The 56,865-nt window shown below is 73.1% G+C and carries 58 protein-coding genes and 1 riboswitch (2 of these 59 cut by a window edge); of the genes, 53 read left to right on the top strand and 5 right to left on the bottom strand.

Annotated features, from left to right (window positions below; all coding sequences use genetic code 11):
• The 10 genes from C569_RS34980 to C569_RS0106910 all read left to right on the top strand — a co-directional run.
• Positions 1-201, top strand: partial view of a hypothetical protein gene (locus C569_RS34980; protein ID WP_026267796.1) — the final stretch only. Its footprint begins 450 nt before the window's first position; only the last 201 of its 651 coding nucleotides appear in the window; its start codon lies off the left edge, out of view; it ends in the stop codon at positions 199-201.
• Positions 202-347: 146 nt separating this feature from the next.
• Complete coding sequence (locus tag C569_RS0106870) at positions 348-809, top strand: DUF948 domain-containing protein (protein ID WP_018785056.1); 462 nt, start codon at positions 348-350, stop codon at positions 807-809.
• 32 nt (positions 810-841) lie between these two features.
• On the top strand, positions 842-1,147 hold the full coding sequence (locus C569_RS0106875; RefSeq protein WP_026267797.1) for a DUF6167 family protein: 306 nt from the start codon (positions 842-844) through the stop codon (positions 1,145-1,147).
• The gene (alaS, locus tag C569_RS0106880; RefSeq protein ID WP_018785058.1) at positions 1,144-3,825 is read left to right on the top strand and encodes an alanine--tRNA ligase; all 2,682 of its coding nucleotides are present in this window, start codon (positions 1,144-1,146) and stop codon (positions 3,823-3,825) included. The genes C569_RS0106875 and alaS overlap by 4 nt, the downstream gene beginning before the upstream one ends.
• Positions 3,826-4,123: 298 nt before the next feature.
• Positions 4,124-4,585, top strand: coding sequence for a Holliday junction resolvase RuvX (gene ruvX, locus C569_RS0106885; RefSeq protein ID WP_018785059.1), 462 nt, complete (start codon positions 4,124-4,126; stop codon positions 4,583-4,585).
• A complete protein-coding gene (mltG, locus tag C569_RS0106890) occupies positions 4,582-5,787 on the top strand; it encodes an endolytic transglycosylase MltG (protein WP_018785060.1) in 1,206 nt (401 codons plus the stop codon). Before ruvX ends, mltG begins: the two co-directional genes overlap by 4 nt.
• Before the next feature lie 33 nt (positions 5,788-5,820).
• On the top strand, positions 5,821-6,240 hold the full coding sequence (locus tag C569_RS0106895; RefSeq protein ID WP_231394731.1) for a hypothetical protein: 420 nt from the start codon (positions 5,821-5,823) through the stop codon (positions 6,238-6,240).
• A gap of 28 nt (positions 6,241-6,268) precedes the next feature.
• The gene (locus tag C569_RS0106900; RefSeq protein ID WP_018785062.1) at positions 6,269-7,087 is read left to right on the top strand and encodes a shikimate dehydrogenase; all 819 of its coding nucleotides are present in this window, start codon (positions 6,269-6,271) and stop codon (positions 7,085-7,087) included.
• 156 nt (positions 7,088-7,243) lie between these two features.
• Entirely contained in the window at positions 7,244-8,422 is a 1,179-nt protein-coding gene (gene aroC, locus C569_RS0106905) for a chorismate synthase (protein ID WP_026267799.1), read from the top strand.
• Positions 8,419-8,928 (top strand): shikimate kinase, encoded by a 510-nt coding sequence (locus tag C569_RS0106910; protein WP_018785064.1) that lies wholly within the window; start codon positions 8,419-8,421, stop codon positions 8,926-8,928. Before aroC ends, C569_RS0106910 begins: the two co-directional genes overlap by 4 nt.
• Here the strand turns inward: C569_RS0106910 and C569_RS0106915 are convergent.
• A complete protein-coding gene (locus C569_RS0106915) occupies positions 8,918-9,739 on the bottom strand; it encodes a cytochrome c oxidase assembly protein (protein ID WP_018785065.1) in 822 nt (273 codons plus the stop codon). The genes C569_RS0106910 and C569_RS0106915 overlap by 11 nt on opposite strands.
• A complete protein-coding gene (locus tag C569_RS0106920) occupies positions 9,736-10,278 on the bottom strand; it encodes a DUF2243 domain-containing protein (RefSeq protein ID WP_018785066.1) in 543 nt (180 codons plus the stop codon). Before C569_RS0106920 ends, C569_RS0106915 begins: the two co-directional genes overlap by 4 nt.
• A 92-nt stretch (positions 10,279-10,370) precedes the next feature.
• Here C569_RS0106920 and aroB point away from each other — a divergent pair, with 92 nt between their 5' ends.
• From aroB to nusB, 4 genes are read left to right on the top strand one after another with little or no spacing between them, the layout of a single operon-like run.
• The gene (gene aroB, locus C569_RS0106925) at positions 10,371-11,447 is read left to right on the top strand and encodes a 3-dehydroquinate synthase (protein WP_018785067.1); all 1,077 of its coding nucleotides are present in this window, start codon (positions 10,371-10,373) and stop codon (positions 11,445-11,447) included.
• Complete coding sequence (aroQ, locus tag C569_RS0106930) at positions 11,444-11,893, top strand: type II 3-dehydroquinate dehydratase (RefSeq protein WP_018785068.1); 450 nt, start codon at positions 11,444-11,446, stop codon at positions 11,891-11,893. Before aroB ends, aroQ begins: the two co-directional genes overlap by 4 nt.
• 41 nt (positions 11,894-11,934) lie before the next feature.
• Complete coding sequence (gene efp, locus C569_RS0106935; RefSeq protein WP_018785069.1) at positions 11,935-12,492, top strand: elongation factor P; 558 nt, start codon at positions 11,935-11,937, stop codon at positions 12,490-12,492.
• Between the two features lie 23 nt (positions 12,493-12,515).
• The gene (gene nusB, locus C569_RS0106940; protein ID WP_174361785.1) at positions 12,516-12,926 is read left to right on the top strand and encodes a transcription antitermination factor NusB; all 411 of its coding nucleotides are present in this window, start codon (positions 12,516-12,518) and stop codon (positions 12,924-12,926) included.
• Positions 12,927-12,986: 60 nt separating this feature from the next.
• Here nusB and C569_RS0106945 read toward each other — a convergent pair whose 3' ends face one another.
• On the bottom strand, positions 12,987-13,475 hold the full coding sequence (locus tag C569_RS0106945) for a transcriptional regulator (protein WP_013285505.1): 489 nt from the start codon (positions 13,473-13,475) through the stop codon (positions 12,987-12,989).
• A gap of 286 nt (positions 13,476-13,761) precedes the next feature.
• Between C569_RS0106945 and pyrR the strand changes: the two genes are divergently transcribed.
• The 20 genes from pyrR to C569_RS0107050 all read left to right on the top strand — a co-directional run bounded on the left by pyrR (position 13,762) and on the right by C569_RS0107050 (position 38,138).
• Positions 13,762-14,346 (top strand): bifunctional pyr operon transcriptional regulator/uracil phosphoribosyltransferase PyrR, encoded by a 585-nt coding sequence (pyrR, locus tag C569_RS0106950; RefSeq protein WP_026267800.1) that lies wholly within the window; start codon positions 13,762-13,764, stop codon positions 14,344-14,346.
• Entirely contained in the window at positions 14,343-15,269 is a 927-nt protein-coding gene (locus C569_RS0106955) for an aspartate carbamoyltransferase catalytic subunit (RefSeq protein WP_018785071.1), read from the top strand. The genes pyrR and C569_RS0106955 overlap by 4 nt, the downstream gene beginning before the upstream one ends.
• Positions 15,266-16,543, top strand: a complete 1,278-nt coding sequence (locus C569_RS0106960; protein ID WP_018785072.1) for a dihydroorotase — start codon at positions 15,266-15,268, stop codon at positions 16,541-16,543. The genes C569_RS0106955 and C569_RS0106960 overlap by 4 nt, the downstream gene beginning before the upstream one ends.
• A 178-nt stretch (positions 16,544-16,721) precedes the next feature.
• Positions 16,722-17,894, top strand: a complete 1,173-nt coding sequence (gene carA / locus C569_RS0106965) for a glutamine-hydrolyzing carbamoyl-phosphate synthase small subunit (protein ID WP_018785073.1) — start codon at positions 16,722-16,724, stop codon at positions 17,892-17,894.
• Complete coding sequence (gene carB, locus C569_RS0106970) at positions 17,887-21,258, top strand: carbamoyl-phosphate synthase large subunit (protein WP_018785074.1); 3,372 nt, start codon at positions 17,887-17,889, stop codon at positions 21,256-21,258. Before carA ends, carB begins: the two co-directional genes overlap by 8 nt.
• A 106-nt stretch (positions 21,259-21,364) precedes the next feature.
• Positions 21,365-22,372: a quinone-dependent dihydroorotate dehydrogenase gene (locus tag C569_RS0106980; RefSeq protein ID WP_018785076.1), complete on the top strand. Its 1,008-nt coding sequence runs from the start codon at positions 21,365-21,367 to the stop codon at positions 22,370-22,372.
• Positions 22,373-22,474: 102 nt separating this feature from the next.
• Positions 22,475-23,749: an adenosylmethionine--8-amino-7-oxononanoate transaminase gene (locus C569_RS0106985; RefSeq protein ID WP_018785077.1), complete on the top strand. Its 1,275-nt coding sequence runs from the start codon at positions 22,475-22,477 to the stop codon at positions 23,747-23,749.
• An 86-nt stretch (positions 23,750-23,835) separates the two neighbouring features.
• Positions 23,836-24,675 (top strand): orotidine-5'-phosphate decarboxylase, encoded by an 840-nt coding sequence (pyrF, locus tag C569_RS0106990; RefSeq protein ID WP_018785078.1) that lies wholly within the window; start codon positions 23,836-23,838, stop codon positions 24,673-24,675.
• Positions 24,676-24,850: 175 nt separating this feature from the next.
• The gene (gene mihF / locus C569_RS0106995) at positions 24,851-25,168 is read left to right on the top strand and encodes an integration host factor, actinobacterial type (RefSeq protein WP_018785079.1); all 318 of its coding nucleotides are present in this window, start codon (positions 24,851-24,853) and stop codon (positions 25,166-25,168) included.
• A 25-nt stretch (positions 25,169-25,193) separates the two neighbouring features.
• Positions 25,194-25,745 (top strand): guanylate kinase, encoded by a 552-nt coding sequence (locus C569_RS0107000; protein ID WP_026267801.1) that lies wholly within the window; start codon positions 25,194-25,196, stop codon positions 25,743-25,745.
• A 3-nt stretch (positions 25,746-25,748) separates the two neighbouring features.
• The gene (rpoZ, locus tag C569_RS0107005; RefSeq protein WP_013285517.1) at positions 25,749-26,015 is read left to right on the top strand and encodes a DNA-directed RNA polymerase subunit omega; all 267 of its coding nucleotides are present in this window, start codon (positions 25,749-25,751) and stop codon (positions 26,013-26,015) included.
• A gap of 13 nt (positions 26,016-26,028) precedes the next feature.
• Positions 26,029-27,237: a bifunctional phosphopantothenoylcysteine decarboxylase/phosphopantothenate--cysteine ligase CoaBC gene (gene coaBC, locus C569_RS0107010; protein ID WP_018785081.1), complete on the top strand. Its 1,209-nt coding sequence runs from the start codon at positions 26,029-26,031 to the stop codon at positions 27,235-27,237.
• An 82-nt stretch (positions 27,238-27,319) separates the two neighbouring features.
• Positions 27,320-28,525, top strand: coding sequence for a methionine adenosyltransferase (metK, locus tag C569_RS0107015; RefSeq protein ID WP_036345276.1), 1,206 nt, complete (start codon positions 27,320-27,322; stop codon positions 28,523-28,525).
• Between the two features lie 59 nt (positions 28,526-28,584).
• The gene (locus tag C569_RS0107020; RefSeq protein WP_018785083.1) at positions 28,585-30,534 is read left to right on the top strand and encodes a primosomal protein N'; all 1,950 of its coding nucleotides are present in this window, start codon (positions 28,585-28,587) and stop codon (positions 30,532-30,534) included.
• A gap of 225 nt (positions 30,535-30,759) precedes the next feature.
• On the top strand, positions 30,760-31,740 hold the full coding sequence (locus C569_RS0107025) for an AAA family ATPase (protein ID WP_018785084.1): 981 nt from the start codon (positions 30,760-30,762) through the stop codon (positions 31,738-31,740).
• Between the two features lie 95 nt (positions 31,741-31,835).
• Positions 31,836-33,098 carry a cytochrome P450 gene (locus tag C569_RS0107030; protein WP_018785085.1) on the top strand — a complete coding sequence of 421 codons (1,263 nt, stop codon included), beginning with the start codon at positions 31,836-31,838 and terminating at the stop codon, positions 33,096-33,098.
• Positions 33,099-33,140: 42 nt separating this feature from the next.
• Positions 33,141-33,701 carry a peptide deformylase gene (def, locus tag C569_RS0107035; RefSeq protein WP_018785086.1) on the top strand — a complete coding sequence of 187 codons (561 nt, stop codon included), beginning with the start codon at positions 33,141-33,143 and terminating at the stop codon, positions 33,699-33,701.
• Between the two features lie 5 nt (positions 33,702-33,706).
• Positions 33,707-34,633: a methionyl-tRNA formyltransferase gene (gene fmt / locus C569_RS0107040; protein ID WP_026267802.1), complete on the top strand. Its 927-nt coding sequence runs from the start codon at positions 33,707-33,709 to the stop codon at positions 34,631-34,633.
• Positions 34,630-36,147: an RsmB/NOP family class I SAM-dependent RNA methyltransferase gene (locus C569_RS0107045; RefSeq protein ID WP_018785088.1), complete on the top strand. Its 1,518-nt coding sequence runs from the start codon at positions 34,630-34,632 to the stop codon at positions 36,145-36,147. Before fmt ends, C569_RS0107045 begins: the two co-directional genes overlap by 4 nt.
• A 236-nt stretch (positions 36,148-36,383) precedes the next feature.
• Positions 36,384-38,138, top strand: coding sequence for a M28 family peptidase (locus tag C569_RS0107050; RefSeq protein ID WP_018785089.1), 1,755 nt, complete (start codon positions 36,384-36,386; stop codon positions 38,136-38,138).
• A gap of 45 nt (positions 38,139-38,183) precedes the next feature.
• Here C569_RS0107050 and C569_RS0107055 read toward each other — a convergent pair whose 3' ends face one another.
• Positions 38,184-39,074, bottom strand: a complete 891-nt coding sequence (locus C569_RS0107055) for a septum formation family protein (RefSeq protein WP_018785090.1) — start codon at positions 39,072-39,074, stop codon at positions 38,184-38,186.
• 76 nt (positions 39,075-39,150) lie between these two features.
• Positions 39,151-40,038 (bottom strand): septum formation family protein, encoded by an 888-nt coding sequence (locus tag C569_RS0107060; RefSeq protein WP_018785091.1) that lies wholly within the window; start codon positions 40,036-40,038, stop codon positions 39,151-39,153.
• 261 nt (positions 40,039-40,299) lie between these two features.
• On the opposite strand from C569_RS0107060, the gene rpe reads away from it, so the two are divergent.
• The 19 genes from rpe to argJ form a co-directional block, all read left to right on the top strand.
• Positions 40,300-40,980 carry a ribulose-phosphate 3-epimerase gene (rpe, locus tag C569_RS0107065; protein ID WP_018785092.1) on the top strand — a complete coding sequence of 227 codons (681 nt, stop codon included), beginning with the start codon at positions 40,300-40,302 and terminating at the stop codon, positions 40,978-40,980.
• A 1-nt stretch (position 40,981) separates the two neighbouring features.
• Positions 40,982-41,938, top strand: a complete 957-nt coding sequence (locus C569_RS0107070; RefSeq protein WP_018785093.1) for a response regulator — start codon at positions 40,982-40,984, stop codon at positions 41,936-41,938.
• A 74-nt stretch (positions 41,939-42,012) separates the two neighbouring features.
• Positions 42,013-42,185: riboswitch (FMN riboswitch) on the top strand.
• Between the two features lie 168 nt (positions 42,186-42,353).
• Positions 42,354-43,415, top strand: a complete 1,062-nt coding sequence (ribD, locus tag C569_RS0107075; RefSeq protein ID WP_018785094.1) for a bifunctional diaminohydroxyphosphoribosylaminopyrimidine deaminase/5-amino-6-(5-phosphoribosylamino)uracil reductase RibD — start codon at positions 42,354-42,356, stop codon at positions 43,413-43,415.
• A gap of 1 nt (position 43,416) precedes the next feature.
• Positions 43,417-44,028, top strand: a complete 612-nt coding sequence (locus C569_RS29895; RefSeq protein WP_018785095.1) for a riboflavin synthase — start codon at positions 43,417-43,419, stop codon at positions 44,026-44,028.
• Positions 44,028-44,723 carry a nicotinamide riboside transporter PnuC gene (gene pnuC / locus C569_RS0107085; protein ID WP_018785096.1) on the top strand — a complete coding sequence of 232 codons (696 nt, stop codon included), beginning with the start codon at positions 44,028-44,030 and terminating at the stop codon, positions 44,721-44,723. Before C569_RS29895 ends, pnuC begins: the two co-directional genes overlap by 1 nt.
• On the top strand, positions 44,720-45,985 hold the full coding sequence (locus tag C569_RS0107090) for a bifunctional 3,4-dihydroxy-2-butanone-4-phosphate synthase/GTP cyclohydrolase II (protein WP_026267803.1): 1,266 nt from the start codon (positions 44,720-44,722) through the stop codon (positions 45,983-45,985). Before pnuC ends, C569_RS0107090 begins: the two co-directional genes overlap by 4 nt.
• Before the next feature lie 4 nt (positions 45,986-45,989).
• Positions 45,990-46,487: a 6,7-dimethyl-8-ribityllumazine synthase gene (gene ribH / locus C569_RS0107095; protein ID WP_018785098.1), complete on the top strand. Its 498-nt coding sequence runs from the start codon at positions 45,990-45,992 to the stop codon at positions 46,485-46,487.
• A gap of 26 nt (positions 46,488-46,513) precedes the next feature.
• Complete coding sequence (locus C569_RS0107100) at positions 46,514-46,795, top strand: phosphoribosyl-ATP diphosphatase (protein WP_196806691.1); 282 nt, start codon at positions 46,514-46,516, stop codon at positions 46,793-46,795.
• Positions 46,796-46,838: 43 nt separating this feature from the next.
• Positions 46,839-47,684 (top strand): ATP phosphoribosyltransferase, encoded by an 846-nt coding sequence (gene hisG, locus C569_RS0107105; RefSeq protein ID WP_018785100.1) that lies wholly within the window; start codon positions 46,839-46,841, stop codon positions 47,682-47,684.
• On the top strand, positions 47,681-48,643 hold the full coding sequence (locus tag C569_RS0107110; RefSeq protein WP_018785101.1) for a DMT family transporter: 963 nt from the start codon (positions 47,681-47,683) through the stop codon (positions 48,641-48,643). The genes hisG and C569_RS0107110 overlap by 4 nt, the downstream gene beginning before the upstream one ends.
• Entirely contained in the window at positions 48,640-49,113 is a 474-nt protein-coding gene (locus tag C569_RS0107115; protein WP_018785102.1) for a PH domain-containing protein, read from the top strand. The genes C569_RS0107110 and C569_RS0107115 overlap by 4 nt, the downstream gene beginning before the upstream one ends.
• A gap of 325 nt (positions 49,114-49,438) precedes the next feature.
• Positions 49,439-50,086: a translation initiation factor IF-3 gene (gene infC / locus C569_RS0107120; protein ID WP_018785103.1), complete on the top strand. Its 648-nt coding sequence runs from the start codon at positions 49,439-49,441 to the stop codon at positions 50,084-50,086.
• A gap of 19 nt (positions 50,087-50,105) precedes the next feature.
• Positions 50,106-50,300 carry a 50S ribosomal protein L35 gene (gene rpmI, locus C569_RS0107125; protein ID WP_026267805.1) on the top strand — a complete coding sequence of 65 codons (195 nt, stop codon included), beginning with the start codon at positions 50,106-50,108 and terminating at the stop codon, positions 50,298-50,300.
• 32 nt (positions 50,301-50,332) lie between these two features.
• Complete coding sequence (rplT, locus tag C569_RS0107130; protein ID WP_013285541.1) at positions 50,333-50,725, top strand: 50S ribosomal protein L20; 393 nt, start codon at positions 50,333-50,335, stop codon at positions 50,723-50,725.
• A 33-nt stretch (positions 50,726-50,758) separates the two neighbouring features.
• On the top strand, positions 50,759-51,643 hold the full coding sequence (locus C569_RS0107135; protein ID WP_026267806.1) for an RNA methyltransferase: 885 nt from the start codon (positions 50,759-50,761) through the stop codon (positions 51,641-51,643).
• Between the two features lie 168 nt (positions 51,644-51,811).
• Positions 51,812-52,873, top strand: coding sequence for a phenylalanine--tRNA ligase subunit alpha (pheS, locus tag C569_RS0107140; RefSeq protein ID WP_018785106.1), 1,062 nt, complete (start codon positions 51,812-51,814; stop codon positions 52,871-52,873).
• A 26-nt stretch (positions 52,874-52,899) separates the two neighbouring features.
• Positions 52,900-55,452: a phenylalanine--tRNA ligase subunit beta gene (pheT, locus tag C569_RS0107145; protein ID WP_018785107.1), complete on the top strand. Its 2,553-nt coding sequence runs from the start codon at positions 52,900-52,902 to the stop codon at positions 55,450-55,452.
• Between the two features lie 174 nt (positions 55,453-55,626).
• A complete protein-coding gene (gene argC / locus C569_RS0107150) occupies positions 55,627-56,628 on the top strand; it encodes an N-acetyl-gamma-glutamyl-phosphate reductase (RefSeq protein ID WP_018785108.1) in 1,002 nt (333 codons plus the stop codon).
• Positions 56,625-56,865: the 5' portion of a bifunctional glutamate N-acetyltransferase/amino-acid acetyltransferase ArgJ gene (argJ, locus tag C569_RS0107155; RefSeq protein WP_018785109.1), read on the top strand. It continues 932 nt past the right edge of the window; only the first 241 of its 1,173 coding nucleotides appear in the window; its start codon is at positions 56,625-56,627; its stop codon lies beyond the right edge, outside the window. Before argC ends, argJ begins: the two co-directional genes overlap by 4 nt.

Genomic DNA, 56,865 nt, shown 5'->3' on the forward strand with positions numbered 1-56,865 from the left:
GGGGCACCGGCGCCGACCGCACCTGCGACGCCCGCAGCGGCGGAGTGCACCGGCTCGTTGGTGTCGGTGAAGGTGCGCAACGCGATCGACGACGAGCGCACCGGACCGACACCGACCACCGACCCGTCACTCACCGGCGAGGATCCGTACCCGACCCTGACCGACGACCCGCTGGGCGAGGCGACCCCCTCACCGTCGTGAGCCGACTTTCATCACGGACGGTAGGGTCTGGTGCTGGCACGCCCGTCCGCGCCCGGTGACCGGGTCGGCGTGGCGCGAATGGGGTAGGTACGGTCGCGCGTTCCGGGGCGTCGGGTCCCGGGACACTGCTTGAGGAGGACTTTCGCGTGAGTGGTGGAGAGATCGCTGCGCTGATCGCGGCCGGCGCGTTCCTGATGCTGGTGCTCGTGCTGGCGGTGCCGATCCTGCGGCTGCGGCACACCGTGGACGCGACGACCCGCATGATCACCGAGGTGAACGAGCGCACCGCGCCGCTGCTCGGTGACGTGAACACCACCGTGAAGAGCGTCAACGTGGCGCTGGAGCAGGTGCAGACCTCGCTGGACGGGGTGAACCTCCAGCTCGCCAAGGTGGACACCATGACCAGCCACGCGCAGAACGTCACCGCGAACGTGGCGAACCTGGCCACCGTGGTCTCCGCCGCCGCCGCGAACCCGCTGGTCAAGGTGGCCGCGTTCGGGTACGGCGTGCGCCGGGCCGCCTCCGCCCGCCGGCACGCCGAAACCGAGCGCGAGGTGCGCGACACGATCAAGCAGCAGCGTCGCGCCGCCAAGCGCGGCAACCGCTGACCCCGACCGGCCTACGCGGGAAGGATGAGAACATGAGGCGGTTGTTCTGGCTGGGCATCGGGGTGGCCGTGGGCGTCCTGGTGGTGCGCAAGGCCACCCGGACCGCGCAGGCGTACACCCCGGCCGGCATCGCCAGCGGGCTGTCCGAGTCCGCCGGCGGTCTGGTCGAGTCGCTCCGGGCGTTCGTGGACGACGTCCGGGTCGGTATGGCCGAGCGTGAGCAGGAGATCCACGAGGCCTTCGCCCGCGGCGAGGTGTACGACGACCAGTTCGCCGAGCTGCGGGAGGACCCGCGGATCGGCGACCGAGAGATTTTCCCGGAGGACCACCAGCGATGAAGACGGCGGAGATCAAGCGGCGGTTCCTCGCCCACTTCGAGGCGAACGGGCACACCGTGGTGCCGTCCGCTCCGCTGCCCGCCATCAGCGACCCGAACCTGCTGTTCATCAACGCGGGCATGGTGCAGTTCGTGCCCTACTTCCTGGGCCAGCAGACCCCGCCGTACGCGCGGGCGACGAGCGTGCAGAAGTGCATCCGGACGCCTGACATCGACGAGGTCGGCAAGACCAGCCGGCACGGCACGTTCTTCCAGATGAACGGCAACTTCTCCTTCGGTGACTACTTCAAGTCCGGGGCGATCCCGCTGGCCTGGGACCTGGCCACCAAGCCGGTCGAGGCGGGCGGCTTCGGGCTGGACCCGGAGCGGATCTGGGCCACCGTCTACCTGGACGACGACGAGGCGTACGACATCTGGCACGCCACCGGCGTGCCGGCCGAGCGGATCGTGCGCCGGGGCAAGGCCGACAACTTCTGGTCGATGGGCATCCCCGGCCCGTGCGGCCCGTGCTCCGAGCTGTACTACGACCGCGGCCCGGCCTACGGCCGCGAGGGCGGCCCGGAGGTCGACGAGGACCGGTACCTGGAGTTCTGGAACCTCGTCTTCATGCAGTTCGAGCGCGGTCCGGGCGTCGGCAAGGAGGACTTCCCGATCCTCGGCGACCTGCCGGCGAAGAACATCGACACCGGCATGGGCCTGGAGCGGATGGCCTCGCTGCTGCAGGGCGTGGACAACCTCTACGAGATCGACGAGGTCAAGCCGATCCTCGACAAGGCCGCCGAGCTGACCGGCAAGCGCTACGGCGTGCACTCCGGTCACGCGGCAAACGAGTCGCACCCGGACGACGTACGCCTGCGGGTGATCGCCGACCACGTGCGCACCTCGCTGATGCTCATCGGCGACGGGGTGACCCCGTCGAACGAGGGCCGGGGTTACGTGCTGCGCCGGATCATGCGCCGGGCGATCCGGGCGGTGCGGCTGCTGGGCTACGCCGACCGGGCGCTGCCGGAGCTGCTGCCGGTGGCCCGCGACTGCATGGCGCCGTCGTATCCGGAGCTGGCCGAGGAGTTCGGCCGGATCTCCCAGTACGCGTACGCCGAGGAGGACGCGTTCCTGGCCACGCTGCGCGCCGGCACCACGATCCTGGACACCGCCATCGCCGAGACCAGGTCGGCCGGCAAGCCGGCGCTGTCCGGTGACAAGGCGTTCCAGCTGCACGACACGTACGGCTTCCCGATCGACCTGACCCTGGAGATCGCCGCCGAGCAGGGGCTGCAGGTCGACGCGGAGGGCTTCCGCCGGCTGATGGCGGACCAGCGCAGCCGGGCCAAGGCCGACGCGCAGGCGCGCAAGACCGGGCACACCGACGTGTCGGCGTACCGGTCGGTGCTCGACGGCGGCGGGCCGGTGGAGTTCACCGGCTACACCGAGCTGAGCCGGGAGTCCCGGGTGCGCGCGCTGCTGGCCGGCGGCGCCGCGGTCTCGGCGGCGGTCGAGGGCGACACGGTCGAGCTGGTGCTCGACACCACCCCGTTCTACGCCGAGGGCGGCGGGCAGCAGCCCGACCAGGGGCTCATCACAGTGGGCGGCGGCCAGGTCGAGGTCTTCGACGTGCAGCAGCCGGTGCCCGGCCTGATCGTGCACCGGGCCACTGTGGTGCGCGGCGAGGTGCGCTCCGGGGAGACCGGGTACGCCGAGATCGACACCTCCCGCCGCCGGGCGATCTCCCGCTCGCACACCGCTACGCACCTGGTGCACCAGACGATGCGCAACTTCCTCGGCGAGTCGGCGACGCAGGCCGGTTCGCTGAACGCGCCGGGCCGGCTGCGGTTCGACTTCAACACCCCGACGGGTGTGGCGCCAAGCGTGCTTCACGACGTGGAGCAGCAGGTCAACGAGGTGCTGCTGGCCGACCTGGAGGTGCACGCGTTCGTCACCAGCCAGGAGGAGGCCCGCCGGATCGGGGCGATGGCCCTGTTCGGCGAGAAGTACGGCGAGCGGGTCCGGGTCGTCGAGGTCGGCGACTACGCCCGGGAGCTGTGCGGCGGCACGCACGTGGCCCGCTCCGCCCAGCTCGGCCTGGTGAAGATCCTCTCCGAGGCGTCGGTGGGTTCCGGCGTACGCCGGATCGAGGCGCTCGTCGGCATGGACGCGTTCGGCTTCCTGGCCCGTGAGCACCTGCTGGTGTCCCGGCTCGCCGAGCTGTTCCGGGTGCCGGGGGAGCAGGTCGCCGACCGGGTGGAGCAGACGGTCACCCAGCTGCGCGACGCGGAGAAGGAGCTGGAGAAGCTTCGTGCCCAGCTCGTGCTCGGCGGGGCCGGTGCCCTGGCGGCGCAGGCGAAGGACGTGCGCGGCGTCGCATACGTCGGCACCGAGGCGCCGGAGGGCGCTGCGGCGAACGACGTGCGGACGCTCGCCCAGGAGATCCGGGGCCGGATCGACGCGGCCCGCCCGGCGGTGGTCGCGGTGGCCGCCCGCGCCAACGGCAAGGCGTCCCTGGTGGTGGCTGTGAACCAGGCCGCCCGTGGGCGGAACCTGAGCGCGAAGGACCTGGTCAAGGCGGCGTTCTCCGGCCGGGGCGGCGGCAGCGACGACCTGGCCCAGGGCGGCGGGCTGCCCGCGGCGGAGGCGCCGAACCTGCTGGTGACCGTCGAGCGGGCGGTCGCCGGCACGGCATGAGTGAATGCACCGAGCGGAGCGAGGGCCGTGAGCGCATGCCCGGTCGGCCCGGCATGAGTGAATGCACCGAGCGGAGCGAGGGCCGTGAGCGCATGCCCGGTCGGCCCGGCATGAGTGAATGCACCGAGCGGAGCGAGGGCCGTGAGCGCATGCCCGGTCGGCCCGGCATGAGTGAATGCACCGAGCGGAGCGAGGGCCGTGAGGGCATGCCTAGTCGGCCCGGCATGATTGCATGGATGTACGCCAGGGCGGACCACCCGGTCCGCCCTGGCCCGCACCGGCGGGGAGGTGTCCGTCCGTGACCGAGCTGTCCCGTGGCGTCCGGCTGGGTGTCGATGTCGGCCAGGTCCGGGTGGGGGTGGCCCGCTGTGATCCGCACGGCATCCTCGCCACCCCGCTGGTCACGCTGGCCCGCGACCTGTCGGCGGAACCGGACGCGGTGCCCGCCGACATGGCCGAGCTGGTCCGGCTCGCCGCCGAGCACGAGGCGGTGGGGATCGTGGTCGGGCTGCCGGTCAACCTCGCCGGAAAGCACGGCCCCGCGGCGGCGAACGTATCAGCATATGTCAGCCGATTGGCTGATGTGATGGGGCCGATTCCGGTGACGATGACGGACGAGAGGATGTCTACCGTCGTCGCGAGTCGTAGGCTGGCCGAACGGGGCGTCCGGGGAAAGCGCCAACGAGCGGTGGTCGACCAGGCCGCCGCGGTGGAGATTCTGCAGAGCTGGCTGGACGCACAGCGGAGGCGGACGCAATGATCGACGACCTTGATCTGGGCTTCGACGAACAGGACAGGGGGGACAAGGGCCGACACCGGCGCGGCGCGGTACGCCGACGGCAGGGCAGGTCCGGCGGCGGCCGGGGCAAGACTCTGCTCGCCCTCGCGCTCGCCCTGGTTCTGCTGGGCGGCATCGGCGGCGCCGCCTTCTACGGCTTCGACCGGGTCCAGAGCTACTTCGTCACGCCCGACTACGACGGCTCCGGTACCGGCGAGGTGACCGTCGAGATCAAGCAGGGCGCGCTGATCGCCGACATGGGCGACGCGCTCGTCGCGTCCGACGTGGTGAAGAGCACCAAGGCGTTCATCGAGGCCGCCGAGGAGAACTCGCGCAGCAAGAACATCCAGCCCGGCACGTACAAGCTGCGCAAGCAGATGAGCGGTGACGCGGCGGTCGCGGCGCTGCTGGACCTCAAGAACAAGATCGTCAACGGGATCACGATCCCCGAGGGCCTCACCGCGAAGACGGTCTACAAGCGGCTGTCCGAGAAGACCGACATCCCGGTCGAGGACTTCGAGGCGGCGGCGAAGGATCCGATCGCGCTCGGCGTACCGGACTGGTGGTTCAAGCGTTCCGACGGCAAGAAGGTCACCCCGTCGATCGAAGGCTTCCTCTTCCCGGACACCTACGAGATCCCGCCGAAGGCCACCGCCGAGACGGTGCTCAAGCTGATGGTGGACAACTTCCTCACCGTCACCGAAAACCTGAGGTTCGCCGAGAACGTGCAGGCGAACCGCGGCGGCATCAGCCCGTACGAGGTGCTCATCGTAGCGTCGCTTTCGCAGGCGGAGGCGGGCAACAAGGACGACCTCGGCAAGATCGCCCGCGTCGCCTACAACCGGGTCTACGGCGGCAACTTCCCCTGCAACTGTCTGCAGTTCGACGTGTCGGTCAACTACTACTGGGAGCTGACCGGTAAGCCGACAAAGGCGTCGAAGGACATGAGCAGAGCGGAGCTGTACGACGAGAAGAACCCCTACAGCACCCATGCCCACCCGGGCCTGCCCCCGACTCCCATCAACAACCCGGGGAAGCAGGCTCTGGAGGGCGCGCTGAAGCCGCCGAACGAAAAGTGGCTCTTCTTCGTCGCCATCGACAAACAGGGACACTCGGCTTTTGCGACGACGAACGCCGAGCATGAGCGCAACATCGAGAAGGCCAAGGAGAACGGCGTTCTCTAGGCACGGCCGCGCGACCTCGCTCAGCCGCGATGCTTGCTGAACGCGGTCACTATGCTCAGTGTCTGCATTCAGTATCGAGACGCGGGGGGCATCATGATGCGTGGTTCGTGGTCGCGGCGAGTCGGCGTGGTGGGAACGGGCGCCGCGATGCTGTTGGGATTCGCCGCTGTGCCTGCACAGGCGGCGACGATCACTCGGAGCACAACCGGAGCGGCTGGAACAGCGGTCTACCTGGGCGATGCCAACTGGGAGCTGTTCGCTCGCGACACGCTGTCGGACGGGCACTGCGCGCGTTGGCAGGTGCGCGCGCCCGGGGGATCCTCGTGGTCCTGGCAGGGCGCTTCGGTCTGCACCTCGACGGAGAAGTCCGCGACGTTCGGTGTGTCGGACTACTCCTACCGGATCTGCCGGACCGGGATCGGCAACTGCTCGTCTGCGGCTACGCTGCCCTGATCCGTCCATCACCCGGGGGAGAGAGGCAGTGCAGTTCTCGACCCGCCGTCGTGCCGCAGTGATCGGCAAGCCGATCGCCCACTCGCTCTCCCCGGTGATCCACACCGCCGGGTACGCGGCGGCCGGGCTGACCGGCTGGTCGTACACCCGGATCGAAGCCGGCGCCGACGAGCTGCCCGGCCTGGTCGCGGGCCTCGGCCCGGAGTGGGCCGGGCTGTCGGTGACCATGCCGGGCAAGGAGGCGGCGCTCGCGCTGGCCGACGAGGTCTCGCCGGTCGCCGCCGCCGTCGGCGCCGCAAACACGCTGGTACGCCGGCCCGACGGCAGCTGGTACGCGGACAACACCGACGTCACGGGCATGGTCGAGGTGCTCACCGGTGCCGGCTGCGTGGCCGGGGCGGTGGTCACTGTGCTCGGCGCGGGTGGCACCGCACGGGCCGCGATCGCGGCGGCGGGCCGGATCGGTGCGGCCGAGGTGACTGTGGTGGCCCGCCGCCCGGAGGCGGTCGACGAACTGCGCCCGATCGCGGCGGCGGCCGGCGTGCCGCTCGCGGGTGCCGAGTGGGACGGAGCACCCACTCACGCCCGCGCCGATCTGGTCATCTCCACGGTGCCGAAGGGCGTGGCCGACCCGCTAACCGACAACTTCGACTGGCGGCCGGAGTCGGTCTTCTTCGATGTCGTCTACGACCCGTGGCCCACGCCGCTCGCGGCGGCGGCGCTCGCCGCCGGATGCCGGGTGGTCTCCGGGCTGGACCTGCTGCTGGTTCAGGCAGTCGGCCAGTTCGAGCAGTTCACCGGCGTCACCGCCCCCCGCGCCGCGATGCGCGCCGCGCTGCCGGTGTAAGGAAGGGCCCCTTCTTAACGCCTCCGGTAGAGGAAGGGCCCCCTGCTAACTCCTCACCCACCGGGCGGCAGATCGTCGCGGAGGTGGCCTGTCCGGTGGGCGGGACGCGGTGGGCGGCGTACGCCGGTAACCACCAGGCGTGACACACTGACCGTCGTGTTGCGCTGGCTGACTGCAGGTGAATCGCACGGACCCGCCCTCGTCGCGATGCTGGAGGGCGTACCCGCCGGCATCGAGGTGACCACCGGGGAGATCTCCGGCGAGCTGGCCCGGCGCCGGCTCGGCTACGGCCGGGGCGCCCGGATGTCGTTCGAGCAGGACGAGGTCGAGATCATCGGCGGGCTCCGGCACGGGGTGACGCTCGGCAGTCCGGTGGCGATCCGGGTCGGCAACTCCGAGTGGCCCAAGTGGCGCACCGTGATGGCCGCCGACCCGGTCGACCCGGAGGAACTGGCGAGCCAGGCCCGCAACGCGCCGCTGACCCGCCCCCGCCCGGGTCACGCCGATCTGGCAGGCATGCAGAAGTACGGGCACACCGACGCGCGGCCGATCCTGGAGCGCGCCAGCGCCCGGGAGACCGCCGCCCGGGTCGCCGTCGGCACCGTCGCCAAGGCGCTCGTCCGTCAGGCGCTCGGCGTCGAGATCGTCTCCCACGTGGTCGAGCTGGGTCCGGTGGCGGTCAAGCCGGGTCTGCGGCCCACCCCGGAGGACGCCGCGCGTATCGACGCCGACCCGCTGCGCTGCCTCGATGCCGAGGCCAGCGCCCGGATGGTCGCCGAGGTCGACGCCGCGAAGAAGGCCGCCGACACGCTCGGCGGCGTGGTCGAGGTGCTCGCGTACGGGGTGCCGCCGGGCCTGGGCAGCCACGTGCAGTGGGACCGCAAGCTCGACGCCCGTCTCGCCACCGCGCTCATGTCGATCCAGGCGATCAAGGGCGTGGAGATCGGCGACGGCTGGCAGCAGGCCCGCTCGCGCGGCTCCGAGGCGCACGACGAGATCGTGCCCACCGCCACCGGGGTGCGGCGGATCACCGACCGGGCCGGTGGCCTGGAGGGCGGCATCACCACCGGTGAGCCGCTGCGGGTGAAGGCGGCCATGAAGCCGATCTCGTCGCTGAACCGGGCGCTCGCCACCATCGACGTGACGACGGGCGAGCCGGCCACCGCGATCAACCAGCGTTCCGACGTGTGCGCGGTGCCGGCCGCGGCAGTGGTGGCCGAGGCGATGGTCGCGCTGGTGCTGGCCGAGGCGGCGGTGGAGAAGTTCGGCGGCGACTCGGTCGCCGAGATGCGCCGTAACCTGGACGGTTACCTCGACGGGCTGGTCGTCAAATGAGCACCCGGCCGGTCTGCGTGCTGGTCGGGGCGCCCGGCTCCGGCAAGAACACTGTCGGCACGGCGCTGGCCGACGCGCTCGGCGTCGGTTTCCGGGACACCGACGCCGACATCGAGAACCTCGCCGGCAAGCCGATTCCGGAGATCTTCGTGGACGAGGGGGAGGAGCACTTCCGTACCCTCGAACGGGCCGCCGTGGCGGCGGCGCTCGCGTCGCACGCGGGCGTGCTCGCGCTCGGCGGCGGCGCGGTTCTGGCCGAGGAGAACCGGGCCGCGCTGATCGGCCACACGGTGGTGCACCTGTCGGTGGAGTTGCCCGACGCGCTCAAGCGGGTCGGTCTCGGTGCCGGGCGGCCGCTGCTCGCGCTGAACCCGCGCGCCACGCTCAAGCACCTGATGGATCAGCGCCGACCGCTCTACGCCGAGGTGGCGACCGCGACAGTGGTCACCGACGGGCGTACCCCGCAGGAGTTGGCCGCGGAGATCGCCGCGCTGCTCAAGCCCTGACGCCGCCGCTCACCGTGGGTGGAACGTCATGGGTGTCTGCGGAACGTTGTGGCATGCGACGGGCCGGGCGCTCCGGTCGCCAGGTGGCGAGCAGCGCCAGCGCCAGCGCGATCTCGGCCAGGTCGCCGAGGTAGTACATGAGCGTGGCCCCGGCCCGCAGCTCGGCGGCGGTGGCCGGCACGTCCACGAACAGCCCGGCGTAGAGCAACTGGGCGATGGCGGCGTGCGCAACGACCCCGCACCCGATCACCACCAGCCGTACCGGTACGCGGGGGCGGTGCGGTCCCGGATCCGGCCCGGCGATCGACCAGGCGAACAGGCAGCCGCTGAGCAGGAAGTGCAGGTTCACCAGCGTGTGCAGGACCGGGCTGCCGACTGTGGCCCGGTACAGCGGGGTGAGATAGAGCAGCCAGAGCCCGCCCGCGGTGAGCAGCAGCCCGGTCGCCGGGTGGCCGAGAACCCGCGCGACCGGATGGCGCAGCAGGTGGACCAGGGCCCGGCCGGTACGCCGGTCGAGCGTGCGCAGCAGCAGCGTGACCGGGGCGCCGAGCACCAGCGCCAGCGGCGCCAGCATGCCGATCAGCAGGTGCTGCCACATGTGCCCGACGAAGTCGCCGGCCGGCCACAGCAGTCCCGCCGCCAGCAGCAGTGCGCCCAGCCCGAAGCTCGCCGTGCGGGCGTGCGGCCAGCCCGGCCCGCCCGGGTCGCGCAGCCGCAGCGCGGCGGCCAGGTACGCCCAGAACAGCGCCACCGGGATCAGCGCGGTCACCGGAAAGCCGCCGCCGGCGTGCCCGGCGTGCGCCAGTGTCACCGGCGCTCCGGCGCGCAGAGGTCCACGTCCCGGGCCCGGCGCTGGATCGCCCAGCCCACAGCGATCAGCACCACGCCCAGGGCCAGGAACCCGAGGTCCCACCAGAGCTGGTCCGGGCCGCTGCGGACGTGGTGGATGCCGAGCAGGTGGTGGTCGATGACGCCCTCGACCAGGTTGAACAGACCCCAGCCGACCAGGACCCAGCCCCACAGCATCGGCGAGCGCCACAGCCGGCCCCGGGAGCCTGTGACCCGGGAGTAGAGCAGGGCCAGACCGGTCAGCACCGCCACCCAGGTGACCACGTGGAACAGGCCGTCCCAGAGCGTGTTCATCTGCAGCCCGGACACCGTGTCCACCGGGTACTCGCGTACCCCGATGTGGTCGCTGCCGGTGCTGCTGAGCATGTGGTGCCACTGGAAGACCTGGTGCAGGACGATGCCGTCGACGAAGCCGCCCAGCCCGACGCCGAGGATCGTGGCGGGCAGCCGGATACTCGTCGCCGACTCCGGCCGGGTCGGGTGTGCCGTCGTCTCGCTCATTCCGCCCGCCCTACCCGGTGCACGGCCGGACAAACACCCAGCCTGTGGACAGTCGCCGCGCGAGGGCGGCGCGCTGGACTAGGCTGCCGGCGATGGACGAGGTGACCCGGATCCCGGTCGGCGGCGAGCGGCCGTACGACGTGCTGGTGGGACGTGACCTGCTGGACCCGTCGCCGGCGCTGCTGCCCGGCGCCGAGCGGGTGGCCTTCCTGCACGCGCCGCCGCTCAAGGCGCTCGCCGACAAGCTCGCCGACGGCGTCCGCGAGAGTGGCGTGACGCCGCTGCTGATCGAGGTGCCCGACGCCGAGGCGGGCAAGCACGTCGACGTGGCGGCGGCCTGCTGGGACCGGCTCGGCGACGCCGGGTTCACCCGTACCGACGCGGTGGTCGGGGTGGGCGGCGGCGCGGTCACCGACCTGGCCGGTTTCGTCGCGGCCACCTGGCTGCGCGGCGTGCGCTGGGTGCCGGTCGCCACGTCGCTGCTCGGCATGGTCGACGCCGCCGTCGGCGGCAAGACCGGCATCAACACCGCGGCCGGCAAGAACCTGGTCGGCGCGTTCCACCCGCCGGCCGGCGTGCTGGCCGACCTGGCGACGCTGGACAGCCTGCCCCCGGCCGACCTGGCCGCCGGGATGGCCGAGGTGGTCAAGTGCGGGTTCATCGCCGACCCGGTCATCCTCGACCTGGTCGAGCGGGATCCGGCCGCCGCGCTGGGCCCGGCCGGGCCGGTGCTGCGGGAACTGGTCGAACGCGCGGTCCGCGTGAAGGCCGACGTGGTCGCCGGGGACCTGCGCGAATCCGGGGTACGCGAGGTGCTCAACTACGGGCACACCCTCGCCCACGCGATCGAGAAGGTGGAGGGCTACCGCTGGCGGCACGGTCACGCGGTGTCGGTCGGCCTGGTCTACGCGGCCACGCTGGCGCGGCTCGCCGGTCGGCTCGACGCGGAGGGCGCCGACCGGCACCGCCGGGTGCTGGCCGCGCTCGACCTGCCCACCGGCTACCGGGCCGACGCCTGGCCGGAGCTGCTCGCCGCGATGCGGGTGGACAAGAAGGCCCGGGGCAGCCGGCTGCGGTTCGTGGTGCTCGACGGGCTCGCCCGCCCGGCGATCCTGGAGGCGCCGCCGGACGACCTGCTCGCCGCCGCGTACGAGGAGATCAGCTCGTGAGGGTGTACGTGCTCAACGGGCCGAACCTGGGCCGGCTCGGCACCCGCCAGGTCGACGTGTACGGGGTGACCGGGTACGCCCAGCTCGTGGCCGACTGCGAGCGGCACGGCCGGGAGCTGGGGCTGGACGTGGTGGTGCGGCAGACCGACGCCGAGCACGAGATGCTCGCCTGGCTGCACGAGGCGGCCGACGAGGCGGCGGCGGTGGTGCTCAACCCGGCCGCCTGGTCGCACTACTCGATCGCGGTGCGGGACGCCTGCGCCATGCTGCGCGGCCCGCTGGTCGAGGTGCACATCTCCAACATCCACGCCCGGGAGGAGTTCCGGCACCACTCGGTGGTTTCCGCGGTCGCCACCGGCGTGATCTGCGGCCTGGGCGTGGACGGCTACCGGCTGGCCCTGCACCACCTGGCTCAGCGTGCGAGTCCGATTCGACAGAGCGAGTAGACTTGCACGGTCTGTCCGCCAATTGATGATCAAGGCAGGAAATGGCCTCCACCAACGACCTGAAGAACGGCCTGGTACTCAACCTGGACGGCGAGCTGTGGGCCGTCGTCGAGTTCCAGCACGTCAAGCCCGGTAAGGGTGGTGCCTTCGTGCGCACCACGCTGAAGAACGTGCTGTCCGGCAAGGTGGTCGACAAGACCTTCAACGCGGGCACCAAGGTCGAGACCGCGACCGTCGACAAGCGCACCATGCAATACCTCTACGCCGACGGCGAGGACTACGTCTTCATGGATCTGGAGACGTTCGACCAGATCACCGTCCCCGGCGGCACCGTCGGTGAGGCCGCCAACTACCTCCTCCCCGAGGCCGAGGCGACGGTCGCCACCCACGAGAGCGTGCCGCTGTACATCGAGCTGCCGACCTCGGTCGTGCTCGAGGTCACCTACACCGAGCCGGGCCTGCAGGGTGACCGCTCGACCGGCGGCAACAAGCCGGCCACCGTCGAGACCGGCGCGACCGTGCAGGTGCCGCTGTTCATCACCACCGGTGAGAAGATCAAGGTCGACACCCGCGACGGCCGTTACCTCGGCCGAGCCTGATGGCCGAGGGCCCCAAGCAGCAGATGCCGGCGCGCCGCAAGGCGCGCAAGCGGGCGCTGGACGTGCTCTTCGAGGCCGATCTGCGGGACCGCCCGCCGGTCGAGGTGCTCGCCGGTTATCTGGAGCGGATCGAGCAGCCGCGCCCCGACCACCTCGGCTACGCGGTCGGGCTGGTCGAGGGCGTGGCGGCGCACCTCGACCGGATCGACGAGACGATCGCCAGCTACGCCGAGGGGTGGACGCTGGAGCGGATGCCGGTGGTCGACCGCAACCTGGCCCGGATCGCCGTGTACGAGCTGCTCTACGTCGACGAGATCGACGACGCGGTGGCGATCAGCGAGGCCGTGGAGCTGGCCCGGCAGATGTCGACCGACGACTCGCCGCGCTTCCTCAACGGCATCCTCGGCCGCATCGCCGAGTACGCCACGCGCTGACGCGCCGCAACGAGAAAGGGCCCGTGCCGACCGGCACGGGCCCTTCGTCGTACGGGGATGTCAGGACGCGAAGAACGCCCGCGGGTCGGCGACCAGCACGCCGTGCTCGGTCAGCCGCTCGATCAGGCCCGACGGTGAGGCGTCGTAGACGATCGCGAGGGCGCGCAGGTCGTCCGCGCGGATCGAGAGCACCCGGCCGTTGTAGTCGCCGCGCTGCTGCTGGATGGCGCGCGCGTAGCGGGCCACGTACGCGAGGTCCTCGGACGCCTCGTCGTAGAGCCGCTCCAGGTCCAGGACGATCTTGCTGGTGGGCTCGTGACGCACCCCGCTGCCGTCGGGCAGCAGCTCCGAGACGGGAACGCGGTAGAAGTCGGCCAGCTCCGCCAGGCGGGACACGGTGACGGCGCGGTCGCCGCGCTCGTACGAGCCGACCACCACGGCCTTCCACCGCCCGTTCGACTTCTCCTCCACCCCCTGCAGGGACAGGCCCTGCTGCTGGCGGATGGAGCGCAGGCGGGCGCCCAGCGACTTGGCGTATTCAGAGGGCATGCGGACACTCCCAGTGCTGTTCGGGTTCCCCGAGCTATCGCTACGGAGCGTGACGGTACGGGGATTGCGACACGTGGTCAAGTGTTGCCGTCCACCGGGCCCGCCACCCTCGTGTGGCTTGTCCCCATTTCTCCGGGGCTGACCAGCAGGTCAGGACCGGCGGCGGGCGGCCCGGTGACCGCTGGTAACGTGGCGTGAAGCCCCGGTCCGGGCCCTCGCGGGCCGGCCGGAGCCGACCAGACGTCCTTTAACGACCCGTCCCGTGAGGCGGGGAAGGAGGTCCACCGTGGCCTACCCACCGGCTGCCCACCCGTCGCCGCCACGACAACCCTCGGTGAAGGTGATCCTCGCCGCAGCGGACGTGTCGCGGGTGGTCGACCGCATCGCCCACCAGATCCTGGAGAAGACCCAGGGCGCCGCCGGCACCGTGCTGCTGGGCATCCCCACCCGGGGCGTGCCGCTGGCCCACCGCCTCGCCGCCCGGATCAGCACCTTCGAGGACGTGACAGTCCCGGTCGGCGTGCTCGACATCACGCTCTACCGCGACGACCTGCGCCGGCACGCCACCCGCGCGGTCGGCCCGACCGACCTGCCGCCCGGCGGGATCGATGGCAAGCGGGTCGTCCTCGTCGACGACGTGCTGTTCTCCGGCCGTACCGTGCGGGCCGCGCTGGACGCGCTCAGCGACGTCGGCCGCCCGGCGTCCGTGCAACTCGCGGTCCTGGTCGACCGCGGCCACCGCCAGCTGCCGATCCGCGCCGACTACGTCGGCAAGAACATCCCCACCGCGCTGGCCGAGAACGTCAAGGTCACCCTCGCCGAGACCGACGGCACGGACGAGGTCAAGTTGTACGGGGGTACACCCGCATGATCCGGCACCTGCTCTCCGGTGCCGACCTGGACGCCGGCACCGCCACCCTGGTCCTCGACACCGCCGCGGAGATGGCGACGGTGGCCGGACGCGAGGTCAAGAAGCTGCCCGCACTGCGCGGGCGCACCGTGGTCAACCTCTTCTACGAGGACTCCACCCGTACCCGGATCTCGTTCGAGGCGGCCGCCAAGCGGCTCAGCGCCGACGTGATCAACTTCTCCGCCAAGGGCTCCAGCGTGGCCAAGGGGGAGAGCCTCAAGGACACCGCGCTCACGCTCCAGGCCATGGGCGCGGACGCGGTGGTCGTCCGGCACCCCGCCTCCGGCGCCCCGCACCGGCTCGCCGAGTGGGTGGACGGATCGGTGCTCAACGCCGGTGACGGCACCCACGAGCACCCCACCCAGGCGCTGCTCGACGCGTACACGATGCGGTCCCGGCTGGGCCGCCTCGACGGCCTGCACGTGGCGATCGTCGGCGACGTGCTGCACTCCCGGGTGGCCCGCTCCAACGTGCTGCTGCTGTCCACGCTGGGCGCGAAGGTGACACTGGTCGGCCCGCCCACGCTCATCCCGGTCGACATCGCCGCCGCCCTGGCCCCCGGCACCGACGTCTGTTACGACCTCGACGCCGTTCTCCCAGACGTGGACGTGGTGATGATGCTGCGGGTGCAGCGCGAGCGGATGGGTGACTCCTACTTCCCGTCGGCCCGCGAGTACGCCCGCCGCTACGGGCTCGACGGGCCTCGCATGCGCCGGCTGCCCGGGCACGCGATCGTCATGCACCCCGGCCCGATGAACCGGGGCATGGAGATCACGCCCGAGGTGGCCGACTCGCCCCGCTCCACCATCGTCGAACAGGTCGCCAACGGGGTCTCCGTGCGGATGGCCGTGCTCTACCTGCTGCTCGGAGGGAACAACCGGTGACCACGTACCTCATCACAGGCGTCAGCGTCGTCGGCGGCGAGCCGACCGACCTGCTCATCCGCGACGGCGTGGTGGCCGAGGCGGGCCGCGGGCTCGCCGCGGACGGCGCCACAGTCGTCGACGCGACCGGCCTGGTCGCGCTGCCCGGCCTGGTCGACCTGCACACCCACCTGCGCGAGCCCGGCCGGGAGGACGCCGAGACGGTCGAGTCCGGTTCCCGGGCGGCGGCGCTCGGTGGCTACACGGCGGTGTGCGCGATGGCGAACACCTCCCCGGTGGCGGACACCGCGGGCGTGGTGGAGCAGGTCTGGCGGCTCGGCCGGGAGGCCGGCCTGGTCGACGTGCAGCCGATCGGCGCGGTCACCGTCGGGCTGGCCGGCGAACGCCTGGCCGAGCTGGGTGCGATGGCCGACTCGGCCGCCGGCGTGCGGATCTTCTCCGACGACGGGCACTGCGTGTCGGACCCGCGGCTGATGCGCCGGGCGCTGGAGTACGTCAAGGCGTTCGACGGCGTGATCGCCCAGCACGCCGAGGAGCCCCGGCTGACCGAGGGCGCGCAGATGCACGAGGGTGAGGTGTCCACCCGCCTCGGCCTGACCGGCTGGCCGGCCGTCGCCGAGGAAGCGATCATCGCCCGGGACGTGCTGCTGGCCGAGCACGTCGGCAGCCGCCTGCACGTCTGCCACGTCTCCACCGCCGGCAGCGTCGAGGTGCTGCGTCAGGCCAAGGCGCGCGGGGTACGGGTCACCGCCGAGGTGACGCCGCACCACCTGCTGCTCACCGACGCCAAGGCGGAGAGCTACGACCCGGTCTTCAAGGTCAACCCGCCGCTGCGCACCGCCGCCGACATCGCCGCGCTGCGGGAGGCGCTGGCCGAAGGCGTGATCGACGTCATCGCCACCGACCACGCGCCGCACGCGGTGGAGGACAAGGAGTGCGAGTGGGCGTACGCCCGGCCGGGCATGCTCGGTCTGGAGACGGCGCTGTCGATCGCGCTCGACGTGTTCGGCCCCCGTTGGGACCTGATCGCCGAGCGGATGTCCCGCACGCCGGCCCGGATCGCCGGGCTGGCGGGGCACGGTCTCGACCCGGCGCCCGGCGTACCGGCCAACCTGACACTGGTCGACCCGGCCGCCCGCCGCGTGATCGAACCGGCGGAGCTGGCCAGCCGTAGTCGCAACACCCCGTACGCCCGCATGACGCTGCCGGGTCGCATCGTGGCGACCTTCCTGCGCGGCGAGCCGACGGTCCTGGACGGAAAGGCTGTCAAGTGATCCGAGCGAGGAACGTAGCGGAGCGGAGTCCCGCAGTCCGGGTCGAAGGAGACCCAGTGATCCGAGCGAGGAACGTAGCGGAGCGGAGTCCCGCAGTCCGGGTCGAAGGAGACACAGTGATCCGAGCGAGGAACGTAGCGGAGCGGAGTCCCGCAGTCGCGAACGAAAGGCGGGCACAGTGAAGCGACGTCCCGCGATTCTCGTCCTGGAGGACGGGCGCACGTTCCACGGCGAGGCGTACGGCAGCGTCGGGGAGACCTTCGGCGAGGCCGTGTTCAACACCGGTATGACCGGCTACCAGGAGACGCTCACCGACCCGTCCTACCACCGGCAGGTGGTGGTGCAGACCGCCCCGCACATCGGCAACACCGGCGTCAACGGCTCCGACGACGAGTCCGGCCGGATCTGGGTGGCCGGGTACGTGGTGCGCGACCCGGCCCGGATCAGCTCGAACTGGCGGGCCACCGGCGGCCTGGAGGACCGGCTCGCCGCCGAGGGCGTCGTCGGCATCAGCGGGGTGGACACCCGGGCGCTGACCCGGCACCTGCGTGAGCGCGGCGCGATGCGGGTCGGCATCTCCAGCGTCGACGACGACCCGGCCGCCCTGCTGGAGCGGGTGCGCCGCTCGCCGCAGATGGTCGGCGCGAACCTGTCCGACGAGGTGACCACCGCCGAGCCGTACGTCGTGCAGGCGCAGGGCGAGCACCGGTTCACGGTGGCCGCGGTGGACCTGGGCATCAAGCGCAACGTGCCGCGGCGGCTCGCCGCCCGCGGCGTCACCACCCACGTGCTGCCCGCCGGGTCGACGATCGAGGATCTGCTCGCCACCGGCGCGGACGCTGTCTTCTTCTCGCCCGGCCCGGGCGACCCGGCAACCGCCGACGGCCCGGTGGCGCTGGCCCGGGAGGTGCTGACGCGGCGGATTCCGCTGTTCGGTATCTGCTTCGGCAGCCAGATCCTCGGCCGGGCGCTCGGCTTCGGCACCTACAAGCTGGGGTACGGCCACCGCGGCATCAACCAGCCGGTGCTCGACCGGGCCACCGGCAAGGTCGAGGTGACCAGCCACAACCACGGCTTCGCGGTGCAGGTGCCGGGTGCCGGGGACGGCGCGGTGGTGCCGGATCAGGTGATCCAGACCGAGTTCGGCGGTGTCCGGGTGTCACACGTCTGCCTCAATGACAACGTGGTCGAGGGGCTGCGGGCCGTGGACGTGCCCGCCTTCACCGTCCAGTACCACCCGGAGGCGGCGGCCGGCCCGCACGACGCGGACTACCTCTTCGACCGCTTCGCCGAGCTGATCGAGGGCGGCGGCCTCGACCGGAAGCAGACTGAGGGGCGCGACAATGCCTAAGCGGACCGACCTCAAGCACATCCTGGTGATCGGCTCCGGGCCGATCGTGATCGGACAGGCCTGCGAGTTCGACTACTCCGGCACCCAGGCCTGCCGGGTGCTGCGCAGCGAGGGGATCCGGGTCAGCCTGGTCAACTCCAACCCGGCGACGATCATGACGGACCCGGAGTTCGCCGACGCCACGTACGTCGAGCCGATCACGCCTGAGTTCGTCGAGCTGGTCATCGCCAAGGAGCGCCCCGACGCGCTGCTGCCGACGCTCGGCGGGCAGACGGCGCTGAACACCGCTGTCGCCCTGCACGAGGCGGGCGTGCTGGAGAAGTACGGCGTCGAGCTGATCGGCGCGAACATCGAGGCGATCAACCGGGGCGAGGACCGGCAGCTGTTCAAGGAGATCGTCGCCAAGGCCGGCGTACGGCTGGGGCTGGCGGATCCGGCGGCGCTGGTGCCGCGGTCGCGGGTCTGCCACTCGATGGACGAGGTCCGTGAGACGGTCGCCGAGCTGGGCCTGCCGGTGGTCATCCGGCCGTCGTTCACCATGGGCGGCCTCGGTTCCGGCATGGCGCACACCGACGAGGACCTGGAGCGGATCGCCGGTTCGGGCCTGGCGGCCAGCCCGGTGCACGAGGTGCTCATCGAGGAGAGCGTGCTCGGCTGGAAGGAGTACGAGCTCGAACTGATGCGCGACCGCCACGACAACGTGGTGGTGGTCTGCTCGATCGAGAACGTCGACCCGATGGGTGTGCACACCGGCGACAGTGTCACCGTCGCCCCGTCGATGACGCTCACCGACCGGGAGTACCAGCGGCTGCGCGACCTCGGCATCGCGGTGCTGCGCGAGGTCGGTGTGGACACCGGCGGCTGCAACATCCAGTTCGCGGTGAACCCGGCCGACGGCCGGATCGTCGTGATCGAGATGAACCCGCGCGTGTCGCGCTCCTCGGCGCTGGCGTCGAAGGCCACCGGCTTCCCGATCGCGAAGATCGCCGCGAAGCTCGCCATCGGCTACACGCTCGACGAGATCCCGAACGACATCACGCTGAAGACGCCCGCCGCGTTCGAGCCGACGCTCGACTACGTGGTGGTGAAGATCCCCCGGTTCGCGTTCGAGAAGTTCCCCGGCGCGGACCCGGAGCTGACCACCACGATGAAGTCGGTGGGCGAGGCGATGAGCCTGGGCCGCAACTTCACCGAGGCGCTGAACAAGGCGATGCGCTCGATGGAAACCACATCGTCCGGTTTCTGGACGGTCCCCGACCCGGAGGGCGCCACCAGGGAGAACACCCTCGCCGCGCTGCGCACGCCGCACGACGGCCGGCTCTACACCGTCGAGCGGGCGCTGCGCCTCGGCGCGTCGATCGCCGAGGTGTCCGAGGCGTCCGGCGGCATGGACCCGTGGTTCCTGGACCAGATCGCCTCGCTGGTCGAGCTGCGCGCCGAGATCGTGGACGCGCCGGTGCTCGACGCCGGCCTGCTGCGCCGGGCCAAGCGGGCCGGCCTGTCCGACCGGCAGCTCGCCGCGCTGCGTCCCGAGCTGGCCGCCGAGGACGGCGTCCGCACGCTGCGGCACCGGCTCGGCGTCCGCCCGGTCTACAAGACGGTGGACACCTGCGCGGCCGAATTCGAGGCGACCACGCCGTACCACTACTCGACGTACGACTCGGAGACCGAGGTGGCGCCCTCGGCCCGGCCGAAGGTGCTCATCCTGGGCTCCGGGCCGAACCGGATCGGGCAGGGCATCGAGTTCGACTATTCGTGCGTGCACGCGGTACAAGCGCTGCGAAGCGCGCCGATCGGCACAGCCGCTGCGGCCGGTTACGAGACCGTGATGGTCAACTGCAACCCGGAGACCGTCTCCACCGACTACGACACCGCGGACCGGCTCTACTTCGAGCCGCTGACGTTCGAGGACGTGCTGGAGGTCTGGCACGCCGAGGACTCCTCCGGCAGGGAGGCCGGCGGTCCGGGCGTCATCGGGGTGATCGTGCAGCTCGGCGGGCAGACGCCGCTGGGCCTGGCGCAGCGGCTCAAGAACGCCGGGGTGCCGATCGTCGGCACCTCCCCGGAGTCGATCCACCTGGCCGAGGAGCGCGGCGCGTTCGGCGCGGTGCTGGCCCGGGCCGGGCTGCGCGCGCCCGCGCACGGCATGGCCACCTCGTACGACGAGGCGAAGACGATCGCCGACGAGATCGGGTACCCGGTGCTGGTCCGCCCCTCGTACGTGCTCGGCGGGCGCGGCATGGAGATCGTGTACGACGACGCCACGCTGCGCGACTACATCGGCCGGGCCACCGCCATCTCGCCGGACCGCCCGGTGCTGGTGGACCGGTTCCTGGACGACGCCATCGAGATCGACGTGGACGCGCTGGTGGACGCCGACGGCGACGTCTACCTGGGCGGCGTGATGGAGCACATCGAGGAGGCCGGCATCCACTCCGGCGACTCGTCCTGCGCGCTGCCGCCGATCACCCTGGCCGGCTCGCACCTGGCCCAGGTGCGGCACTACACCGAGCAGATCGCCCGCGGCATCGGGGTGCGCGGCCTGCTGAACGTGCAGTACGCGTTGCAGGGCGACATGCTCTACGTGCTGGAGGCCAACCCGCGCGCCTCCCGGACCGTACCGTTCGTCTCGAAGGCCACTGCGGTGCCGCTGGCGAAGGCGGCGGCCCGGATCGCGCTCGGCGCCACCGTCGCGCAGCTGCGCGCCGAGGGCATGCTGCCGCCCACCGGCGACGGCGGCACCATGCCGGCCGACGCGCCGATCGCGGTCAAGGAGGCGGTGCTGCCGTTCAAGCGGTTCCGCACCCCGTCGGGCAAGGGCATCGACGTGCTGCTCGGCCCGGAGATGAAGTCCACCGGCGAGGTGATGGGCATCGACACCGGCTTCGGTCAGGCGTTCGCCAAGTCGCAGGCCGCCGCGTACGGGTCGCTGCCGACCGCCGGGAAGATCTTCGTCTCGGTCGCCAACCGGGACAAGCGCGGCATGATCTTCCCGATCAAGCGCCTGGCGGACCTGGGCTTCGAGATCGTGGCCACCACCGGCACGGCCGAGGTGCTGCGCCGGCACGGCATCGCCTGCGAGCAGATCCGCAAGCACTACGAGTCGGGTGAGGGCGCGGACGCGGTCTCGCTGATCCTCGGCGGGGACGTGGCGCTTGTGGTGAACACGCCGCAGGGCTCCGGCGCGAGCGCCCGGTCCGACGGGTACGAGATCCGCAGCGCGGCGGTGAGCGCGGACATCCCGTGCGTCACCACCGTCCCCGGCGCCGCCGCAGCGGTCATGGGCATCGAGGCGCGGATCCGGGGTGACCTGAAGGTCCGCCCGCTGCAGGACCTGCACGCCGCCCTGCGGGCGGGCGAGTGACAGCGCGCCGCCACGCGTCGATCATGAGGTTGGCGGCCGATATGGAGATCCACATCGCCGCCACCCTCATGATCGACCGGGCCGGTGCCCGGCAGGGGGGTGGGGCGTGATCTTCGAGAAGGTGGTGCGGCCCCGGTTGTTCTCGCTCGCGGGCGGGGACGCGGAGGGTGCGCACGAGTGGACGCTGGCGCGGCTGGCCGCGGTGTCGCGGCAGCCGGCGGTGCTCGCGGCGCTGCGGGCGGCGTACTTCCGGCCGGCACCACGCACCGTGTTCGGGGTGCGTTTCCCCAACCCGGTCGGGCTGGCGGCCGGCATGGACAAGAACGGGCTCGCGTTGCCGGCCTGGCCGGCGCTGGGCTTCGGCTTCGTCGAGGTCGGCACCGTGACCGCGCACGCCCAGCCGGGCAACCCGCGGCCCCGGCTGTTCCGGCTGCGCGACAGCGAAGCGGTGATCAACCGGATGGGCTTCAACAACGCGGGCGCGGCGGCGCTCGCGGACCGGCTGGCCGCGTCGCCGCGCCCGCTCGGCGTGCCGCTGGGCATCTCGCTCGGCAAGTCCAAGGTGACCCCGCTGGACGAGGCGGTCGAGGACTACCTCGCCTCGTACCGGGCGCTCAAGGACCACGGCGACTACTTCGCGGTGAACGTGTCCTCACCGAACACCCCCGGGCTGCGGTCGCTTCAGGACCGGTCCCATCTGGACGCGTTGCTCGCCGCGCTGGTGGGGGAGAAGCCGGTGCTGGTGAAGATCGCCCCGGACCTGACCGAGCCGGCCGTGGCCGAGCTGCTGGAGGTGTGCCTCGACCGGGGCGCGGCCGGGGTCGTCGCCACGAACACCACGCTGGCCCGGGACGGGCTCGCCCCGGCCGACCGGGAACGCGCCGCCGAGGCCGGCGGGCTGTCCGGCCGTCCGCTGACCGCCCGGGCCCGGGAGATGGTCGCCTTCGTGCACCGGGAGACCGGCGGCCGGCTGCCGGTGATCGGCGTGGGCGGCATCCTGCATCCCGACGACGCGACGCGCATGTTCGACGCCGGGGCCGCCCTGCTCCAGCTCTACACCGGCTTCATCTACCGGGGCCCGTCCCTGACCCGGGCCATCACAACCCGAACCTGACCCGCGCGATCTTGCACTTCCGGCCCCGGCGTACCGCCCCGTTCCGGGCGCGTCCGGGGCGGCAACTGCAAGATCGCGGGGGAGAGGGGCGAAGGAGGAGACGTGACGCCCGAGGAGATCCTGGCGGCCGACCGGCGGCACGTGTGGCACCCGTACGCCCCGATGCCCGCCGCCGCGGCGCCGTACGTCGTCGACAGCGCTGCGGGGGTGCGGCTGCGGCTCGCGGACGGGCGGGAGCTGGTCGACGGGATGTCGTCGTGGTGGGCGGCGATCCACGGCTACCGGCACCCGGTGCTCGACGCCGCGGTGACCGGCCAGCTCGCGCGGATGAGCCACGTCATGTTCGGCGGGCTCACCCACGAACCCGCCGTACGCCTGGCGCGCACGCTCGTCGAGCTGACCCCGGACGGCCTGGAACACGTCTTCCTGGCCGACTCCGGCTCGGTGAGCGTCGAGGTCGCGGTGAAGATGTGCCTGCAGTACCAGCGGGCGCGGGGACGCCCGCAGCGCCGCCGGCTGGGCACCTGGCGGGGCGGGTACCACGGCGACACGTTCCACCCGATGAGCGTGTGCGACCCGGAGGGCGGCATGCACCACCTCTGGGGCGACGTGCTGCCCCGGCAGGTGTTCGCGCCGGCGCCGCCGCCCGGGTTCGACGCGACGCCGGATCCGGCGTACGAGGCGGCGCTGGTGGACGCGGTGGAGCGGCACGCCGGCGAACTGGCCGCGGTGATCGTGGAGCCGGTCGTCCAGGGCGCCGGCGGGATGCGCTTCCACCACCCGCACTATCTGCGTGTACTGCGCGAGGTGACCCGCAGGCACGGCATCCTGCTGGTGTTCGACGAGATCGCCACCGGCTTCGGCCGGACCGGCCGGATGTTCGCCGCCGAGCACGCCGGCGTCACTCCGGACGTGCTCTGCGTCGGCAAGGCGCTCACCGGCGGGTACCTGACGCTCGCCGCGGCGCTGTGCACGCCCGAGGTGGCGCGGGCCATCTCCGCCGGCGGGGTGCTGGCGCACGGGCCGACGTTCATGGGCAACCCGCTCGCCTGCGCCGTCGCCAACGCATCGGTGGAACTCCTGCGGGCCGGGGACTGGGCGGGACGGGTGGCGGGCGTCGCCGAGGGCCTGCGGGCCGGCCTGGCGCCGTTGCGGGACGCGCCCGGCGTGGCCGACGTACGCGTGCTCGGCGCGATCGGGGTGGTGCAGCTCGACCACGAGGTGGACCTGCCCCGGGCCACAGCCGCCGCGGTGGCCGAGGGGGTGTGGCTGCGCCCGTTCCGGGATCTCGTCTACACGATGCCGCCGTACGTCTGCGACGCCGCGGACGTGGCGCGGATCGCGGCCGGGGTGGCCGCGGCGGTCAAGGCCGGCTGAGCCCGGTCGGGTTCGACAGGGCGCGACGGGAGGCCCGTCGCCGGACACGCCAGGCGGACCGGAGCCGCCGGGAGAAGGAGAGACGCATGGAGACGTTCGGCGCCCGTCTGCACCGGGCCGTGGCGGAACGAGGACCGCTCTGCGTGGGGATCGATCCCCACCCCGGGTTGCTGACCGCCTGGGGCCTGTCCGACGACGTGGCGGGCCTGGAGCGGTTCTGCGCCACTGTGGTGGAGGCGATCGGTGACCGGGTGGCCGTGGTCAAGCCGCAGTCGGCGTTCTTCGAGCGCTTCGGCGCCCGGGGTGTCGGGGTGCTTGAGTCAACTATCCGACAGTTGCGAGATTTCGGAGCGCTCACTCTGCTCGACGTCAAGCGTGGTGACATCGGCTCGACCGTGGCCGCCTATGCGTCGGCGTACCTTGATCCATCCAGCCCGCTGTATGTCGATGCGGTCACCGCGAGCCCCTACCTGGGAGTAGGTTCGCTCGCCCCGATGTTCTCCACCGCCGCCGAGCACGGGGGCGGGGTCTTCGTCCTGGCGCTCACCTCCAACCCGGAGGGCGCCTCCGTGCAGCGCGCCGTGGGTGCCGACGGGCGCACCGTCGCGCAGACCGTGATCGACGAGATTTCCCAGCTCAACCGGGGTGCGGAGCCGCTCGGCAGCTTCGGTCTGGTGGTCGGTGCGACAGTCGGCGGGACGGGTCACGATCTGGGCTCGGTGAACGGTCCGCTGCTCGCGCCGGGGCTGGGCGCGCAGGGCGGAACGCCCGCCGGGTTGCGTACCGTGTTCGGCGCCGCGCTGCCGTCGGTGCTGCCCTCGTACTCCCGGGAGGTGCTCGGCGCGGGCCCCGACCCGGCCGACCTGCGGGCCGCCACCGAGCGGGTGCTGGCCGACTGCCGGGCCGCCCTGGGTGCGGCGGACTGACTGACGGCTCGGTCACTTTAGGTTGATCATCGCGCGCCCACGTTGCCGAAATCTCCGTTGACCGCTAGTTTTCCCCGCGCTGGGAACCACGGACCCCTTTGGTTGCCAGCGACACCACGTTTCACAGATGCGGTGGGGCGCTCAGCCCGCCGTACTAGGGACCTGAGGAGAACTGGTGCCGCTCCCGTCACTGACCCCCGAGCAGCGCGCTGCCGCGCTGGAGAAGGCCGCGGAGATCCGCAAGGCCCGCGCTGAGCTGAAGGAGCAGCTCAAGCAGGGCAAGACCACCCTCGCCACCGTCCTCGCGCGGGCCGAGTCCGACGACGTCGTGGGCAAGCTGAAGGTTTCGGCCGTGCTCCAGGCGATGCCGGGCATCGGCAAGATCCGGGCCACCCAGATCATGGAGAAGCTCAAGATCGCGGACAGCCGTCGCCTGCGCGGCCTCGGCGAGCAGCAGCGCAAGGCGCTGCTCGGGGAGTTCGCCGCCAACTGAACGGCCCGCCGTGTAGAAACAAGCGGTGAGCACGGATGACGAGGCGCGCTCGGCGGCTCGGCTCACTGTCCTGTCCGGTCCCTCCGGGGCCGGCCGGAGCAGTGTCGTCGGGGCGGTCCGGGCGCGCCTTGCTTCTGTCTGGGTGCCGGTGGTCGCCACCACCCGCCCGCCCCGTCCGGACGAGCGCGACGGCGTCGACCGGGTCTTCCTCGACGCGCCCGGCTTCGACCGGCTGATCGCCGCCGGGGAACTGCTGGAGTGGTGCCGGATCGGGCCGTACCGCCGGGGGGTGCCCCGGGCCGGGGTGCGGGCGCGGCTCGCCGAGGGACGGCCGGTGCTGCTGCCGCTGGACCTGGCCGGCGCGCTGGCGGTACGGGCGGCGGCGCCCGGTGTGCGGCTGGTGCTGCTCGCGCCCCCGGCGTACCGGGCCGACCCGGACGTCGCGGCCGTCTTCGCCCACGCCGTGGCACACGACCGCACCGAGCGCGCCGCGGCGGAGCTGGTAGGATTGCTCGGTTCGTCCTTCCTGGCTCCGGCCCGACCGCCCGCGGGCGGCGCACGAGACGCAGAGGTTTAATTCGTGGGATCCATCGCCACCAACCCCGAGGGCATCACCAACCCGCCGATCGACGAGCTGCTCGAGAAGACCACCTCGAAGTACGCGCTGGTCATCTTCGCCGCCAAGCGCGCCCGTCAGGTCAACGCCTACTACAGCCAGCTCGGTGAGGGCCTCCTGGAGTACGTCGGCCCGCTGGTGGAGACCACCCCGCAGGAGAAGCCGCTCTCCATCGCCATGCGCGAGATCAACGCGGGCCTGCTCACCGCCGAGCCGACCGACCAGCCGTAACCGCGCCGCGCCGATGCCCGCCGAGATCGTCCTCGGGGTCGGCGGCGGTATCGCCGCCTACAAGGCGTGTGAGCTGCTCCGACTCTTCACCGAGTCGGGTCACCGGGTCCGGGTGGTACCGACCGCCTCGGCGCTCCGCTTCGTCGGGGCGCCGACCTGGGCGGCGCTGTCCGGCCGGCCGGTCGCCGACGACGTCTGGTCCGACGTGCACGAGGTGCCGCACGTGCGGCACGGGCAGCACGCCGACCTGGTCGTGGTCGCACCGGCCACCGCCGACCTGCTCGCCAAGGCCGCCCACGGCCTGGCCGACGACCTGCTCACCAACACGTTGCTGACCGCGCGCTGCCCGGTGCTGCTGGCCCCGGCCATGCACACCGAGATGTGGGAGCACCCGGCCACCGTCGCGAACGTGGCCACGCTGCGCTCGCGGGGCGTCCGCGTGATTGAGCCGGCCGTCGGCCGGCTCACCGGGCGGGACACCGGCAAGGGCCGGCTGCCCGACCCGGCGGAGATCTTCGCGGTGGCCCGCCGGGCGCTGGCCCGCGGCGCCGGGGCCGAGGCGGACCTGGCCGGCCGGCACGTGGTGGTCACCGCCGGGGGCACCCGCGAGCCGCTGGACCCGGTCCGGTTCCTGGGCAACCGGTCGTCCGGCAAGCAGGGGTACGCCTTCGCCCGCGCCGCAGTGGCCCGGGGTGCCCGGGTCACGCTCGTCGCGGCAAACGTGGCGCTGCCCGACCCGGCCGGGGTGGACCTGGTCCGGGTGGGCACCACCGAGGAACTGCGCGACGCCACACTCGCGACGGCATCCGACGCGGACGTCGTGGTGATGGCCGCCGCCCCCGCCGACTTCCGGCCGGCCGGCTACTCCACCGGGAAGATCAAGAAGTCCGGCGACGGTGTCGCGCCGACCATCGAGCTGGTCACCAACCCGGACATCGCCGTCGAGCTGGGGCGGCGTCGCCGGCCCGGACAGGTGCTGGTGATCTTCGCCGCGGAGACCGACGACGCGGAGGCCAACGGCCGGGCCAAGCTGGTCCGCAAGGGAGCCGACATGATCGTGGTCAACGAGGTCGGCGTGGACAAGGTCTTCGGCGCCGACACCAACGCGGCCACCGTGATCGGCGCCGACGGCGGTGTGCACCGGCTGCCCGAGCAGCCCAAGGAGGCCCTGGCCGACGCCGTCTGGGACCTCGTCTGTCGGCGGCTGCCGTCGCGTTCCTGACGGTTGGTCGACCCGCGTTCATCGGTTCACGGCGCAACGATGGAGACTAAACTGCCGCCGAGCGACCTTTAAAAGTCTTCACATGCTTAGGAGTGCCGTGACACGTCTTTTCACGTCCGAATCGGTCACGGAGGGCCACCCGGACAAGATCGCCGACCAGATCAGTGACGGCATTCTCGACGCGCTGCTCGCCCAGGACCCGCACAGCCGGGTCGCGGTGGAGACGTTGATCACCACCGGTCAGGTGCACGTGGCCGGCGAGGTGACCACCAAGGCGTACGCCGACATCCCCACCATCGTCCGCGAGACCATCCTCGGCATCGGCTACGACTCGTCGAAGAAGGGCTTCGACGGCGCGTCCTGCGGCGTCAGCGTGTCCATCGGCGCCCAGTCGCCGGACATCGCCCAGGGTGTCGACAACGCCTTCGAGCTGCGTACCGGCGGGTCGGAGAGCGCGCTGGACGCGCAGGGCGCCGGCGACCAGGGCATGATGTTCGGCTTCGCCTGCTCCGAGACGCCCGAGCTGATGCCGCTGCCGATCGCGCTGGCACACCGGCTGGCCCGGCGGCTCGCCGCGGTCCGCAAGGACGGCACGATCCCGTACCTGCGGCCGGACGGCAAGACGCAGGTGACCATCGAGTACGACGGGCTGCGCCCGGTCCGGCTCGACACCGTCGTCGTGTCCAGCCAGCACGCGGCGGACATCTCGCTTGAGTCGCTGCTCACCCCGGACATCCGGGACCACGTCATCGCCCCGGAGCTGGAGAGCCTCGGCCTGGAGACCGACGGCTACCGGCTGCTGGTCAACCCGACCGGGCGGTTCGAGATCGGCGGCCCGATGGGTGACGCCGGCCTGACCGGCCGGAAGATCATTGTGGACACGTACGGCGGGTACGCCCGGCACGGCGGCGGCGCGTTCTCCGGCAAGGACCCGTCGAAGGTCGACCGGTCGGCCGCGTACGCGATGCGCTGGGTGGCCAAGAACGTGGTCGCCGCCGGGCTGGCCGAGCGGTGCGAGGCGCAGGTCGCGTACGCGATCGGCAAGGCGCACCCGGTGAGCCTGTTCATCGAGACGTTCGGCACCGAGACCGTGCCGGTCGCCTCGATCGAGAAGGCCGTGGCCGAGGTGTTCGACCTGCGTCCGGCCGCCATCATCCGGGACCTGCACCTGCTGCGCCCGATCTACCAGCAGACCGCCGCGTACGGCCACTTCGGCCGGGAACTGCCGGAACTGACCTGGGAGGGCACCGACCGGGCCGCCGACCTCAAGTCGGCCGCGGGAGCCTGACCGCCACCACGCGCCGCGACCGGCGACCCGCACCGGGGTCGCCGGTCGCGCGCGTCTGCGTGGACGTGCCGCTGCCCCACCTGGACCGGCCCTTCGACTACCTGGTGCCGGAGGCGCTCGACGCCGACGCCCGGCCCGGCGTGCGGGTGAAGGTGCGGTTCGCCGGGCAGCTCGTCGACGGCTGGCTGCTGGGCCGCGCCGAGTCGTCCGAGCACCCGAAGCTCGCGTACCTGGAGAAGGTCGTCTCCCCGGTGCCGGTGCTCTCCCCGGACGTGGCCCGGCTGGCCCGCGCGGTCGCCGACAGGTACGCCGGCAGCCTCGCCGACGTGCTCCGGCTGGCGGTGCCGCCCCGGCACGCCCGCGCCGAGAAGGCCGTCACCGCCGCGGACGCGCCGACCACCGCCGCGCCCGCCGGCGTACCGCCCGGGACCGCCGACGTGGACGCCCGGGCGGAGGTGGATCCGCGCGGCTGGCGGGACTACCCGGCCGGGCCGGCGCTGCTGCGCGCGCTCACCGAGGGCAAGCCCGCCCGCGCGGTCTGGTCGGCGCTGCCGGGCGAGGACTGGGCCGACCGGTACGCCGACGCGGTCGCCGCCACGGTGGCCGGCGGCCGGGGGGCCGTGGTCGTGGTGGCCGACGCCCGTGACCTGGACCGTCTCGACGCGGCCCTGACCGCCGTGCTCGGCGCCGGACGGCACGTCCGGCTCACCGCCGCCGACGGCCCGGCCCGCCGCTACCGGAGCTTCCTCACCGCCCTGACCGGAGACGCGGAGGTGGTGATCGGCACCCGGGCGGCGATGTTCGCCCCGGTGCGGCGGCTGGGCCTGGTGGCGATCTGGGACGACGGCGACGACCTGCACGCCGAACCGCGCGCGCCCTACCCGCACGCCCGGGACGTCCTGCTCACCCGGGCGCAGCTCGGTGACACCGCCGCGGTGGTCGGCGGGTACGCGCGTACCGCCGAGGCGCAGCTGCTGGTCGAGACCGGGTGGGCGCGCGAGGTGGTGGCCGACCGGGCGGTGGTGCGCGCGCGTACCCCGGCCATGGCGCCCACCGGCGACGACCCGCAACTGGCCCGCGATCCCGGCGCGGCCTCGGCGCGGCTGCCGAGCCTGGCCTGGACCACCGCCCGGGACGCGCTGCGCGCGGACCTGCCGGTGCTGGTGCAGGTGCCGCGCCGCGGGTACGTGCCGTCGGTGGCCTGTGCCGACTGTCGCGCCCCGGCCCGCTGCCCGCACTGCGCCGGGCCGCTCGCGCTGCCGTCCGCGCAGGGTACGCCCGCCTGCCGCTGGTGCGGCCGGGTGGCTGCCGCGTACGCCTGCCCCGAGTGCGGCGGGCGGCGGCTGCGCGCCTCGGTGACCGGTGCCCGCCGGACCGCCGAGGAGTTGGGCCGCGCCTTCCCCGGCGTGCCGGTGCGTACGTCCGGGCGGGAGGAGGTGCTCGCGGCCGTGCCGGGCGGGGCCGGGCTGGTGATCGCCACCCCGGGCGCCGAGCCGGTCGCCGACGGCGGCTACGGCGCGGTGCTGCTGCTCGACTCGTGGGCGCTGCTGACCCGGGCCGACCTGCGGGCCGGCGAGGAGGCGCTGCGGCGGTGGACGGCCGCCGCCGCGCTGGCCCGGCCGGGCGCTGCCGGCGGCCGGGTGGTGGTGGTCGCCGACGGTGCGCTGGCCCCGGTGCAGGCGTTGCTGCGTTGGGACTCCGCCTGGTTCGCCGCCCGGGAACTGGTCGAGCGGCGGGAGCTGGGCTTCCCGCCGGCGGTGCGGATGGCGAGCGTCACCGGCGCGGCCGAGGCGGTGGCCGACCTGCTCGCCGGCGCCCGGCTGCCGGGCGACGCCGAGGTGCTCGGCCCGGTGCCGGCCGACGAGGGCCGGGAGCGGATGCTGGTCCGCGTGCCCCGGTCCCGGGCCGCCGCGATGGCCGAGGCGCTGCACGCCGCCGCCGGGCAGCGCAGCGCCCGCAAGGCGGCCGAACCGGTACGCCTCCAGGTCGATCCGCTCATCCTGTTCTGAGCGGAGGCATCCGTGTGACACTGCGCACGCGGGCCCTCGCACACGGTCGTGAGCTGGGGTTTGACGCACACCTTGTCCGGCAGTCGAGTAGCGGGCGGTGATAGCATCGCCCGTCATGCCAAGCTGCGCGGTTTCCCCGCGCGGGACGCGGCGCGGCGGGTGCCAGAGCACGTCGGGCCGACACTCGATGTCGTCAGTCAGCCGGTGAGCAGGGATGGACCACTCGTGACCGTTCGTCAGTCGATCGTCTTCAACGGTGACCTCGGCAGTGGTAAGAGCACCGTCTCGGTCGAGATCGCCGAGCGGCTCGGGCTGCGCCGGGTCAGCGTCGGCGACCTCTACCGCCAGATGGCCCAGGAACGGCAGATGACCGCCCTCCAGCTCAACCTGCACGCCGAGCTGGACCAGGCCGTCGACGGGTACGTCGACCAGCTCCAGCGCGACATCGCCGCCTCGGGTGAGTCCCTGGTCATGGACTCCCGCCTGGCCTGGCACTTCTTCACCGACGCGCTCAAGGTGCACATGATCACCGAGCCGACCGAGGCGGCCCGGCGCGTGCTGGCCCGCCCGTCCGGCCCGGCCGAGAGCTACACCTCGCTGGAGGAGGCGCGGGCCAAGCTGCGCGAGCGCAGCGAGAGCGAGCGCGGCCGGTTCATCGTCCGGTACGGCGTGGACAAGGCCCGCCTGCGCAACTACGACCTGGTCTGCGACACCACCCGGGCCAACCCGGAGCAGGTCATCGCGCACGTCATCGACGTCTACGAGGGCCGCCTGGGCGCGGAGGTGCTGCGCGCCGGCCAGCCGTTGCTGCTGCTCGACCCGAACCGGGTGTACCCCACCGAGGACGTGTCGGCGCTGCGCGGCCTCTGGGACGCCGACGCCGACGCCGGGACGGCCGGCAGCGGCGAGCAGCCGGAGCCGCTGAGCATCGGCTACACCGGCGAGTACTTCTTCGTCGTCGACGGGCACCGGCGGCTCAGCGCGGCGGTGCGTGCCGGGCTGCCGATGGTCCCGGCACGGCTGGTCGCCGAGGTGGAGGAGCCGGTCGTCGGCGGGATCAGCGCGCTCGACTTCTTCACCGCGCAGGCCCGCCCGGGGCTGATCCACGACTGGGAGGACGCGCACGGCATCACGCTGCCGCTGCCGGAGCACGCGCTGCTCGGCGGCGGTCCGGTGCTCGCCGGGGAGCCGGGCGCCGGCGTCTGACCGCACGGGGACACCGCCACCTCACCGTGACGGGTTGACTCCGGTCTGGCAGCACGGAGCATGATGAGGGTCTCCGATGCCTGGGAGGCGGATTCGTGGACCCTGCCGACGCGCTCGCGCTGCTGATGTCCCCCGAGGGTCGCCTCGACCCCTATCCGACGTACGAGCGGCTGCGCGCGCACGGCCCGGTGGTCCAGGCCGGGCCGGTCTTCTACGTGGTCACCGGCTACGCCGAGGCCGACGCGGTCCTGCGCGACGCCCGGTTCGGCGTGACCGACGACGTGGTGCGAGACCAGCTCATGCCCGGCTGGCGGGAGAGCCCGGCGGTGCTGTCGATCTCCCGGTCGATGCTGCGCACAAACCCGCCCGACCACAGCCGGATGCGGCGGCTGGTCGCCGGCGCGTTCACCCCGCGCCGGATCGCCGCCATGCGGGACGTGGTGCGGGCGCAGGCCGACGGGTTGGTCGACGGGATGCTCGCCGCCGAGGGGCCGGTCGACTTCATGGCCGCGTTCGCGTACCCCCTGCCGGTCGGCGTGATCTGCGCGCTGCTCGGCGTGCCGGCGGCGGACCGGCCGCTGTTCCGGCGCTGGGCCACCGACCTGACCGGCGTGCTCGAACCGGAGATCACCGCCGACGAGCTGGCCGTGGCCGACCGGGGCGCGGCCGAGCTGCGGAGCTACTTCACCGAACTGGTGGCGGCCCGCCGCCGGGCCCCGGCCGACGACCTCACCACCGCGCTGGTCCAGGCCCACGACGACGGCGACCGGCTCTCCGGCGACGAGCTGCTGGCCAACCTGATCGTGCTGCTGGTGGCCGGTTTCGAGACCACCACCAACCTGCTCGGCAACGGGCTGGTGGCGCTGCTGGACCATCCGCGGGCCGCGGCGGCGCTGCGCGACCGGCCCGACCTCGCGCCCGCGTACGTCGACGAGCTGCTGCGCTACGACTCGCCGGTGCAGCTCACCTCACGGATGAGCACCGCCCCGTCCCGGCACGGCGACGTGGACCTGCCGCCGGAGAGCTGGGCCATCGTGCTGCTCGGTGCGGCCAACCGTGATCCCCGCCGCTATCCCGATCCGGCCCGCTTCGACCCGTGGCGGGCGCAGAGCGCGCCGCTCTCCTTCGGCGCCGGCCCGCACTACTGCCTCGGCGCGGCGCTGGCCCGGCTGGAGGCGCAGGTGGCATTCCCGCTGCTGCTGCGCCGGCTGCCCGGGCTGGCGGTGGCGGGCCGGCCCGAGCGGCGGGTCCGGCTCACCCTGCGTGGTCACGCCACGCTGCCGGTGCGCGTGGGGCGTCAGGCGGCCCCGGTCACCGTTCCCGGTACGCGACCCGGGGCGGCCGGGCCGACTCCGTAGACTGGACGGGCATCGTTCGACCCAGACAAGGAGCAACGCCGAGTGACCGTCCAGCCCATCCGTCTGTTCGGCGATCCGGTGCTGCGCACACCGGCCGACCCGGTCGTCGACTTCGACGCCGAGCTGCGCAAGCTGATCGCCGACCTGACCGACACGATGCGCGAGCAGAGCGGCGCCGGTCTGGCCGCGCCGCAGCTCGGGGTGGGCCTGCGGGTGTTCACCTTCGACGTCGACGACGTCCTCGGTCACCTGGTCAACCCGGTGCTGGAGTTCCCCGACTCCGAGGAACAGGACGGCCCGGAGGGCTGCCTGTCCATCCCCGGGCTCTACTTCGACACGAAGCGCCGGCAGAACGTGGTCGCCAAGGGCTTCAACGGCTACGGCGATCCGGTGCAGATCGTCGGCACCGGCCTGATGGCCCGCTGCGTGCAGCACGAGACCGACCACCTCGACGGGGTGCTCTTCGTCGACCGGCTCGACCCGGCCGGCCGCAAGGAGGCCATGAAGGCGATCCGCCAGGCCGAGTGGTACGACCAGGCCGCGCCGCCCACCGTCAAGCTCAGCCCGCACGCCGCCGGCAACCCGTTCGGCCTGGGGCGGTGACCCGGATGCGCCTGGTCTTCGCCGGCACGCCGGCTGTCGCCGTACCCGCCCTGGACGCGATCGCCGCCTCCGGGCACGAGCTGCTCGCCGTGGTCACCCGGCCCGACGCCCCGGCCGGGCGGGGCCGGGGACTGGCCCGCTCGCCGGTCGGCGCGTGGGCCGACGCGCACGGCGTCGAGGTGCTCACCCCGGCCCGCCCGCGCGAGCCGGAGTTCCTCGACCGGCTGCGCGAGCTGGCGCCGGACTGCGTACCGGTGGTCGCCTACGGCGCGCTGGTGCCGCCGGTGGCGCTGGAGATCCCCCGGTACGGCTGGATCAACCTGCACTTCTCGCTGCTGCCCGCCTGGCGCGGCGCCGCTCCGGTGCAGCACGCCGTGCTGCACGGCGACGAGCTGACCGGGGCCAGCGTCTTCGAGCTGGAGGAGGGGCTGGACACCGGCCCGGTCTACGGCACCGTCACCGACGAGATCCGTCCCGCCGACACTTCCGGTGATCTGCTGGAGCGGCTCGCGCACTCCGGCGCCGGGCTGCTGGTCGCGGTCCTCGACGCGATCGGCGCGGGCACCGCCCGGGCCGTGCCGCAGCCGGCCGACGGCGTCTCGCTCGCCCCGAAGCTCACCGTGGAGGACGCCCGGGTCCGCTGGGCCGACCCCGCGTTCGCGGTCGACCGGCGCGTCCGTGCCTGCACGCCCGCGCCCGGACCGTGGACCACGTTCCGCGACGACCGGGTCAAGCTCGGCCCGGTCACCCCGCTGCCCGACGGCCCGGAGCTGAAGCCGGGGGAGCTGCACGTGGAGAAGTCCGGCGTGCTCGTCGGCACCGCCACCGCGCCGGTGCGCCTCGGTGAGGTGCGCGCCGCCGGTAAGAAGGCCATGGCCGCCGGTGACTGGGCGCGCGGCGCCCGGGTCACCGCCGGCGAGGTGTTCGCGTGACGGGGCCGTCGCGCCCGGACCGGCCCGTCGAGGGCGAGCGCCCCCGGGGGTACGCGCGTGAGCGCGGTGACCGGCGCGGCGGGGATCGGCCGGGTGGCGACCGGCGGGGCGGGGACCGGTTCGGTGGGGACCGGCGGGGCGGGCGTCCGGCCCGCCCGGCCGTCGACCTGCCCCGGCAGATCGCGTACGAGGCGATCGCGGCGGTGCACCGCGACGACGCGTACGCCAACCTGGTGCTCCCGGCGATGCTGCGCGAGGCCGGGCTGACCGGCCGGGACGCCGCGTTCGCCACCGAGCTGACCTACGGCACGCTGCGGCACACCGGCACGCTCGACGCGGTCGTCACCGACGCGGCCGGGCGGGACGTGCAGCGCATCGACCCGCCGGTGCGCGACGCGCTGCGGCTCGGGGCGTACCAGATCCTGCACACCCGGGTGCCCGCGCACGCCGCGGTGTCGTCCACCGTCGACCTGGTCCGGTCCGTGGGACCGGGTGCCACCGGGTTCGCCAACGCGGTGCTGCGGGAGATCACGAGCCGGGACTCCGACGCCTGGGTGGCCAAGCTCGCCCCGGCGCAGGAGACCGACCCGATCGGGCACCTCGCGCTGGCGTACAGCCATCCGCAGTGGATCGTGCGGTCGTTCGCCGAGGCGCTCGGCGGCGACATGGGCGAGACGACCCGGCTGCTCATTGAGGACAACGAGCGCCCGCCGGTGCACCTGTGTGCCCGGCCCGGTCTGGCCGATCCGGTGGCGCTCGCCGACGAGGTGGGTGGCGCACCCGGTGCGTTCTCGCCGTACGCGGTGTACCTGCCCGGCGGCGCGCCGGGTGACCTGCCGGCGGTGGCCGACGGCCGGGCGCACGTGCAGGACGAGGGTTCCCAGCTGGTGGCGGACGCGCTGGCGGCGGCTCCGCTGGACGGCCCGGACGGCCGCTGGCTGGACCTGTGCGCCGGTCCGGGCGGCAAGTCCGGCCTGCTCGGTGCGCTCGCCGCGACCCGCGGCGCGCGGCTGACTGCGGTCGAGGTGGCCGAGCACCGGGCGCGACTGGTCGAACAGGCCACCCGCGGGCTGCCGGTGACGGTGCTGAACACCGACGGGCGCAGCGTGGGCAGCGACCCGAAGCTGCCGGAGGGGCACTTCGACCGGGTGCTCGTGGACGCGCCGTGCACCGGGCTGGGCGCGTTGCGCCGCCGCCCGGAGTCGCGGTGGCGCCGCCAGCCGTCGGACCTGCCGCCGCTGACCCGGTTGCAGCGCGAACTGCTGACCGCCGCGCTGCGGGCGGCCCGGCCGGGTGGCCTGGTGGCGTACGTGACGTGCTCGCCGCACGTGGTGGAGACGCACGTGACGGTGACCGAGGCGGCCCGGCGGTGCGGCTTCGGCGTCGACTTCGTCGACGCGCGGCCGTTGCTGCCGGCCGGCATGCCGGGTCTGGGTGACGGCCCCACGGTGCAGCTCTGGCCGCACCGCCACGGCACCGACGCCATGTTCCTGGCGGTCCTCCGCCGGGTCTGAGCCCACCTCTCCCGCATTCGATCAAGGAGTTCGTGTCCTGGGGCCGCCGTGCCCGGGACGCGAACTCCTTGACCGTCATGCGGAGAAGTCGGGGAGGGATGGAGCGTGTGCGGCATCCCGGTGGGGGGAGGGGCCGGTGGGATGTGACAGCCCGTTGACTGTTCGATCGATATATGTAACTGTTCCGATCGCTGGTCCCGGCACCCCCGCCCGCCGAACCCCCACGAGGAGTCTCCATGAGACGCAGAACGCCGACCACGAGCCTCGCGCTCGCCCTCGTCGCCACACTGACGACGGCGAGCCTGGCCGGCACCGCCTCCGCCGCGCCCGCCCCGGCCCTCGCCCCGGCCCCCGCCCCGGCCGTCGCCGCGCTCGCCGCCCCGGACGTCTCCCTGAGCAACATCCAGGCCCACCTCACCCAGTTCAGCTCCATCGCCAGCAGCAACGGCGGCAACCGGCGGTCCGGCTCGGCCGGCTACACGGCGTCGGTCGACTACGTCAAGAGCAGGCTCCAGGCCGCCGGCTACACGATCTCCGAGCAGTACTGCACCACCTGCACGTACCCGGGCAACAACCTGATCGCCGAGTGGCCGAAGGGCCCCTCCGACCAGGTCGTCATGTTCGGCGCGCACCTGGACGGCGTCGCCGCCGGCCCCGGCATCAACGACAACGCCTCCGGTTCGTCGGTGCTGCTGGAGAACGCGCTGGTGCTGGCCGCGCAGAACCCGACCATGACAAAGCGGGTCCGGTTCGCCTGGTGGAACGGCGAGGAGCAGGGCCTCCAAGGCTCCAAGTACTACGTCAACCAGCTCAGCTCCACCCAGCGCGGCTACATCAAGGGCTACTACAACTTCGACATGGTGGGCTCGCCCAACGGCGGCTACTTCATCAACCGCATCACCTCGGCCACCGCGGCGCCGCTGAAGGCGTACTGGGACTCGCTCGGCATCTCGCCGGAGGAGAACACCGAGGGTCAGGGCCGCTCGGACGACTACTCGTTCGCCAACGTCGGCATCCAGACCTCCGGCTACGCGGCGGGCGCCAGCTACACCAAAAGCTCGGCGCAGGCCGCCAAGTGGGGCGGCACCGCAGGTGCGGCGTACGACGGGTGCTACCACCGCTCCTGCGACAACAGCAGCAACATCAACACGACCATCGTCAACCGGGCCGCGGACGGCGTCGCGTACGCGATCTGGCAGCTCGCGGTCGGCGGCGGGACGCCGTCCAACGACTTCTCCGTCTCGGTGAGCCCCACCTCCGGCAGCGTCGCCCGGGGCGGCTCCACCACCGCCACCGTCAGCACCGCCACCACCGCCGGCAGCGCGCAGACCGTGGCGCTGTCCGCCGGTGGCGCGCCGAGCGGCGTCTCGGTGAGCTTCAGCCCGTCCTCGGTCACCTCGGGCGGCTCGGTCACCATGACGGTCACCGCCTCGGCGTCGGCCACCACCGGCACGTTCACACTCACCGTGACCGGCACCGGCTCGGCCACCCGCACCGCCAGCTACACGCTCACCGTGACCGGCGGGAGCGGCGGTTGCACCGGCGGCCAGCTCATCGGCAACAGCAGCTTCGAGTCCGGCACCACGCCGTGGACGGCCAGCTCCGGCGTGATCACCAACAGCTCCAGCCAGGCGGCCCGCACCGGGTCGTACAAGGCGTGGCTGAACGGGTACGGCACCTCGCGTACCGACACGCTGTCCCAGCCGGTCACGCTGCCGGCCGGTTGCGCCAGCTACACGTTCTCGTTCTGGCTGCACATCGACACGGCCGAGACGACCGGCTCGATCGCGTACGACAAGCTGACCGTGCAGGTCGGTTCGACCACGCTGGCCACGTACTCGAACCTGAACAAGGCCGCCGGCTACACCCAGCGCACCTTCAACCTGGCCGGGTACGCCGGTCAGACGGTCACCCTGAAATGGACCGGGGTCGAGGACTCCTCGCTGCAGACCAGCTTCGTCGTGGACGACGTGACGCTGCAGGTCGGCTGAGTGGTCCCGGGCGGGGCCGGTGCCGGTGCCCGCCCCGCCCGGGTCTCAGGTGATCGGCAGCGCCTTGGCGCCCGCGCCCTTGACCGACCGGGTCAGCGAACGCTCGGAGACCCACAGGAAGCACTGCACGCCCCGGTCGCCGTCGCGCCACTGCTCCTCGAAGGGGTGGTAGATGATGGTGCCGGCCCGGTACTGCATGTTGCCGTCGTTCGGCAGCTTCGCGTACTTGGCGATCAGACCCCGGCAGGCCTTGTGCGTGCGCAGCGGCGTGCGCTCGAACTCCGCGTAGCTGATGTCCGGCGCCTGGTAGACGCCGACGAACTCGGCGTGGTGCCTGGTGGTGCAGGCCACCGGGCGCATCGACTGCACCTCGTCCTTGCTCAGTTTCGGGTTGTAACAGCCGAGCGCGAGCTTCGAGCCGGGCTTCAACGCGCCCCGCAGGCTGCCGGTGCGCTGGGTCACGGCGCCCTCGTCCAGATCGGCGATCTCGGCGAGGTCGCAGCGGTACCAGCGGGCCCCGCCGGTCCACGCGAGCGCCGAGGGGAACACCACCGACAGTCGCAGCCGCCCGCCGCGCCAGTCCGCGCCGACGGCCCGGGTGACCTGCCGGGCGCAGTCGGCGTGCGCGGCGCGCATCCCGGCCGAGCCGGTACGCGGCGGCGCGGAACGCTCCGCCTCCGCACCGGTCATCGTGCCCACGTGCAGCGTCTCGGTGCGGTGCGGGGTGGCGCAGTCGACCGGCTGGTAACCGCTCAGGTAGCCGACGTCGGCGACCGTGGGATGACAGGCTCCCGCCGCGGGCACGAAACCGACCGGCGCGGCGAACGCGGGCCAGTCGTCGACCAGGTCCCGGTCCACTCCGGCCGGCGCGGCACAGCTACCGAGCGCCAGCGCCAGCGCCGCCCCCACGATGACCGCCACCCGCCGTCGCCGCATCCCGACCGACCTCCCCGCGCATCCGGCGCCGCCCGGCCGACCGGTACGCCTCGGCGGTGCAGCATACGGCAGCCGCTCAGGTGATCGGGAGTCCCTCGGGCCCGGCGCCGCGCACCGAGCTGTTCAGCTTGCGGTCGTCGCTCCACAGGAAACAGCGCACGCCCCGGTCGCCCTCCTCCCACTCGCGCTGCGACGGCGGATAGAAGATGGATCCAGCCCGGTACGGCAGCTCGGCGTTGTCCGGCACCTCGGCGAACGCGGCGATGAGCGTCATGCAGCGCCGGTGCGTGGCGGGTGCGCCCTCGGTGAACTCCGCCCAGCTCATGTCGCGTTCCTCGTACACGCCGACGAACTCGGCCCGGTGCGGTTCGGTGCACAGCACCGGGGCCATGTAGTTGAGGTTCTGGCCGATCAGCTTCGGGTCGAAGCACCTGTGCACCAGCGGGTTGTCGCCGACGAGCGCGCCGCGCAGGCTGCCGACCCGGTTGACCGGGCGGGTGTTGTCGATGCTGTCGGTCTCGGCGATGTCGCAGCGGAACCAGCGGGCACCGGACGTCCACGCGGTGACTGTGGGCAGGGCGATGTTCAGCGTCAGCCGGGCGGCGTGCCAGTCCCCGCCGATCATCTCGCGGGCCTGCTGGTCGCACTCGACGCGCGCGGTCCGCAGCGCCGGTGAGCCCGGTTCCGGGCGCACGCCCTGCGCGGCCGGCCCGCTGAACCGGCCGACGTGCACGGTCTCGGCGAGGTGGCTGCCCGCGCAGTTCACCGTCTCGTACGTGGCCGCGGCCACCACTGTGCTCAGCCGGGGCAGGCACGCCTCGGTCGCCGGGACGAACAGTTGCGGCGCCGGCAGCGCCGCCCAGTCGTCGACCAGGTCGCCGTCGGCCCGGTGTGTCTGCGCGCATCCGGCGAGCACCGCAGTCGCGGCGCCGGCCAGCGCGAGCACGTGGAGCCACCGTCGCATCGTCCGCCCCCTCCGGGAGAGATGACAGCCGGTCGTCGCAGGCCCGACCGGCGTCCCCCGCGCCCGGGCGTGCAGCATACGTGACCGTCCCCGTAGGAGTTTCGTCATCTTCCACTCGATCGGCCAGTCGCCGGCGACTATTCGTGCCGATTCTCTCTCCCGACGGGCGGATGGTGCACCGCCGGTGAATTGAGCATCACCACCTGTCACTCCGGGAGGCGTGCCGTGACCTCCGGATCACCCCGTTCGTACACTGGCCCGGTGACCGTACCGCCGCCGATCGTCGCGCCCAGCATCCTGGCCGCCGATTTCGCCCGCCTCGCCGACGAGGTCCGTGCCGTGGAGTCCGCCGCCGACTGGCTGCACGTGGACGTCATGGACAACCACTTCGTGCCCAACCTGACCATCGGGCTGCCGGTGGTGCAGAGCCTACGCGCCGTCACCGGCATCCCGTTCGACGTGCACCTGATGATCACCGACCCGCTCCGCTGGGCCCCCGGGTATGCCGACGCCGGGGCGTACAACGTCACGTTCCACGCCGAGGCGTGCGACGACCCGGTGGCGCTGGCGAAGGACCTGCGGTCGGCCGGGGCGAAGGCGGGGCTGGCGATCGACCGGGACACCCCGATCGAGCCGTACCTGGAGCTGCTGCCGAGCTTCGACACGCTGCTGATCATGACGATCAAGGCCGGCTTCGGCGGCCAGCGTTTCCTGCCGCAACTGCTGGACAAGGTGCGCGCGGCCCGCCGGCACGTCGACAGCGGGCACCTGGAGCTGCGCATCGAGGTCGATGGCGGCATCGCCGCGGACACCATCGAGCAGGCCGCCGCGGCCGGTGCCGACGCGTTCGTCGCGGGCACCGCCGTCTACGGCGCCGACGATCCCGCGGAGGCGGTACGCCGCCTGCGGGGCCTGGCGGAACGCGCGATGACCGGGGCCTGAGATGGACCCGTCCGGCGAGCGACCCGACGTGATCCTCGTCGTCGACGACGACGAGGACATCGCCCGCTTCGTCGAGTTCAACCTGCGCCTGCACGGCTTCGAGGTGCTGCACGCCGCCGACGGCCAGGAGGCGCTGGAGGTCATCGAGCGGCAGCGGCCCGACCTCGCGGTGGTCGACCTGATGATGCCCCGCATCGACGGGCTGGAACTGACCCGGCGGCTGCGCGCCGACCCGATGACCTCGGCCCTGCCGGTGATCATGCTGACCGCGAAGGGGATGACCCAGGACAAGGTCAACGGGCTCAGTGTCGGCGCGGACGACTACCTGGTCAAGCCGTTCGACACGCTGGAACTGGTGGCCCGGGTCAACTCCACGCTGCGGCGCAACAAGGAGTTCCGGGAGGTCTCGCCGCTGACCGGGCTGCCCGGCAACAGCCGGATCCGGCGGGAGATCAGCGACCGGGTACGCAACGGCGTCGACTACGCCGTCGGCTACATCGACATCGACCGGTTCAAGAGCGTCAACGACCGGTACGGCTTCGTGCGCGGCGACGAGTTCATCTCTGCGCTGGCCCGCAGCCTGCACCGGGCGGTGGTGTCGATCGGGCTGCCGCCGGCCTTCCTCGGCCACGTCGGCGGCGACGACTTCGTCATCGTCTGCGCGCCCAGCCAGGTCCGGCCGCTGACCAGCCGGGCCGTCGTCGACTTCGAGAAGGCCGCCGACGCGCTCTACGACGCCACCGACCGGGAACGCGGCTTCGTCGAGCTGAAAGACCGGCGCGGCAACATCCGCCGCGCCGCGCTCGTCACGCTCTCCATCGGCGTCTCGCTGTCCGATTCCGGCAAGCGGTTCACCGACCCGCTGGAGGCGATCGCGGTGGCCTCGGAGATGAAGACGTTGGCCAAGAGCCAGCCCGGCTCGTACGTGGCGGTGGACCGCCGGCGTGGCGTCACCTGAGGCGGTCCTGTGAGGTAGCTCGCCTCTGTGGCGCGCGCCCGGGCGGAACGTGTAAGACTTCCCGTATACCCACCACGCGCTGGCGGGGCTCGGTGAAATTCCGAACCGGCGGTGATCCACGGTCCGACCGTGGTAAGCCCGCGACCCGGACGGCTTCGGCCGGACGGTGGACCTGGTGAGAATCCGGGGCCGACGGTTGGGGTGCGGCTCGCCCGCCCCCAGAAAGTCCGGATGGGAGACAGCGCGCGGAACGGGGGAGGCCCCTGCCGGCCGCTGAGCACTCTCAGCTGCCGCGTGGGCTCCCCGGGGTCGGCGTCGCCGTCCCCGGGTTCTCCGCCGCCGCGTGCCCGCGGCCGTCGTGGCCGTTCCTCCCCACCCGCCCGCGCGCGACCGGCGAGCGGGAGGACAGGCGGCCATGGCGAGCGTCTCCGTCGACGAGGCGATGCGTCGTGCCATCGAACTGGCCGGGCGCGGCCTCGGCGCCACGAGCCCCAACCCGGTGGTCGGCTGCGTGCTTCTCGACGCCGACGGCGAGGTCGTCGGCGAGGGCTTCCACGCGTACGCCGGCGGCCCGCACGCGGAGATCGTCGCGCTGGCCCAGGCCGGCACGCGCGCCCGCGGCGGCACCGCGGTGGTCACCCTGGAACCCTGCGACCACACCGGCCGCACCGGCCCGTGCAGCCACGCGCTCATCGCCGCCGGGGTGTCCCGCGTGGTGATCGCGGTCCCCGACCCCAACCCGGTCGCCTCCGGCGGCGCGGCCACGCTGCGCGCCGCCGGGGTCCAGGTCGCCCTGGGGGTACGCACGCAGGAGGCCGAGGCCGGCAACGTGGCCTGGCTCACCTCGATGCGCCGCGGCTGGCCGTACGTGATCTGGAAGTACGCGGCCACGCTCGACGGACGGTCCGCCGCGGCCGACGGCACCAGCATGTGGATCACCTCCGAGGCGGCCCGGATCGACGTGCACGCGCTGCGCGGCACCGTCGACGCGGTGCTCGCCGGGGTGGGCACCGTGCTCACCGACGATCCCCGGCTGACCGCCCGCAACCTGCGCGACGGCACGCTCGCCATCCGGCAGCCGCTGCGGGTGGTGGTGGACAGCTCCGGGCGTACTCCGGCCGACGCCCGGGTCCGCGACGGTGCCGCCCGCACGTGGATCGCCACCGCCGCGGAGGTCGGCGCCGGGCCGGACGGCCGGGTCGACCTGGCGGCGCTGCTCGCGGAGCTGCACCACCGGGGTGTGCGGGCCGCGCTGCTGGAGGGCGGGCCGACGCTGGCCGGCGCGTTCCTCGCCGCCGGCCTGGTCGACCGGATCGTCGGGTACGTCGCGCCGAAGCTGCTCGGCGCCGGCCCGGCCGCGCTGCTCGGCGCCGGCGTGAGCACCATCGCCGACGCCATCGATCTGGAGATCACCGACGTTACGCGGGTCGGTCCCGACCTGCGGATCACCGCGCTGCCCCGGAAGAGGGAGGGCTGACATGTTCACCGGCATCGTCGAGGAACTGGGCGAGATCGTCCGGAGTGCCGAGACCGGCGACGACTCCGCGCTGGTCGCCATCCGCGGCCCGCTCGTCACCTCGGACGCCCGGCACGGCGACTCGATCGCCGTCAACGGCGTCTGCCTCACCGTGGTCGACGTCGACGGCGGCGTGTTCACCGCCGACGTGATGGGCGAGACGCTGCGCCGCACCGCGCTCGGCGCGCTGCGCCCCGGCGACCCGGTCAACCTGGAACGGGCCGCCGCGCTCGGCAGCCGCCTCGGCGGGCACCTGGTGCAGGGGCACGTCGACGGCGTCGGCGAGGTCGTCGCCCGGGAGCCCGCCGCGCAGTGGGAGACCGTGCGGTTCCGGCTGCCCGCCGATCTGGCCCGCTACGTGGTGGAGAAGGGCTCGATCACCGTCGACGGCGTGTCCCTGACCGTCGCCGAGGCGGGCGACGACTGGTTCTCCGTCGGCCTGATCCCGACCACGCTCAAGCTCACCGTGCTCGGCACCAAGCAGATCGGCGACCCGGTCAACCTGGAGGTCGACGTGCTGGCCAAGTACGTCGAGCGGCTGCTCGGCGACCGCGGCGCGGGGGGTGCCCGGTGATGGGCCCGCTCGGCTGGCTGCTCGACGCCCAGGTGCACGTGGCCGGTTCGCCGGTGCTGGTCCGGGAGATCGTCGGCAACGTCTTCGGCCTCGCCTCGGCGCTGCTCGGGCTGCGCCGGGTGGTCTGGGCCTGGCCGGTCGGCATGATCGGCAACGCGCTGCTGCTCACCGTGTTCCTCGGCGGCGTCTTCGTCACCCCGCAGGCGCACGACCTCTACGGCCAGGCCGGCCGGCAGGTCTTCTTCTTCGCCGTCAGCCTGTACGGCTGGTGGCGCTGGTCGCGCAACCGGCGCGCCGGTGGCGGGGACCAGCCGGCCGTGGTGCCGCGCTGGGCCACCTGGCCGGAGCGGCTCGGCCTGCTCGTGGCCGCCGCGGTCGGCACCGCCGTCGCGTACCCGGCGCTCGCCGCGCTCGGCTCGTGGGGGCCGCTGCCTGATGCCTGGATCCTGGTCGGCAGCCTGCTCGCCACGTACGGCATGGCCCGCGGCTGGGTGGAGTTCTGGCTGATCTGGATCGCCGTCGACGCGGTCGGCGTACCGCTGCTGCTGCGCGGCGGCTTCTACCCGTCGGCCGCCATGTACCTGGTCTACGGCGCGTTCTGCGCGGCCGGCCTGTACAGCTGGTGGCGCACCTCCCGGGCCGTCGCGACCGCGCCCGCCCCGATCCCGGCGACGTACACGGAGGCCGTGGCATGAGCACGTTCGGTTCGATCGAGCAGGCGGTGGCGGACATCGCCGCCGGGCGCCCGGTGGTGGTGGTCGACGACGAGGACCGCGAGAACGAGGGTGACCTGATCTTCGCGGCCGAGCTGGCCACGCCGGAGCTGGTCGCGTTCATGGTCCGCTACACCTCCGGCTACATCTGCGTGCCGCTGACCGAGGACGAGTGCGACCGGCTGGACCTGCCACCGATGCACCACACGAACCAGGACCGGCGCGGCACCGCGTACACGGTGACCGTGGACGCCCGGGAGGGCGTCAGCACCGGCATCTCGGCCGCCGACCGGTCGCACACCATCCGGCTGCTCGCCGGCGCCGCGACCGGCCCGACCGACCTGGCCCGGCCCGGTCACGTGGTGCCGCTGCGCGCCCGCGCCGGCGGGGTGCTGCGCCGCCCCGGGCACACCGAGGCTGCGGTGGACCTGACCCGGCTGGCCGGTCTGCGCCCGGCCGGGGTGCTCTGCGAGCTGGTGAACGACGACGGCACCATGATGCGCCTGCCGGACCTGGAGAAGTTCTGCGCCGAGCACGGGCTGACGCTGGTCACCATCGCGGACCTGATCGCCCACCGGCGGCGCACCGAGAAGCAGGTCGAGCTGGCCGCCGAGGCGCGGATGCCCACCCCGTACGGCGTGTTCCGGGCGCTGGGCTACCGCGCCGAGCACGACCCGGCCGAGCACGTCGCGCTGGTCACGGGCGACCTCGGTGACGGGCGGGACGTGCTGGTCCGGGTGCACTCCGAGTGCCTCACCGGCGACGTGTTCGGCTCGCTGCGCTGCGACTGCGGGCCGCAGTTGCAGGCTGCGCTGGCCCGGGTCGCCGCGGAGGGCCGCGGGGTGGTCCTCTACGTGCGCGGGCACGAGGGCCGGGGCATCGGCCTGCTGCACAAGCTCCAGGCGTATCAGCTCCAGGACCAGGGCCGCGACACGGTGGACGCGAACCTCGACCTGGGTCTGCCGGCCGACGCCCGCGACTATGGCACGGGCGCGCAGATCCTCTACGACCTGGGGGTCCGGTCGATGCGGCTGCTGACCAACAACCCGGCCAAGCGGGCCGGGCTGGAGGGGTACGGCCTCACCGTGACCGGCCGGGAGGGGCTGCCGGTGCGGTCCAACCCGGAGAACGTGCGCTACCTGCGCACCAAGCGGGACCGGATGGGTCACCTGCTGGACGGACTGGACGAGGTGACCGAGGCGCCGATGGGCCGCCCGGTCGCCGGTGACGAGATCGGAGCGTAGGGCGATGGCGGGTTTCGGTGAGCCGGGCGTGACCGCTGTGGACGCGTCCGGCATGACGGTCGGCGTGGTGGCCGCCCGCTGGCACGGCGACCTGACCGACCACATGACCGAGCGTGCGGTGGCCGCCGCCCAGGCGTGCGGGGCGCGGGCCGTGGTGGCCCGGGTGGCCGGCTCGGTCGAACTGCCGGTGGTGGCCCAGGCGATGGCCCGCCGTTTCGACGTGGTCGTCGCGCTCGGCGTGGTGGTACGCGGCGCGACGGCGCACTTCGACTACGTCTGCCAGTCGGTCACCGAGGGGCTGACCCGGGTGGCGCTGGACGAGGGCAAGCCGGTGGCGCACGGGGTGCTCACCGTCGACACCGTCGAGCAGGCCCGGGACCGGGCCGGGCTGCCCGGCTCGGCCGAGGACAAGGGCTGGTCGGCGACGGTGGCGGCGCTGGACGCCGCCCTGGCCGTCCGCGCCCTGGACGCCCAGTCCGCCCACCGCGTCGGCTTCGCCTGACCCACCCGGCCCGTCACCCGGGGCGGCTGGAAGAATCGCCTTCCGTGAAGACGTTCGAGGAGTTGTTCACCGAGCTGCAGGCCAAGGCCGCCGCCGGCACCCCGGGCTCGGGCACTGTCGAGGCGCTCGCCAAGGGCGTGCACTTCATCGGCAAGAAGGTCGTCGAGGAGGCGGCCGAGTCGTGGATGGCCGCCGAGCACGAGGGCCCGGAGCGGGCCGCCGAGGAGATCTCCCAGCTGCTCTACCAGGCGCAGGTGCTGATGCTCGCCACCGGCCTGGAACTGAAGGACGTCTACCGACATCTCTGAGTGCCCGTCCGCTGATCGTCCGATCGAACGAAGGAGCACTCCCATGCTGCGTGTCGCAGTACCCAACAAGGGCGCCCTGGCCGAGAAGGCCGCCGGGATGCTGCGCGAGGCGGGCTACCGCCAGCGCACCGACCCGAAGGACCTGGTCTGCCGGGACGAGCCCAACGACATCGAGTTCTTCTACCTGCGTCCCAAGGACATCGCCACCTACGTCGGCTCCGGCGACCTGGACGTCGGCATCACCGGCCGCGACCTGCTGATCGACTCCGGCGCGCCGGCCGAGGAGGTGGTCGACCTCAACTTCGCGCGGGCCACCTTCCGGTTCGCCGCCCGCCCGCAGGACGTGGACGACGTTCGGGAGCTGGGCGGGCACCGGATCGCCACCGCGTACCCGGGTCTGGTCGAACGGCACCTGGCCGAGCTGGGCGTCAAGGCCGACGTGATCCGCCTGGACGGCGCGGTGGAGAACGCCATCCGCCTCGGCGTGGCCGACGTGGTCGCCGACGTGGTGGAGACCGGAGCGACGTTGCGCCAGGCCGGCCTGGTGGTCTTCGGCGAGCCGCTGCTGCGCTCCTCGGCGGTGCTGGTCCGGCGCGCGGGTACGCCCGGCGGCGGGCAGCAGGAGCAACTGTTGCGCCGGCTGCACGGCGTCCTGGTCGCCCGCCGGTACGTGATGCTCGCCTACGACGTGCCGGCCGGCCTGCTCGACCGGGCCAGTTCGCTGACTCCCGGCATCGAGTCGCCGACCGTCTCGCCGCTGCACCGGGAGGGCTGGGTCGCGGTGCAGGCGATGGTGCTCCGGGACGACGTCCACCGGATCATGGACGAACTGTACGAGCTGGGCGCCCGCGCGATCCTGGTCACGAACATCCACGCCTGCCGGCTGTGAGGCCGCTGCCGCTCCCGGCCGCGCTCGCGGTGGTCGTGGCCGGCGGCGTGGCCTCGGCCGCCCAGGGCGCGGTCAACGCCGAGATGGGCGAGCGGACCGGTGACCCGGTCATCGGCGCGGTGGTCAACAACCTCGGCGGCTGCCTGCTGGTGCTGGCCGGGATCGTGGCGCTGCCGTCGATGCGCGCCGGGCTGGCCGGGCTGCGCCGGTCCGGGTTGCCGTGGTGGGCGTACCTCGGCGGGGTGGGCGGCGCGGTGATCGTGCTGGTCGCGCCGGTGGTGGTGCCGGTGCTCGGGGTGGCGGTGTTCACGATCGCCCAGGTGGCCGGCGGCAGCCTCGGCGGACTGGCGGTGGACCGGGTCGGGCTGGCCGCGACCGGGCGGATGCCGCTCACGCTGCCCCGCGTCGGCGGGGCGGTGCTCGGCGTCGGCGCGGTCGCGCTGGCGCAGCTCGGCCGCCCGGTCGGTGACCTGGCGGCCGGGCTGGTGCTGCTCTGCGTCCTGGGTGGGCTGGCGGTGGCCGGGCAGTCCGCGCTCAACGGCCGGGTCGCCGCCTCGGTCGGCCCCGCCGCCGGCCTCGCCGTCAACTTCGCGGTCAGCACGGTGGTGATCGGCGCGGTCGCGGCGCTCACCGGCGCGCTGGCGACCGCGCCCCGCTGGCCCGCCCAGTGGTGGCTCTACCCCGGCGGGCTGCTCGGCGTCGGCATCGTGCTGGCCCTGCTGGTCGGGGTACGCGCGGCAGGGGTGCTGCGGACCGGCCTGGCGCTGGTGGCCGGGCAGCTCGGCGGCGCGCTGCTGCTGGACCTGGCGCTGCCCGGCGGCCCCGGTGTCCGGCTGCCGGTGCTGGCCGGCGCCCTGCTCACGCTGCTCGCCGTGGTGGTCACCGGGCTGCGCCGGCGCAGCCCGGCCCGGGTGGCGGCCGAAGGCGTACGCGAACCGGATGGCAGACTGGTCGGGTGAGCGATTCCGTGGTGACCGTGCGACCCCGCCGCGTCCGGGTCGTCTGCTGGGCCTCGGCCGTCACGTTGCTCGTGGTGTTCAGCCTCGTCGCGACGTCGCTGACCGGCGCCACCGGCAACGGCTACGGCACGTTCCAGCGCGGCGACCAGTTCGCCATGATCGGCCTGGGCGTCTTCGGCGCGCTGGGCTTCCTGCTGTTCACCCGCCCCCGCGTGGTCGCCGACGTCAGGGGCGTCCGGGTGCGCAACGTGTTCAGCTCGTACGAGCTGCCGTGGGAGGTCGTCCGCGGTGTCCGGTTCGACCGGGGTGCCCCGTGGGCCAGCCTGGAGCTGCACGACGACGACCTGCTGCCGATGGTCGCGCTGCAGGCCGCCGACAAGGAGAGCGCCGTCGAGGCGGTCCGCGCGCTGCGCCGCCTGCACCAGGCGCACCTGGCGGCGCTGTCCGCCGGCCAGTCGGCACCCCGCTGACCAGCGAGCCCGGTTTGGGCGGGCCTGGGCCGAGGGTGTAGTGTTGCGGAGTCGACCAGACTGCCCCCGTCCCTGACGTGCGGGCGGTCGAGAAGCGGAGCGCCCGCTCCCACCCGAGTCGCCGCCACGGTGGCCGGGTCCGGTCCCCGGTTTCGGGCACGTCCCGGCGCCGGATGCGCGATCCTGTGATCGTGCCGACCGGTCGAGTGGGCCCTGGCATACGCCGGGGCCTTCTGCTTTCCGGGTCGGCTCCCACCCGGGAGCCCACGGAGTCGGCACCGTAGGAGACTCGACTCGAGGAGGCCCCATCAGCGTCGAACCACGCGTGAACGAGCAGATCCGGGCACGTGAGGTCCGACTGGTCGGCCCTGAGGGTGAGCAGGTGGGCATCGTCCCGCTGGAGCGCGCCCTGCAGCTGGCCGCGGACGTCGACCTGGACCTGGTCGAGGTTGCGCCGATGGCGCGCCCGCCGGTGTGCAAGCTCATGGACTTCGGCAAGTTCAAGTACGAGAGCGCACTGAAGGCGCGCGAAGCGCGGCGTAACCAGCAGCAGACCGTCATCAAGGAGATGAAGCTCCGGCCGAAGATCGACCCGCACGACTACGAGACCAAGAAGGGTCACGTGGTGCGGTTCCTCAAGGCCGGCGACAAGGTCAAGGTGACGATCATGTTCCGCGGTCGGGAGCAGAGCCGTCCGGAGCTGGGTTACCGGCTCCTGCGCCGGCTCGAGTCCGAGATCACGGACCTGGGATACGTCGAGGCCGCGCCGAAGCAGGACGGCCGAAACATGATCATGGTTCTCGCTCCGCACCGGGCCGTCAAGGCCTCCGCGGTCGCCGCCACGGCGTCCCGCGGTGGACCGCGCGACCGGGCAGCGGAGGAACCGGCCGCTCCGGTCGGCGAGACCCCGGCGGCCGGCGAGACCGCAGCAGCCGGCGAGACCGGCACGACCGCTGAGACCAGCGGCCAGTAACAGGGGAGAAGACGTTCCAATGCCGAAGATGAAGAGCCACACGGGTATGGGCAAGCGGGTCAAGGTGACCGGCAAGGGCAAGATCGTTGCCCAGCAGGCCGGCCTTCGCCACAACCTGGAGAAGAAGCCCAGCACCCAGACCCGTCGGCTGACCGGCACCGTCGAGCTGGCCAAGGCCGACGTCAAGCGCATCAAGAAGCTGCTCGGCCGCTGACGCGCGCCACCTGAACCGAAGAAGGAGTTGAGATGGCACGCGTCAAGCGGGCTGTGAACGCCCAGAAGAAGCGTCGTACCCTGCTGGAGACCGCGAGCGGCTACCGCGGTCAGCGCTCCCGGCTGTACCGCAAGGCCAAGGAGCAGGTGCTGCACTCGATGCAGTACTCCTACCGGGACCGTCGCGACCGCAAGGGCGACTTCCGGCAGCTCTGGATCCAGCGGATCAACGCCGGCGCCCGGGCCAACGGCCTGACCTACAACCGGCTGATCCAGGGCCTGCGCCTGGCCGGTATCGAGGTCGACCGGAAGATCCTGGCCGACATGGCCGTCAACGACGCCGCCGCGTTCGCGGCGATCGTCGAGCTGGCCCGCGCCGCCGTGGCGGCCGAGGGCACCGGTGGCGCCGCGGCTCAGGCCGCCTGACCCCACCCCGCACGGCAGATCGAGGCGTCTCCCATGCACTCACATTCGCAGGGGAGGCGCCTCGACGCCGATCCCGGACCGTTCACCCCGCGTACCCCGAGGATCGTGGCCGCCCGCCGGCTGCAGCGCCGCCGTGACCGCGACCAGGCCGGCCGGTTCCTGGCCGAGGGGCCGCAGGCGGTCCGGGAGGCGCTCGCCCGCGCCGGCACGGTGGTCGAGCTGTTCGGCACCCCGGCGGCACTCGACCGGTACGCCGACCTCGCCGCCGCGGCCGCCCGGGCCGACGTGCCGGTCTCCGAGGTGACGGACGCCGCGCTCGCCGCGCTCACCGAGACCGTCGCCCCGCAGGGGCTGGTTGCGGTGTGCCGGCACCTCGACGTACCCCTGGAACAGGCCGTGGCGCGCGGGCCGCGACTGGTGGCGGTGCTCGCCGGGATCCGCGACCCGGGTAACGCCGGCACCGTGCTGCGCACCGCCGACGCGGCGGGCGCGGGCGCTGTGGTCTTCGCCGGGGAGGCGGTCGACCCCTACAACGGCAAGTGCGTGCGGGCCTCCGCCGGCAGCCTCTTCCACGTCGACGTGGTGCGCGCCGCCGACCCGCTCGCCGCCGTCGAGGCGCTGCGGACCGCCGGCCTCACCGTCTTCGCCACCACCGGGTACGGCGACAGCGACCTGGACGACCTCGCCGACGCGGGCCGGCTGGCCGCCCCCACCGCGTGGCTGTTCGGCTCGGAGGCGCACGGCCTGCCCGAGGAGCTGACCGGCGCCGCCGACGCCCGGGTCCGGGTGCCGCTGCACGGGCGCGCGGAGAGCCTGAACCTGGCTGCGGCGGCGGCCGTCTGCCTGTATTCTTCTGCCAGAGCACTGCGTGCCTTCCGGGGCACGCGAGAGAATGCAGGGGAGTCCGCCTCGTCATGAACGCGCCACGGCGTTCGTTTAGCCAGCCCGCCGGTGTCGGCGGGCGGCGGGCCTGACCCTTCCCCCTGCACGACTCCCCACCGGCGGGCTGCGGCGAAGCCGCGCGTCCGTAGACTCGCCTAGCCACCCGCGAGGGTCGGCGCCGCCGTGAGGGAGTGCCCGTTCACCATGAGCTACCGCAACGATCCGTACGACCCGAAGCAGGTCGCCCTGCTCGACCCGGACGCCCTGGCCGGGGCCGTGGCAGACGCCGAGAAGGCGTTCGCCGGGGCCGCCGACCCGGACGCGCTCGCCGCGCTGCGCCCCGCGCACCTCGGTGACCGGTCCCCGGTGTCGCTGGCCCGCCGGGAGATCGGCGCGCTGCCGCCGGCAGCGAAGGCCGACGCCGGTAAGCGGGTCAACGAGTCCCGCCGGGCCATCGAGTCCGCGTACGCCGCCCGGCAGGAGATCCTGGACCGGGAACGGGCCGCGCGGGTGCTGGTCGAGGAGCGGGTCGACGTGACCCTGCCGTACGACCGCCGGCCGCGCGGCGCCCGCCACCCGCTGAGCGTGCTGATGGAGCAGATCAGCGACCTGTTCATCGGCATGGGCTACGAGGTGGCCGAGGGCCCCGAGGTCGAGCTGGAGTGGACCAACTTCGACGCGCTGAACATCCCGGCCGACCACCCGGCGCGCGGCCTGATGGACACGTTCCACATCGCACCCGAAGGATCGGGCCTCGTGCTGCGCACGCACACGTCGCCGGTGCAGGCGCGCACCATGCTCAGCCGCAAGCCGCCGATCTACGTGGTGGTGCCGGGCCGGGTCTACCGCACCGACGAGCTGGACGCCACCCACGCGCCGGTGTTCCATCAGGTCGAGGGCCTGGTGGTGGACAAGGGCATCACCATGGCGCACCTGCGCGGCACGCTCGACCACTTCGCCCGGGCGATGTTCGGCGAGGGCGCGAAGACACGCTGGCGGCCGCACTACTTCCCGTTCACCGAGCCGTCGGCGGAGTTCGACGTCTGGTTCCCGGAGCACCGGGACGGTCCGCAGTGGGTCGAGTGGGGCGGCTGCGGCATGGTCAACCCGCGGGTGCTGCGCGCCTGCGGCATCGACCCGGAGGTCTACTCCGGATTCGCGTTCGGCATGGGCATCGACCGGACCGTGATGGTCAGGCACGGCGTCAGTGACATGCGGGACATGGCCGAGGGCGACGTGCGGTTCACCCGCGCGTTCGGCGCCTGAGCTACGGGAACGGTGGTTTAACAGTCATGCGAGTCTCTGTCAGTTGGCTTCGGGAGTACGTCGACCTGCCGGCCGACCTGCCCACCGGCGACTTGGAGCAGGCGCTGGTCGACCTCGGCATCGAGGTGGAGTCCGTGGTGGACCTGCGCGAGTCGGTCACCGGCCCGCTGGTCGTCGGCGAGGTCCTGGAGATCGAGGAGCTGACCGGCTTCAAGAAGCCGATCCGCTTCTGCCGGGTGGACGTCGGCGCCGCGAACGGCACCGGCGAGCCGCAGGAGATCGTCTGCGGGGCGCGCAACTTCGCCGTGGGCGACAAGGTCGTGGTGATCCTCCCCGGGGGCGTGCTGCCCGGCGGCTTCGCCATCGGCGCGCGCAAGACGTACGGGCGCAACTCCCACGGCATGATCTGCTCGGCGCAGGAGCTGGGGCTGGGCGACGACCACTCGGGCATCGTCGTGCTGCCCGAGGACGTCAAGGCCCAGCCCGGCGACGACGCCCGGCCCGTCGTCGGCCTGGACGACGTCGTGGTCGAGATGGAGATCACCCCGGACCGGGGGTACGCGCTGAGCGTGCGGGGCATCGCCCGGGAGCTGTCGCACGCGCTCGGGGTGCCGTTCCGCGACCCGGCCGACGCGCCCGCGCCCGGCGCGACCGCCGAGCCGGCGTACCCGGTGGAGGTCCGCGACCCGGTCGGCTGCGACCGGTTCGCGGCGCGGATGGTGCGCGGCGTCGACCCGACCGTGGAGACGCCCGGGTGGATGCGGCAGCGCCTCACCGTGGCCGGGGTACGCAGCATCTCGCTCGCCGTCGACATCACCAACTACCTGATGCTCGAACTCGGTCAGCCGATGCACGCCTTCGACGCGGACCGGATCGCCGGGGCGCTCGTGGTGCGCCGCGCCGAGGCGGGGGAGAAGCTGACCACACTGGACGGGGTCAGCCGCACCCTGTCCGCCGAGGATCTGGTGATCTGCGACGACACGGGCCCGATCTCGCTGGCGGCGGTGATGGGCGGCGAGACGAGCGAGGTGCTCGCCTCCACCACGAACGTGCTGTTCGAGGCGGCCCACTGGGATCCGGCCACCGTCGGCCGTACCGCGCGGCGGCACAAGCTGTTCAGCGAGGCCGCGAAGCGGTGGGAGCGGGGCGTGGACCCGGCGCTGCCGCTCGTCGCGCTGGACAAGGCGGTCCGGCTGCTCACCGACCTCGCCGGCGGAACCACCGGCGAGGAGGTGCTGGACATCGACCACGTCGCGCCGCGTACGCCTGTGACGTTGCCGGTGGACCTGCCGTCGCTCCGGGTCGGCGTGACGTACTCACCGGACCGGGTGGTGGAGCTGCTGGAGCAGGTCGGCTGCACTGTGACGCGGGGCGCCGACCGGCTCGCCGAGGACCCGGGCACGGTGGGCACGGCCGCCGGGGTCGGCGCCGGCGACGTGCTGACCGTGACGCCGCCGAGCTGGCGGCCCGACCTGACCGACCCGGCCGACCTGGTGGAGGAGGTGGTACGCCTCGACGGTTACGACCGCGTGCCGTCGGTGCTGCCCACCGCGCCGCCCGGCCGGGGCCTGACCTGGCAGCAGCAGCGCCGCCGGGCGGTCGCCCGTTCCCTCGCCGAGCGCGGCTACGTCGAGGTGCTGGCGCAGCCGTTCGTCGCGCCGGAGCTGGTCGACCAGCTCGGCCTGCCCGCCGACGACCCGCGCCGTCCCGCGGTACGGCTGGCGAACCCGCTGTCGGAGGAGGAGCCGCTGCTGCGCACCACGCTGCTCGGCCCGCTGCTCGGCATCGTCAAGCGCAACGTCGGCCGGGGCCAGCGGGACGTGGCGATCTACGAGATCGGCACCGTCTTCCACCCGCGTCCCGGCGCCGGCGCCCCGCCCGCGATGGGCGTGGACCGACGGCCGACCGACGAGGAGTTCGCCGCCGCCGACGCGGTGGTGCCCGTCCAGCCCCGGCACGTCGCGGTGGCGCTCACCGGTGAGATCGAGCCGGCCGGCTGGTGGGGCGCGGGCCGCACGGCCGGCTGGGCCGACGCGGTCGAGGCGGGCCGGGCGGTGCTCGACGCCGCCGGGATCCCCGCCGACCGGGTGACGGTACGGGCCGGTGAGCGGGCGCCCTGGCACCCGGGCCGCTGCGCCGAACTGGTGGTGGACGACGTGGTCGTCGGTCACGCCGGTGAGCTGCACCCGGCCGTGCTGGCCGCGCTGGAGCTGCCCCGGCGTACCAGTGCGATGGAACTGGACCTGGACGCGCTGCCGGCCGCCCCGCTGGCGGCCGGCCCGACCATCTCCACGTTCCCGCCGGCCCTGATCGACGTGGCGCTGGTGGTGGACGAGTCGGTGCCGGCGGCCGAGGTGCGGGCCGCGCTGGTCGAGGGTGCGGGCGCGCTGCTGGAGGACGTCCGGTTGTTCGACGTCTACACCTCCGAGCAGCTCGGCGAGGGGCGCAAGTCGCTGGCGTACAAGCTGACGTTCCGCGCCCCGGACCGGACCCTCGCGGGCGAGGAGGCGGTGGCCGCGCGCGACGCGGCGGTGGCGGTGGCCGCCGAGCGCTTCGGCGCCACCCTGCGCGGCGCCTGAAAGAAGGGGCCCCCTCTTAACGCCTCAGGTAGAGGAGGGGGCCCCTCTTAACACCCGGCACGCGCGCGGGCGGCCGGGTGAACGCCGTCTCATGCCTATGCGATGCGCCGTATGACCTTGCGGCGACGTGGTCGCAACGGGTAACCTCCTCTGCATAGTCATGCGGAGGTGGGTATGGGCATTCGGGTTGCTGTTGCCGGGGCGAGTGGATACGCCGGGGGCGAACTGCTGCGCCTGCTCGCCGGTCACCCCGAGTTCGAGCTGATCGCCGCCACCGCGCACAGCCAGGCCGGTCAGCCCGTCGCCGCCGTACACCCGCACCTCGCCGGCCTGGACCTCGTCTTCGCCGCGACCGAGCCGGCGACCCTGGCCGACGCGGACCTGGTCTTCCTGGCCCTGCCGCACGGGCAGTCCGCGGCGCTCGCCGCGGCGCTGCCCGGCACGGTCAAGGTGGTCGACCTGGGCGCGGACCACCGGCTGCGCGACGCCGCCGCCTGGGCTCGCTACTACGGCGGGGAGCACGCCGGCGCCTGGACCTACGGGCTGCCCGAGCTGCCCGGCCGGCGGGCCGAGATCGCTGCCGCGTCGCGGGTCGCCAGCACCGGCTGCTACGCCGTGGCGACCACGCTCGCGCTGGCCCCGCTGATCGCCGCAGGCGCGGTACGTCCCGACGACGTGGTGGTGGTCGCCGCCTCCGGCACCTCCGGCGCGGGCCGGGCCGCCAAGGCCCACCTGCTCGGCAGCGAGGTGATGGGCGACCTGTCGCCCTACAAGGTGGGGGCGCACCAGCACGTACCGGAGATCAGGCAGGCCACCGGCGCGACCGGCCTGTCCTTCACCCCGGTGCTCGCGCCGATGCCACGGGGGATCCTGGCCACCGTCACCGCGGCGCCCACCGGCGACGCCGACCCGCGCGCGGTGCTGGCCGCCGCGTACGCCGACGCGCCGTTCGTGCACGTGCTGCCCGAGGGGGCGTGGCCGCACACCGCCGCCACCACCGGCTCGAACTCCTGCCACCTCCAGGCGACTGTGGACGCCGACTCGGGCCGGGTGATCGTGGTCAGCGCGATCGACAACCTGGGCAAGGGCGCGGCCGGCCAGGCGGTGCAGAACGCCAACCTGATGGTGGGTCTCCCGGAGACCACCGGTCTGTCCGTGTTTGGAGTGGCCCCGTGAGCGTCACCGTCCCCCGTGGGTTCCGCGCCGCAGGTGTAGCGGCCGGACTGAAGTCCTCCGGCGCCGCCGACGTCGCCCTCGTCATCAACGACGGTCCGGACGCCGGCGTCGCCGGTGTGTTCACCGCCAACCGGGTCAAGGCCGCGCCGGTGCTGTGGAGCCAGCAGGTCGTGCACGGCGGCGTCGTGCGCGCCGTGGTGCTCAACTCCGGCGGCGCGAACGCCTGCACCGGCCCGG

This window comes from Micromonospora sp. CNB394, from assembly GCF_000374985.1.
Classification (GTDB): domain Bacteria; phylum Actinomycetota; class Actinomycetes; order Mycobacteriales; family Micromonosporaceae; genus Micromonospora; species Micromonospora marina.

What these genes read in the sequence shown, in the direction of transcription:
- C569_RS0106945 (WP_013285505.1), bottom strand. Translation starts at nt 13,475, where the DNA reads ATGCCCTCTGAATACGCCAAGTCGCTGGGCGCCCGCCTGCGCTCCATC.
- pheS (WP_018785106.1), top strand. Translation starts at nt 51,812, where the DNA reads ATGAGCTACCGCAACGATCCGTACGACCCGAAGCAGGTCGCCCTGCTC.
- C569_RS0107135 (WP_026267806.1), top strand. Translation starts at nt 50,759, where the DNA reads ATGCACTCACATTCGCAGGGGAGGCGCCTCGACGCCGATCCCGGACCG.
- carB (WP_018785074.1), top strand. Translation starts at nt 17,887, where the DNA reads ATGCCTAAGCGGACCGACCTCAAGCACATCCTGGTGATCGGCTCCGGG.
- coaBC (WP_018785081.1), top strand. Translation starts at nt 26,029, where the DNA reads ATGCCCGCCGAGATCGTCCTCGGGGTCGGCGGCGGTATCGCCGCCTAC.
- ribH (WP_018785098.1), top strand. Translation starts at nt 45,990, where the DNA reads ATGGCGGGTTTCGGTGAGCCGGGCGTGACCGCTGTGGACGCGTCCGGC.
- mltG (WP_018785060.1), top strand. Translation starts at nt 4,582, where the DNA reads ATGATCGACGACCTTGATCTGGGCTTCGACGAACAGGACAGGGGGGAC.
- C569_RS0106875 (WP_026267797.1), top strand. Translation starts at nt 842, where the DNA reads ATGAGGCGGTTGTTCTGGCTGGGCATCGGGGTGGCCGTGGGCGTCCTG.
- C569_RS0106910 (WP_018785064.1), top strand. Translation starts at nt 8,419, where the DNA reads ATGAGCACCCGGCCGGTCTGCGTGCTGGTCGGGGCGCCCGGCTCCGGC.
- argC (WP_018785108.1), top strand. Translation starts at nt 55,627, where the DNA reads ATGGGCATTCGGGTTGCTGTTGCCGGGGCGAGTGGATACGCCGGGGGC.
- ribD (WP_018785094.1), top strand. Translation starts at nt 42,354, where the DNA reads ATGGCGAGCGTCTCCGTCGACGAGGCGATGCGTCGTGCCATCGAACTG.
- nusB (WP_174361785.1), top strand. Translation starts at nt 12,516, where the DNA reads ATGCCGGCGCGCCGCAAGGCGCGCAAGCGGGCGCTGGACGTGCTCTTC.
- fmt (WP_026267802.1), top strand. Translation starts at nt 33,707, where the DNA reads ATGCGCCTGGTCTTCGCCGGCACGCCGGCTGTCGCCGTACCCGCCCTG.
- rplT (WP_013285541.1), top strand. Translation starts at nt 50,333, where the DNA reads ATGGCACGCGTCAAGCGGGCTGTGAACGCCCAGAAGAAGCGTCGTACC.
- C569_RS0106955 (WP_018785071.1), top strand. Translation starts at nt 14,343, where the DNA reads ATGATCCGGCACCTGCTCTCCGGTGCCGACCTGGACGCCGGCACCGCC.
- rpmI (WP_026267805.1), top strand. Translation starts at nt 50,106, where the DNA reads ATGCCGAAGATGAAGAGCCACACGGGTATGGGCAAGCGGGTCAAGGTG.
- C569_RS0107055 (WP_018785090.1), bottom strand. Translation starts at nt 39,074, where the DNA reads ATGCGGCGACGGCGGGTGGCGGTCATCGTGGGGGCGGCGCTGGCGCTG.
- C569_RS0106920 (WP_018785066.1), bottom strand. Translation starts at nt 10,278, where the DNA reads ATGAGCGAGACGACGGCACACCCGACCCGGCCGGAGTCGGCGACGAGT.
- pheT (WP_018785107.1), top strand. Translation starts at nt 52,900, where the DNA reads ATGCGAGTCTCTGTCAGTTGGCTTCGGGAGTACGTCGACCTGCCGGCC.
- C569_RS0107090 (WP_026267803.1), top strand. Translation starts at nt 44,720, where the DNA reads ATGAGCACGTTCGGTTCGATCGAGCAGGCGGTGGCGGACATCGCCGCC.
- efp (WP_018785069.1), top strand. Translation starts at nt 11,935, where the DNA reads ATGGCCTCCACCAACGACCTGAAGAACGGCCTGGTACTCAACCTGGAC.
- pnuC (WP_018785096.1), top strand. Translation starts at nt 44,028, where the DNA reads ATGGGCCCGCTCGGCTGGCTGCTCGACGCCCAGGTGCACGTGGCCGGT.
- metK (WP_036345276.1), top strand. Translation starts at nt 27,320, where the DNA reads ATGCTTAGGAGTGCCGTGACACGTCTTTTCACGTCCGAATCGGTCACG.
- hisG (WP_018785100.1), top strand. Translation starts at nt 46,839, where the DNA reads ATGCTGCGTGTCGCAGTACCCAACAAGGGCGCCCTGGCCGAGAAGGCC.
- alaS (WP_018785058.1), top strand. Translation starts at nt 1,144, where the DNA reads ATGAAGACGGCGGAGATCAAGCGGCGGTTCCTCGCCCACTTCGAGGCG.
- C569_RS29895 (WP_018785095.1), top strand. Translation starts at nt 43,417, where the DNA reads ATGTTCACCGGCATCGTCGAGGAACTGGGCGAGATCGTCCGGAGTGCC.
- C569_RS0107060 (WP_018785091.1), bottom strand. Translation starts at nt 40,038, where the DNA reads ATGCGACGGTGGCTCCACGTGCTCGCGCTGGCCGGCGCCGCGACTGCG.
- C569_RS0107050 (WP_018785089.1), top strand. Translation starts at nt 36,384, where the DNA reads ATGAGACGCAGAACGCCGACCACGAGCCTCGCGCTCGCCCTCGTCGCC.
- aroB (WP_018785067.1), top strand. Translation starts at nt 10,371, where the DNA reads ATGGACGAGGTGACCCGGATCCCGGTCGGCGGCGAGCGGCCGTACGAC.
- pyrF (WP_018785078.1), top strand. Translation starts at nt 23,836, where the DNA reads ATGGAGACGTTCGGCGCCCGTCTGCACCGGGCCGTGGCGGAACGAGGA.
- C569_RS0107070 (WP_018785093.1), top strand. Translation starts at nt 40,982, where the DNA reads ATGGACCCGTCCGGCGAGCGACCCGACGTGATCCTCGTCGTCGACGAC.